Source organism: Niveispirillum sp. FG148, assembly GCF_057809655.1.
The window spans coordinates 57672-115342 of the sequence record NZ_JBMDKJ010000009.1; the positions used below are offsets into that span (position 1 = coordinate 57672).

At 65.7% G+C, this 57671-nt stretch carries 48 protein-coding genes (2 of these 48 cut by a window edge); 19 read left to right on the plus strand and 29 right to left on the minus strand.

All coding sequences use genetic code 11. The annotated features are described in order from the left end of the window. Positions 1-262 carry the final stretch of a helix-turn-helix domain-containing protein gene (locus ACODTW_RS12040; RefSeq protein WP_488946256.1) on the plus strand. The gene continues 584 nt to the left of window position 1, outside the view, so the window shows 262 of its 846 coding nt (coding positions 585-846); its start codon lies off the left edge, out of view; its stop codon occupies positions 260-262. 248 nt (positions 263-510) lie between these two features. On the opposite strand, the gene ACODTW_RS12045 is transcribed toward ACODTW_RS12040, so the two are convergent. Beyond that, positions 511-1230, minus strand: a complete 720-nt coding sequence (locus ACODTW_RS12045) for a GntR family transcriptional regulator (protein ID WP_488946257.1) — start codon at positions 1228-1230, stop codon at positions 511-513. Positions 1231-1457: 227 nt separating this feature from the next. Between ACODTW_RS12045 and ACODTW_RS12050 the strand changes: the two genes are divergently transcribed. The 4 genes from ACODTW_RS12050 (at position 1458) to ACODTW_RS12065 (ending at position 7208) form a co-directional block, all read left to right on the plus strand. Continuing rightward, positions 1458-2825 carry an MmgE/PrpD family protein gene (locus tag ACODTW_RS12050; RefSeq protein ID WP_488946258.1) on the plus strand — a complete coding sequence of 456 codons (1368 nt, stop codon included), beginning with the start codon at positions 1458-1460 and terminating at the stop codon, positions 2823-2825. Next, entirely contained in the window at positions 2822-4192 is a 1371-nt protein-coding gene (locus ACODTW_RS12055) for an MmgE/PrpD family protein (RefSeq protein ID WP_488946259.1), read from the plus strand. Before ACODTW_RS12050 ends, ACODTW_RS12055 begins: the two co-directional genes overlap by 4 nt. A gap of 19 nt (positions 4193-4211) precedes the next feature. Beyond that, positions 4212-5618 (plus strand): phenylacetate--CoA ligase family protein, encoded by a 1407-nt coding sequence (locus tag ACODTW_RS12060; RefSeq protein WP_488946260.1) that lies wholly within the window; start codon positions 4212-4214, stop codon positions 5616-5618. 285 nt (positions 5619-5903) lie between these two features. Further along, positions 5904-7208 (plus strand): amidase, encoded by a 1305-nt coding sequence (locus ACODTW_RS12065; RefSeq protein ID WP_488946261.1) that lies wholly within the window; start codon positions 5904-5906, stop codon positions 7206-7208. 8 nt (positions 7209-7216) lie between these two features. Here the strand turns inward: ACODTW_RS12065 and ACODTW_RS12070 are convergent, their stop codons facing one another. From ACODTW_RS12070 to ACODTW_RS12110, 9 genes are all read right to left on the minus strand, one after another. Further along, positions 7217-9232: a methyl-accepting chemotaxis protein gene (locus tag ACODTW_RS12070; RefSeq protein ID WP_488946262.1), complete on the minus strand. Its 2016-nt coding sequence runs from the start codon at positions 9230-9232 to the stop codon at positions 7217-7219. Positions 9233-9444: 212 nt separating this feature from the next. Further along, positions 9445-10557: a CaiB/BaiF CoA transferase family protein gene (locus ACODTW_RS12075; protein WP_488946263.1), complete on the minus strand. Its 1113-nt coding sequence runs from the start codon at positions 10555-10557 to the stop codon at positions 9445-9447. Continuing rightward, positions 10554-11684 (minus strand): CaiB/BaiF CoA transferase family protein, encoded by a 1131-nt coding sequence (locus ACODTW_RS12080; protein WP_488946264.1) that lies wholly within the window; start codon positions 11682-11684, stop codon positions 10554-10556. Before ACODTW_RS12080 ends, ACODTW_RS12075 begins: the two co-directional genes overlap by 4 nt. 169 nt (positions 11685-11853) lie before the next feature. After that, positions 11854-13050, minus strand: coding sequence for an acyl-CoA dehydrogenase family protein (locus ACODTW_RS12085; protein ID WP_488946265.1), 1197 nt, complete (start codon positions 13048-13050; stop codon positions 11854-11856). Between the two features lie 21 nt (positions 13051-13071). Further along, entirely contained in the window at positions 13072-13593 is a 522-nt protein-coding gene (locus tag ACODTW_RS12090) for a MaoC family dehydratase (RefSeq protein ID WP_488946266.1), read from the minus strand. 17 nt (positions 13594-13610) lie between these two features. After that, positions 13611-14426, minus strand: a complete 816-nt coding sequence (locus tag ACODTW_RS12095) for an HpcH/HpaI aldolase/citrate lyase family protein (protein WP_488946267.1) — start codon at positions 14424-14426, stop codon at positions 13611-13613. A 265-nt stretch (positions 14427-14691) separates the two neighbouring features. Further along, on the minus strand, positions 14692-15573 hold the full coding sequence (locus ACODTW_RS12100; RefSeq protein WP_488946268.1) for a polysaccharide deacetylase family protein: 882 nt from the start codon (positions 15571-15573) through the stop codon (positions 14692-14694). A 205-nt stretch (positions 15574-15778) separates the two neighbouring features. Beyond that, on the minus strand, positions 15779-16624 hold the full coding sequence (locus ACODTW_RS12105; RefSeq protein WP_488946269.1) for an SDR family NAD(P)-dependent oxidoreductase: 846 nt from the start codon (positions 16622-16624) through the stop codon (positions 15779-15781). A gap of 12 nt (positions 16625-16636) precedes the next feature. Then, positions 16637-16948, minus strand: a complete 312-nt coding sequence (locus ACODTW_RS12110) for a hypothetical protein (RefSeq protein WP_488946270.1) — start codon at positions 16946-16948, stop codon at positions 16637-16639. A 114-nt stretch (positions 16949-17062) separates the two neighbouring features. Between ACODTW_RS12110 and ACODTW_RS12115 the strand changes: the two genes are divergently transcribed. Both ACODTW_RS12115 and ACODTW_RS12120 read left to right on the plus strand, forming a co-directional pair. After that, positions 17063-18085 (plus strand): NADP-dependent oxidoreductase, encoded by a 1023-nt coding sequence (locus ACODTW_RS12115; protein ID WP_488946271.1) that lies wholly within the window; start codon positions 17063-17065, stop codon positions 18083-18085. An 8-nt stretch (positions 18086-18093) separates the two neighbouring features. Continuing rightward, positions 18094-18492, plus strand: coding sequence for a YciI family protein (locus tag ACODTW_RS12120; protein WP_488946272.1), 399 nt, complete (start codon positions 18094-18096; stop codon positions 18490-18492). Between the two features lie 142 nt (positions 18493-18634). Here ACODTW_RS12120 and ACODTW_RS12125 read toward each other — a convergent pair whose 3' ends face one another. The 3 genes from ACODTW_RS12125 to ACODTW_RS12135 all read right to left on the minus strand — a co-directional run bounded on the left by ACODTW_RS12125 (position 18635) and on the right by ACODTW_RS12135 (position 23572). Further along, complete coding sequence (locus ACODTW_RS12125; protein ID WP_488946273.1) at positions 18635-20512, minus strand: hydantoinase B/oxoprolinase family protein; 1878 nt, start codon at positions 20510-20512, stop codon at positions 18635-18637. A gap of 28 nt (positions 20513-20540) precedes the next feature. Beyond that, entirely contained in the window at positions 20541-22598 is a 2058-nt protein-coding gene (locus tag ACODTW_RS12130; protein WP_488946274.1) for a hydantoinase/oxoprolinase family protein, read from the minus strand. A gap of 62 nt (positions 22599-22660) precedes the next feature. Next, positions 22661-23572, minus strand: a complete 912-nt coding sequence (locus tag ACODTW_RS12135; RefSeq protein ID WP_488946275.1) for a hydroxymethylglutaryl-CoA lyase — start codon at positions 23570-23572, stop codon at positions 22661-22663. A gap of 246 nt (positions 23573-23818) precedes the next feature. Here ACODTW_RS12135 and ACODTW_RS12140 point away from each other — a divergent pair, with 246 nt between their 5' ends. Continuing rightward, on the plus strand, positions 23819-25063 hold the full coding sequence (locus ACODTW_RS12140; protein WP_488946276.1) for a CaiB/BaiF CoA transferase family protein: 1245 nt from the start codon (positions 23819-23821) through the stop codon (positions 25061-25063). Position 25064: 1 nt separating this feature from the next. Continuing rightward, positions 25065-25700, plus strand: coding sequence for an isochorismatase family protein (locus tag ACODTW_RS12145; RefSeq protein WP_488946277.1), 636 nt, complete (start codon positions 25065-25067; stop codon positions 25698-25700). A gap of 42 nt (positions 25701-25742) precedes the next feature. On the opposite strand, the gene dmpG is transcribed toward ACODTW_RS12145, so the two are convergent. Both dmpG and ACODTW_RS12155 read right to left on the minus strand, forming a co-directional pair. Next, on the minus strand, positions 25743-26786 hold the full coding sequence (gene dmpG, locus ACODTW_RS12150; protein WP_488946278.1) for a 4-hydroxy-2-oxovalerate aldolase: 1044 nt from the start codon (positions 26784-26786) through the stop codon (positions 25743-25745). Further along, complete coding sequence (locus tag ACODTW_RS12155; RefSeq protein ID WP_488946279.1) at positions 26783-27724, minus strand: acetaldehyde dehydrogenase (acetylating); 942 nt, start codon at positions 27722-27724, stop codon at positions 26783-26785. Before ACODTW_RS12155 ends, dmpG begins: the two co-directional genes overlap by 4 nt. 347 nt (positions 27725-28071) lie before the next feature. On the opposite strand from ACODTW_RS12155, the gene ACODTW_RS12160 reads away from it, so the two are divergent. Beyond that, positions 28072-28833, plus strand: coding sequence for an IclR family transcriptional regulator (locus ACODTW_RS12160; RefSeq protein ID WP_488946280.1), 762 nt, complete (start codon positions 28072-28074; stop codon positions 28831-28833). 24 nt (positions 28834-28857) lie between these two features. Here the strand turns inward: ACODTW_RS12160 and paaZ are convergent, their stop codons facing one another. After that, on the minus strand, positions 28858-30873 hold the full coding sequence (paaZ, locus tag ACODTW_RS12165; protein ID WP_488946281.1) for a phenylacetic acid degradation bifunctional protein PaaZ: 2016 nt from the start codon (positions 30871-30873) through the stop codon (positions 28858-28860). 29 nt (positions 30874-30902) lie between these two features. After that, a complete protein-coding gene (gene paaG / locus ACODTW_RS12170) occupies positions 30903-31691 on the minus strand; it encodes a 2-(1,2-epoxy-1,2-dihydrophenyl)acetyl-CoA isomerase PaaG (protein WP_488946282.1) in 789 nt (262 codons plus the stop codon). A gap of 108 nt (positions 31692-31799) precedes the next feature. Between paaG and ACODTW_RS12175 the strand changes: the two genes are divergently transcribed. From ACODTW_RS12175 to ACODTW_RS12195, 5 genes are all read left to right on the plus strand, one after another. Beyond that, positions 31800-33269 (plus strand): 3-hydroxyacyl-CoA dehydrogenase NAD-binding domain-containing protein, encoded by a 1470-nt coding sequence (locus ACODTW_RS12175; RefSeq protein WP_488946283.1) that lies wholly within the window; start codon positions 31800-31802, stop codon positions 33267-33269. Next, complete coding sequence (gene paaI, locus ACODTW_RS12180; RefSeq protein ID WP_488946284.1) at positions 33269-33694, plus strand: hydroxyphenylacetyl-CoA thioesterase PaaI; 426 nt, start codon at positions 33269-33271, stop codon at positions 33692-33694. Before ACODTW_RS12175 ends, paaI begins: the two co-directional genes overlap by 1 nt. A gap of 2 nt (positions 33695-33696) precedes the next feature. Then, the gene (pcaF, locus tag ACODTW_RS12185; RefSeq protein ID WP_488946285.1) at positions 33697-34899 is read left to right on the plus strand and encodes a 3-oxoadipyl-CoA thiolase; all 1203 of its coding nucleotides are present in this window, start codon (positions 33697-33699) and stop codon (positions 34897-34899) included. Positions 34900-35018: 119 nt separating this feature from the next. Then, positions 35019-35678: a hypothetical protein gene (locus ACODTW_RS12190; protein WP_488946286.1), complete on the plus strand. Its 660-nt coding sequence runs from the start codon at positions 35019-35021 to the stop codon at positions 35676-35678. An 87-nt stretch (positions 35679-35765) separates the two neighbouring features. After that, positions 35766-36488 carry a hypothetical protein gene (locus tag ACODTW_RS12195; RefSeq protein WP_488946287.1) on the plus strand — a complete coding sequence of 241 codons (723 nt, stop codon included), beginning with the start codon at positions 35766-35768 and terminating at the stop codon, positions 36486-36488. A gap of 44 nt (positions 36489-36532) precedes the next feature. Here the strand turns inward: ACODTW_RS12195 and ACODTW_RS12200 are convergent, their stop codons facing one another. Beyond that, positions 36533-37732, minus strand: a complete 1200-nt coding sequence (locus ACODTW_RS12200) for a CaiB/BaiF CoA transferase family protein (protein ID WP_488946288.1) — start codon at positions 37730-37732, stop codon at positions 36533-36535. A 177-nt stretch (positions 37733-37909) separates the two neighbouring features. After that, positions 37910-39097, minus strand: coding sequence for an acyl-CoA dehydrogenase (locus ACODTW_RS12205; protein ID WP_488946289.1), 1188 nt, complete (start codon positions 39095-39097; stop codon positions 37910-37912). 180 nt (positions 39098-39277) lie between these two features. Here ACODTW_RS12205 and ACODTW_RS12210 point away from each other — a divergent pair, with 180 nt between their 5' ends. Further along, entirely contained in the window at positions 39278-40189 is a 912-nt protein-coding gene (locus tag ACODTW_RS12210; protein WP_488946290.1) for a LysR substrate-binding domain-containing protein, read from the plus strand. Here ACODTW_RS12210 and ACODTW_RS12215 read toward each other — a convergent pair. The 10 genes from ACODTW_RS12215 to ACODTW_RS12260 form a co-directional block, all read right to left on the minus strand. Then, the gene (locus ACODTW_RS12215) at positions 40162-40497 is read right to left on the minus strand and encodes a hypothetical protein (RefSeq protein ID WP_488946291.1); all 336 of its coding nucleotides are present in this window, start codon (positions 40495-40497) and stop codon (positions 40162-40164) included. The two genes, ACODTW_RS12210 and ACODTW_RS12215, sit on opposite strands and share 28 nt — an antisense overlap. Further along, positions 40497-40661 (minus strand): hypothetical protein, encoded by a 165-nt coding sequence (locus tag ACODTW_RS12220; RefSeq protein ID WP_488946292.1) that lies wholly within the window; start codon positions 40659-40661, stop codon positions 40497-40499. The genes ACODTW_RS12215 and ACODTW_RS12220 overlap by 1 nt, the downstream gene beginning before the upstream one ends. A gap of 82 nt (positions 40662-40743) precedes the next feature. Then, on the minus strand, positions 40744-41094 hold the full coding sequence (locus tag ACODTW_RS12225; protein ID WP_488946293.1) for a VOC family protein: 351 nt from the start codon (positions 41092-41094) through the stop codon (positions 40744-40746). Positions 41095-41145: 51 nt separating this feature from the next. After that, entirely contained in the window at positions 41146-42210 is a 1065-nt protein-coding gene (locus tag ACODTW_RS12230) for a RepB family plasmid replication initiator protein (protein ID WP_488946294.1), read from the minus strand. A gap of 923 nt (positions 42211-43133) precedes the next feature. Then, positions 43134-44201 carry a hypothetical protein gene (locus tag ACODTW_RS12235; RefSeq protein ID WP_488946295.1) on the minus strand — a complete coding sequence of 356 codons (1068 nt, stop codon included), beginning with the start codon at positions 44199-44201 and terminating at the stop codon, positions 43134-43136. Then, positions 44198-44734: a hypothetical protein gene (locus ACODTW_RS12240; RefSeq protein WP_488946296.1), complete on the minus strand. Its 537-nt coding sequence runs from the start codon at positions 44732-44734 to the stop codon at positions 44198-44200. Before ACODTW_RS12240 ends, ACODTW_RS12235 begins: the two co-directional genes overlap by 4 nt. 200 nt (positions 44735-44934) lie before the next feature. Next, positions 44935-45822 carry a ParB/RepB/Spo0J family partition protein gene (locus ACODTW_RS12245; RefSeq protein ID WP_488946297.1) on the minus strand — a complete coding sequence of 296 codons (888 nt, stop codon included), beginning with the start codon at positions 45820-45822 and terminating at the stop codon, positions 44935-44937. Further along, positions 45812-46765, minus strand: a complete 954-nt coding sequence (locus tag ACODTW_RS12250) for an AAA family ATPase (protein WP_488946298.1) — start codon at positions 46763-46765, stop codon at positions 45812-45814. The genes ACODTW_RS12245 and ACODTW_RS12250 overlap by 11 nt, the downstream gene beginning before the upstream one ends. A gap of 271 nt (positions 46766-47036) precedes the next feature. After that, positions 47037-49016, minus strand: a complete 1980-nt coding sequence (locus ACODTW_RS12255; protein WP_488946299.1) for a glycoside hydrolase family 97 protein — start codon at positions 49014-49016, stop codon at positions 47037-47039. 76 nt (positions 49017-49092) lie between these two features. Next, entirely contained in the window at positions 49093-50724 is a 1632-nt protein-coding gene (locus tag ACODTW_RS12260) for an alpha-L-fucosidase (protein WP_488946300.1), read from the minus strand. Between the two features lie 243 nt (positions 50725-50967). Here ACODTW_RS12260 and ACODTW_RS12265 point away from each other — a divergent pair, with 243 nt between their 5' ends. From ACODTW_RS12265 to ACODTW_RS12275, 3 genes are all read left to right on the plus strand, one after another. Next, complete coding sequence (locus ACODTW_RS12265; RefSeq protein WP_488946301.1) at positions 50968-53547, plus strand: glycoside hydrolase family 3 protein; 2580 nt, start codon at positions 50968-50970, stop codon at positions 53545-53547. 99 nt (positions 53548-53646) lie between these two features. Further along, on the plus strand, positions 53647-56607 hold the full coding sequence (locus ACODTW_RS12270; protein WP_488946302.1) for a TonB-dependent receptor: 2961 nt from the start codon (positions 53647-53649) through the stop codon (positions 56605-56607). Positions 56608-56840: 233 nt separating this feature from the next. Then, a protein-coding gene (locus tag ACODTW_RS12275) for a tryptophan halogenase family protein (protein WP_488946303.1) crosses the window boundary here: on the plus strand, positions 56841-57671 show its 5' portion. The gene runs 681 nt beyond the window's last position; 831 of the gene's 1512 nt are visible here — the first part of the coding sequence; it begins with the start codon at positions 56841-56843; its stop codon lies beyond the right edge, outside the window.

The following is a 57671-nucleotide window of genomic DNA, read 5'->3' on the forward strand; positions in this document are numbered from 1 at the left end:
CCGCCAGTTCCGCGGCGAATCGTCGGCGGCCGTGCCCATCTATAGCGGCACCAACCTGCTGGGCGTTGTCGGCATGCGTTTCATGGACAAGGCCGTGACCGAACAGGTCTTCACCAGCCGCTACCTGCCCGACCTGAAGGCCGCCGCGCGCGAGATCGGCGAGACCTATGCCGACTGGAAGGGCACGGCCGCACCCGAACCGGTGGAGCAGGTGCCCACACGCCGTTGGGACTGGACCCTGGAACGCCGCGTGGAACATTGAGGGGTGGGGGGCTCGCCCTGTCGTTCTCACCGGCAAAAGCACATAGGTGCTAAGTTAGCCCAATGGAATAAGGTGCCTTCCCCGCGAAAGCGGGGATCCAGGGGCCGCGAGAACCACGGCTCAGTGCCCTTGGCCCCTGGATCCCCGCTTTCGCGGGGGAGGCAGGGAGGATGCAATTGACGAACTTAGCCCTTGAGCCTTCACCGGGATGACGAGGGTAAAAGGCAAATCATCACCAGACAGCCCCCCTATTCCCGCTCCCGATTGAAGCTCATCGAATAGACGAAACGGTCGGCGGGGTGGACGGTTTCGCTGGCCAGGAACAGGGTGCCCTGCGCGTCATGATACAGCCGGCGGGTCAGCAAGGCTGCCGCCCCCGCCTCGCTGCCCAGGATGCCGGCCAGATTGGTGTCCAGCACCATGGCGCTGATCTGCTGGTCGATGCGGGTGGCGTGGATGCCGAAACGCCCCTCAATGGCATCGGCGATGGTCGGCTGCGCCTCGATCTCCGCCTGGCTGGGGGCGCAGTCGCGGCGGATAAGCACGCGCGTCAGGCCCACCGTCTTGGCCCCGTTGCCCCGCTGCCCGCGCAGTTCCATCCAGCCGGCCGCGTCCAGCTTCAGCGGCCGGACCATGCCGTCAGCCGGGGCGGGACCATAGGCCATGATGGTCAGCCGGGCGTCGCGGGCATATTGCAGCAGATCCTGAAATCCCCCCAGCGGCTGCACGAACAAGGCCGGCTCGGCCGCGGCCGCCACCACGGTGCCCGCCCGGCGCTTGCGCGTGACCAGGCCGGCCTCCGTCAGCAGGCGCAGCGCGTCGCGCGCCGTGTGGCGGGAAATGTCATGGGTGGCGCACAGGTCCTGCTCCGTCGGCAACAGGTCGCCGACCTTGTAGGTCCCGTTGGTGATGGCCGCGCGCAGCATCTGGGCGATCTGCTGGTAACGCGGCACCGTACCGGTTGCCAATATGATGCTCCCCTGGGGTAATGGAAACCCGGCGCGATCAAGGACATGGGAGCGGTCACCCCGTCAAGTCCGACGGGCGGCCTATCCACCCCTTGGCCGGGGGCAGCGAAAATTTACAGACGGGTGCCGCAAGCGCTTCCCCCGTCGGAAAGGGCGTGATAGAGATATTATGTCCGGACATATTAAGGGCCGCGCCCGCACCGCGATCCAGGGTCGAGAGCATCGTCATGAGCCTTGTCTTGTCATTGGCCGATCACCTGTCCCGCCCCGTCACGGCCCGGCTGCGGCGGCGGGCGGCGCTGCATCTGCTGGATTGGGCGGGCTGCGCTATCATCGGGGCGGCAACGCCCGTGGCAGCGCAACTGGCGGCGGCCCTGCTGGACGGGGCAACAGGCCCCTGCATGGTCATTGGCCATGGCGCCGGTGCACCGGCCGAAGCGGCCGCGCGCTATAACGGCGCGCTCGGCAATATTTTCGAAATGGATGATGTGGACAAGCGCGCCCGCCTGCATCCCGGCCCCGTCATCATCCCGGCCGCCCTGGCGGCAGCCCAGGCCACGGGCGCCGATACGGCCACCCTGCTGGATGGTATCGTGCGTGGGTATGAGGCGATGGTGCGGCTGGGCCGGGCCCTGGGCGATGCGCATTACCGCGTCTGGCACACGACGGCCAGTTGCGGCACGATCGGTGCCGCCGCCGCCGTGGCGTCGGTGCTGGGCCTGGACCGCGACGGGCTGGCCCAATCCATGGCGCTGGCCGCGACGCGCACGGGCGGGCTGTGGGAAACCCGCAACGACCCGCGATCGAACGCCAAACAGGTGCATAATGCCCAGGCGGCGGGCGACGGCTATCTGGCGGCAAAACTGGCCCAGGCCGGTCTGCGCGGTCCCGCCCGCATCCTGGAAGGGGCCGAAGGCCTGTTCGCGGCCACGGCACCAGGCTCCGATCCCACCGCCCTGCTGGCCGGCGTCACGCCCGCCGGCTGGTGCCTGGATGATATCAGCCTGAAGCCCTGGCCCGCCTGCCGCCATGTCCATCCCGTCATCGACGCCTGTCTGGCCCTGCTGGAAAAGCTGGGGCGTGACGGGCTGACCCTGCGGGAGGTGGCGGGCGTGGCCGTGCAGACCTATGGCGATGCCCTGCGCTTCTGTGACCGGCCCGACCCGCAATCGGTGATCGAGGCGAAATTCTCCCTGCAGCACAGCGTGGCCGTCACCCTGCTGGGCGGGCCGCCGCCCCTGTCGGCCTTCGACCCGCCCGCCATCCGGGATGATGCCGCCGCCACCCTGCGGGCAAGGGTGAAGGTCACGGTTGGCGAGCCTTACAACAGCGCCTATCCGAACCATTTCGGGGCGCGGGTGGCGCTGACGCTGGCCGACGGCACGCTGCTGGTCCGCGAACAGCCCGATGCGCTGGGCGATCCGGAGAATCCATTGCCCGATGACCGCACCATCGCCAAGGCCCGCGCATTGATGCTGGCCGGCGGGATGGCGGCGACGGACATGGACACCCTTGTGACGGAATGCCTGGCGCTGGCCGACAATGGGCCGATCCCGCGCCATTGGCCGGTCTTGCCGCTGCGGGGTTTGTCATGAAGGCGTCTGAGAAATTTGCGCGGCACGCGCTGTCCGTTGAATGGGTGACCCTGCCGGAACCGGCACGCGACGCCGTCCGCATCTTCCTGCTGGATACGGCTGGCGTCGGCATCGCCGGGTCCAAGGCGCCGTTCGCGGAGGAAGTGGCGGCATCGGCCCTGGGCTGGGCCGCGACAGGTCCCGCCCCAGTGCTGGGCCGGGCCATCCGCGTATCGGCCCCGCAGGCCGCCTTCATCAACGCCTATCAGTTCCATTGCCAGGAATTTGACTGCGTGCATGAAGGCGCTGTCGTGCATCCGCTGGCCACGGTGCTGTCGGCCCTGATGGCCGATACGGCGCGCCAGAAGGCGCCGGTGACGGGGGCGGAATTCGGGGCATCCATGGCGGCCGGCGTGGATATCGCCGCCACGCTGGGCCTGGCCGTGACCAGCCCGCTGAAATTCTTCCGCCCGGCCACGGCCGGCATCTTCGGCTGCGTCGCCGCCATCGCCCGCCTGCGCCGGCTGGACGTCGCCACAACGGTCAGCGCGTTCGGCCATGCGCTGGCCTTCGCGTCCGGCACCATGCAGGCGCATGTGGAAGGCAAGCCCGGCCTGCCTTTGCAGGTCGCACACGCCGCCCAGGCCAGCCTGATGGCCATCGATCTGGCCATCGCCGGCGTGCCCGGCACCGATGGCAGCGTCGATGGCCCGTTCGGCTATCTGGCCCTGTTCGAAACGGCGACCGATCTGCCGCCGCTGCTGGAACGGCTGGGCCAGGACTGGCGTATCGCGGAGGTCAGCCACAAGCCCTTCCCCACGGGCCGCGCCGCCCATGGCGCCATTGTCGCCACCCAGGCGCTGATGCGCGATCATGGCGTGTCGCCCGCCAATCTGGAAAGCCTGACCTATACCGCCCCGCCGCTGATCCACCGGCTGGTCGGCCGTGCGCTGCCAGCATATCCGGCGGCGATGACGGCCAATTACGCAAGGCTGTGCTTTGCCTGGCTGGGGGCCGTGGTGCTGACGCGCGGTACCGTGGGCCTGGCCGATTTCACGCCTTCGCGCCTGACCGACCCCAGCCTGCATGCGCTGGGATCGAAGATCAGCGTGGTCGTGGATGCCAATCCCGACCCCGCCGCCTTTGTGCCCGCCGTGGCGGAGGCGCGGCTGACCGACGGGCGCCGCGTCTTCGCCCGCATCGACAGCCAGCTGGGCAGCCCGACGACACCGTTGTCGCGCGAACAGCATCTGCGCAAGTTCCGCGCCTGTCTGGATTTCGCCGGCGCCACCGCCCTGGCCGACCCGCTGATCCAGGCCATCGACAATCTTGAGGGACAGGCCGACATGGCCGCACTTCTGCGCCGCGCCAGCGGCCTTCCCGGTTGATATGACAGGAGTTTCACCCATGGACGGGCATCAGACCTATTTCAACGCCGTCGACTGGAACGCGTTGCAGCGCGACCATCCCATCGGTGACGATTTCGTCCGCTTTGCGACACAGACCAGCCGGGACGAACTGACGTCGCATCAGAACCGCCTGTTCATGCGCTGCGTGGCCCGCGCTTGGGCCACGCCCTTCTATCAGCGCCTGTGGGGCAAGGAAGGGATCGAGGTAGGCGACATCCGCTCCATCGAGGATCTGCCCCGCCTGCCGACCTTTGACAAGTCGGACATCATGGCCAGCCTGGAAATCGCACCGCCCTTTGGCGATTTCTCCGGCTTTTCCAGCTATCCCGCCGGGCAGCGCCCGCCCGTCGTCTTCCACACCACCAGCGGCACGACAGGAAAACCCCAGGTCCTGCTGTTCGGCGCCAAGGGGCGCGAGGCGCAGAACCTGCTGCTGGGCCGTCTCTACCGCTTCCAGGGTTTGCGCCCCGACGATGTGGTCCATTCCGTCTATGGCCATGGCATGATCAATGGCGGCCATTATGTGCGCGAAAGCGTGCTGCACTGGACCTCCTCCATCTTCATGTCGGCCGGCACGGGCGTGGAGACGCGGTCGGTGCAGCAGGTGCAGCTGATGAAGGAATTCGGGGCGACGGTGATCGTCGGCTTCTCCGACTACATCAAGAAGCTGGCCGAGGTGGCGCGCGAGAATGGCATCGACCCCGTGCGCGACCTGAATATCCGCATGATCTCCGGCCATCTGGGCAAGGAGGACAAGGCCGGACTGTCCGCGGCCTGGGGCGGGGCGGAATGCTTTGACTGGTACGGCGTGGGCGACACGGGCTGTATCGCCGGCGAAGGGCCGGACCGTGACGGGCTTTATGTCATGGAAGACGCCCAATATCTGGAGGTTTGCGACATCGACACGGGCGCGCCCGTGCCCGACGGTGCGCTTGGCGACATGATCGTCACCTGCATCTACAAGGACGATATCCACCCCATCATCCGCTTCAACACCCATGACGTCACCCAGGTGCGTACCGGCGCGTCCAGCATCGGCGTGCAGTTCAAGCGGATCGAGGGCTTCCTGGGCCGGTCGGACAATATGGTGAAGATCCGCGGCATCAACATCTTCCCGCAGGCCATCGGCCCCATGCTGAACGGCGTGGAGGGTGTGGCCGGCGAATATATCTGCAAGGCCGTGCGCGACGGCGCGGGCCGTGACGAATTCATCGTCGTGGCCGAAACCACGGCCGCCGGCAATGACCGCCAGGGCGTGGCCGAACGCTGCCGCGCCGTGCTGAAGCAGAAGATCGGGATCGAGGTGGGCGTGGAACTGGTCGACCACCGCGCCACCGCCGCCCTGACCCAGATCGACGTGCGCCAGAAGCCCATCCGGTTGATTGATGAGCGGTTCAAGAAGTGAGGGTGGGGGGGGAGGTCCGTCCCCTCTAGCGTCACCCGATGATAAGCACAGGGGCACCCCTTCAACTCTCGCACATTCGTGCCTCCCCCGCGAAAGCGGGGGTCTAGGGGCCACAGGAGCCAGCGCTTCAGTGCCCTTGGCCCCTGGATCCCCGCTTTCGCGGGGAAGGCACCTTATTCCAAGGGGCCAACTTAGCGCCTCTGGGCATAAGCCGGGATGACGGGAGGTTTACCCGATAGGATTGCCCTGAACACCATCGCCCCTCCCCCCAAACCCGAGCCCCCCATGACCCACGCCCCCCTTCCCCCCCGCATCGGCGCATCCGGCCTGGCCCCGCTCTATCGCCGGGCGGTGACCGATCCTGTGGCGGTGACGCGGCATTATCTGGACCGGATCGCCAGCCTGGACGGGCAGATCAGGGCCTATACCCAGGTGCTGGGTGACAGCGCGTGCGTGGCCGCGCAGGCATCGGCCGCGCGCTGGGTGGCGGGGAACCCGCTGTCGGACCTGGATGGGGTGCCCATCGCGGTGAAGGCCAATATCGCAATCCAGGGGGCCTTCTGGCATGCCGGTATCAGCGCCTATCGCGACCGCATCGCCGATCAGGACGCCGACTGCGTGGCACGGCTGCGCGCGGCCGGGGCCATCCTGCTGGGCAGCGTCAATATGCATGAAGGGGCGCTGGGGGCGACGACGGACAATGTCTGGTTCGGCCGCACCCAAAACCCGCTGCGCCCCGGCTTCACGCCCGGCGGGTCCAGCGGCGGATCGGCGGCCTGTGTCGCGGCCGGGCTGGCGGCGGCCGCCCTGGGGTCCGACACGATGGGATCGGTGCGCATCCCCAGCGCCTATTGCGGGCTGGCCGGGTACAAACCCGCCCGCCGCGCCATCCGCATTGATGGCGTCATCCCCCTGTCGACGACGCTGGACCATGTCGGCGTGCATGGCTGGACGGTGGAGGATTGCGCCCTGGTCGCGGCCCATGCCGGCACCGGCTTCGCCCCGCGTCCGGCCCGCCTGTCCGGCCTGCGGCTGGCGGCACCCGACTGGCGGTCGCGGGTGGAGGCGCCCGATTATATCTGGGCCGCCCGCGACAATGCCGCCGCCCGTCTGCTGTCGGCCGGCATGGTGGCCAGCGACGCCGACATGGCCCCTTACCAGCCCGGTCAGGCCCGCCGCCTGGGCCTGCTGGTGTCGGAGGTGGAGGGGATGAACGCCCATGCCGCCCAGCTGGCGCAGGGCGATGACGGCTTCTCCCCGGAATTCCTGTCCCTGCTGCGCTGGGGGGCCAAACAGCCGGCCACCAAGGTTGCCGCCGCGTACCAGGGGCTGGATGAAATCCGGCTGGCGGGGCTGGACTGGCTGTCGCGGGTGGATGCGGTGCTGCTGCCCACGGCCCCGCAGACGGCCTTTGCCTTTGACCAGCCCGTACCCGCCAACCAGGCGGACTTCACGGCCCTGGCCGATTTCATCGGCTGCCCGGCCGTTTCTGTGCCCGCCGGACTGTCGCCGGACGGGCTGCCCTTGTCGGTGCAGGTCATCGGCCGCGATGCGGGCGTGGTCCTGGCCGTGGCGGCGGCGCTGGAATAGCCCGCCGCTCAGAACAGGGCGTGGATTTCCGCGCCCAGATGGCCAAGCTGGGTATCGATCTGTGATGAAGCCTGCTGCATGCGGTCGACGGCGGCGCGTGCGCCGGCCATGTCACCGGCCTCCAGGCATGCCAGGGCCTGCTTGGCCTCCGTATGCACACGCTGGTGGATCGGGTCGACCGCCCCGAAGGATCCGCAGGCCCGGATACCCTCATCGCTGACGGCATGGTACCAGCGGCCGAACCGGCAGCTATGATGGTCGGGCAGCTTGTCAGCCGTCAGGTGGCGGCTGTTCACGCCGCCGACGATGACGACGATATTGTCGACGAATTTCTTGTGGTCGCTGCGCGCCATTTCGACCTGTGGCAGGTCATAGACATCGTGCAGGAACCGGCGGATCTGGGTTTCCAGCTGCTCGCTTTCCTCCCGCACATTGTTGGCTGCGTCGAAGACATTGCGGGCCATGTGGCCGGTATCGGCCGCCGATTTCGCCACGTCGGCAATATTGTCGGCAACAGACCGCGTGCCCATCGATGCCTGTTCGACATTGCGGGCAATTTCGGCCGTGGCCGCCCCCTGCTCTTCCACAGCGGCAGCAATAGTGGTCGACATCTCGTTGATATTGGTGATGGCCCGCGCAATGCCCCCGATTGCGGCGACGGCAGCCTGCGCCTCCGCCTGGATGGAAGCGACCTGGGCGGCGATATCGTCGGTGGCGCGGCCCGTCTGGCCGGCCAGGTTCTTCACCTCGCCTGCCACCACGGCAAAGCCCTTGCCCGCCTCTCCGGCGCGTGCGCTCTCGATCGTGGCGTTCAGGGCCAGCAGGTTGGTCTGACCGGCAATATCGTTGATCAGGTTCACCACCTCCCCGATCTTCTGCGCGGCATCGGCCAGCCCGCCGATCTTGTGCGTGGAATCCTGCGCCTCGCTGGCGGCATCGCGGGTGGCACTGGCCGATTGCTGCACCTGGCGGGAGATTTCCTGGATGGAGGTCATCAGCTCCGTCCCGGCTGCGGCCACCGTCTCCACATTGGCCTGGGTCTCGCTGGTGGCGTGCGACACGGCCTCGCTCTGCCGCTGCGTCTGTTCGGCATTGGCCGACAGGGTATTGGCGGAATGGTGCAGATGCTGCACGACCTGCTTGATGCGGTTCAGCATCTCCGCAATGGCGGAATTGAATTGCCGGGTCGTGTCGTCGATCTGGTGCTGACGCGCGTCGCGCTGGTGGATGTCGTCGCGCTCCCGCTCCTCGCGCAGCTTTGCTTCCCGCAGGGAGGCGCGCCAGCCCGACAGCGCCTGGGCCAGCGTCCCGATCTCGTCCCGGCGATCCACCCCCTCCACCGTGCATTCGGTGTCGCAGGCCGCGAGACGGCGCACCGTCGCCACCTGTGCCGCCAGCGGCACGACGATGGAGCGCGTCACCACGACGGCCAGAACCAGGGTCGCCAGGATCAGAACAATCCCGACGCTGAGACCGACCAGCACCGCCGTCTGCATGTCGGCCACGGCCTGGGCCGCGCGCTTGTTGCTGTTGGCTTCAAAGCCGGCGACGGCCGCCGTCCCGGCCTTGTTCACGCGCACCGCGATCGCCGTCCATTCATCCGTGGCGGCCTTCAGCCCGGCGCCATCCCCGGTCCGGGCGTTGCGAATCCGGTCGATGGCGGGCGCCAACGCCTTCAGCCCCGCCGTCAGCTCGCTCAGCTCCCGCTGCCGGCTTGGGTCCAGGACATTGGGCAGATTGTCATCGATGCGGCGCAGCGCCTCCGCGATCAGCGCATTGTGCCGGTCCAGTGCGCCGGCATCACCGCCGGCCAGATAGTGCCAGACTTCCAGCCGCGCGGCCTGAAACTCCGACACCGCGGTCGACGCGGTCATCAGGTTGTTGTTGGCGCGCAGCGTGCCCTTGATCAGATCCCGCGAAGAGGTGTTGGACAGAAAGGAATAGGTGGTGAGCCCGACAATGGCGACCAGCAGAATCCCAAAGGCCCCCCGTAACCGGGTGGAGATTTTAAAGTTGCCAATCATGTTCACCTGCCTTGTCCATCACTGCGGATCCACTGCCAGCCTTTGGAAGCAGCTATCGATCCGACATATCCAAACATTGGAACAGGGAACGCTGCTTCCTTATCATTGGCCGGACTTCAAAGAGCCGACCAATGCCACGATAGCCAAAGTACAGCGCGTCGTTGGGGAATAATCGCCGATATGGATATGACGTTTCGACGCAAGGCGCCGGCCTACCGCCAGCGTGCCGACTTGTCCCCGAAGGCGGGCAGGTCGAAACAAGGCTGTGCCGGTTCATCGGCAAAGCGGATGGGCACGCCGATATGGCGGTAGCCTTCCGCATCGGTCAGGACCATGCCGCGTTCGGCCACGAACGGGTCGTCGAACGCGTCCTTCAGGCTGCGCACCGGCGCCCAGCAGCAATCGACCCCGCGCAGGAATTCCTGCCAGTCGGACAGGCTGCGCGTGGCGAAGGTCTGCTTGAAGAAGGCGCGCAGGGGTTCCTGGTCCGGTCCCGGTTGCTTCTTGGCAAACGGCAGCAGGTCCGGGCGGCCGAGCGCCGTCAGCAGGTTTTCAGCAAACTTGATCTCCGACCCGCCCAGCACCAGGAAACGGGCATCGGCCGTTTCATAGATGTGGTACATGGCCGACCCGCCGAAGCTGCGCATATCCTTGACCGGCGGATGGCGATCCTCGGCAAAGACCGGGCCGGTGACATTGGGCGTCCAGGCGAGTGCGGCGTCGAACATGGACAGGTCGACATAATCGCCCTTGCCCGTCGTCGCCCGGCGCAGCAGCGCCATCAGCACGCCGGAGAACGCCATCAGGCTGGCGGCCATGTCGGCCACGGGCATGTTGGGGCTGGCCGGCTTGTCATCCGTCAGACCACGGTTGAAATCCACCAGCCCCGCCAGCGCCTGCACCGTCATGTCATGGGCGGGCTTGTGCGCATATTTGCCCGACTGGCCGAAGGCGGAGATGGAGCAATAGACCACACCCGGATTGATGGCGCGGATGGCGTCATAATCCACGCCCAGCCGGGTGACCACGCCGGGGCGGAATGCCTCCACCACCACATCGGCTTCCCGCGCCAGATCCATAAAGATGGCGTGATCGGCCGGGTCCTTCAGGTTCAGCGCCACCGACCGCTTGCCGCGCCCGATATTGCGGAACCAGACGGTGACCCCGTCCGCCGTCTTCTGCCCGATCTCCCGCGTCGGTTCGCCCGTGCCATTGGCAGGTTCGACGATGATGACGTCGGCGCCGTGGTCGGCCATCATCATGGTCATGTGCGGACCCGGCAGGAAGGCCGACAGGTCCAGCACCTTGATGCCGTCCAGCTTCATTGCCCCATCTCCCCCAGCTTGGGCGCGCGGACACCCTTTGGCCGCTCGCCATTGATACGGATGGGCGAGGACAGAAGGCGCAGGCTGCCGTCCGTCGCGTCGGGATGTTCCACCGTCTCCACCATGCCGATCTCCGCCACGAACGGATTGTCCAGCGCCTGATCCAGCGTCGTGATGGGCGCGAACGGCACATGCCCGCCCAGGATTTCCAGCCATTCCGCCGTGGTCTTGGTCGACAGCACATCATCCAGCGTGTCGGACAGCAATTGCCGGTTCACGCGGCGGGCGGGGATATCCTTGAATTCCGGGCGGTCCAGCAGGTCGGCACGGCCCGCGCGGCGGCAGAATTCTTCCCAGAATTTGGGCGTCTGGCACATCAGCATGGCCCAGCCGTCTTTCGTTTTGAACGACTGGCTGGGGGCGATGGACGGGTGCGCGCCGCGCGGCAGGCGCGTGATCTGGTCGCCCGCATTCAGATACCAGGTGGCGGGGTAGGACAGCTGATGCAGGGCCGTGTCGAACAGGGCCACATCCACGTCGCAGCCCACGCCCGTCGCCTTGGCGCCCAGGATGGCCGACACGGTGCCCAACGCCATCATGGTGCCGGTCATGAAATCGACCATGGACACGCCCAGCCGCGTCGGCGGGGCATCCGGCTCGCCCGACAGGGCCATGAAGCCGGCCTCTGCCTGCATCAGGTAATCATAGCCGGGCCAGGTTTCCCGGCTGTTGCCACGGCCATAGGCCGACAGGTGCGCACAGACCAGACGCGGGTTGATCGCCTTCACCGCGTCATAGGTCAGGCCTAGCTTCTTGGGCTGGTCGCCGCGCAGATTGTTGATCAGCGCATCGGCGCCCTTCAGCAACTCGTTGAAGGCGGCGCGGCCCTCGGCGGTCTTCAGGTCGATGCTGGCCGACTGTTTGCCCTTGGAAAAGGTCTGGAAGAACTGGCTGTCCTGGTCACCCAGGAAATGCGGCCCCGTGGAGCGGGAGACATCCCCGCCCGTGGCGGCGTTTTCCACCTTGATCACCGTGGCACCCAGATCGGCCAGCAGCATGCTGCCATAGGGCCCGGCGCCATATTGCTCCACCGCGACGACGCGGATGCCGGAAAGGGGACGGGTCATGGACGGGGGTCTCCGTTGGGGCAAACATCAGCAGCAGACACTTTTCCCCGTCATCCCGGCGAAAGCCGGGACCCAGCGTAGAGCGGCGTCTGCCGCGACAAGACTCATGTCGGCGCTGACCGCGCCTCACGCTGGGTCCCGGCTTTCGCCGGGATGACGGGAGGGGGGACTACACCGGATGACGCGCAATCATCTGCTTGGCGATGATGATGCGCTGCATCTCGTTCGTCCCTTCGCCGATGCACATCAGCGGCGCGTCGCGGTACAGGCGCTCGATCGGATATTCCTTGGAATAGCCATAGCCGCCGAAGATGCGCATGGCCTCCAGCGTGACCTCCACGCCCGTTTCGGACGCGAAATATTTGGCCATGCCGGCTTCCATGTCGCAGCGGTCGCCCCGGTCATAGGCGGCGGCCGCGTCCTGGACCAGCAGTTCGGCCGCGCGGACCTTGGTCGCCATCTCGCCCAGCTTCAACTGGATGGCCTGGTGTTCGCCAATGGGCTTGCCGAAGGTGCGGCGGGTCTGGGCATAGGCCACGCTTTCCTTCAAGGCACGCCGCGCGATGCCGACAGCGCGCGAGGCGACATTGATGCGGCCCAGTTCCAGGCCGCCCACGGCCATCAGGAAGCCCTTGCCTTCAACCCCGCCGACCAGGTGCCGCTCGGCATCCAGCTCGTAATCCTCGAAGATCAGCTCGGCGCTGTCGATGCCCTTATAGCCCAGCTTTTCCAGCTTCTTGCCGGTGCGGAAGCCTTCATGCCGCTTGCCCGTATCGGGGTCGACCTTGGGCGCGATCAGCATGGACATGCCCTTGTGACGCGGCTGCGCCTCGGGGTCGGTCTTGACCAGCAGGGCCACGGCCCCGCCCTCAATCCCGTTGGAAATCCAGGTCTTGGTGCCGTTGACGATATAGGTGCCGCGATCGGTGCGGGTGGCGCGGGTGCGGATGGCCTGCAAATCGGTGCCGGCATCGGCCTCCGTCAAGCCCAGACCGCCACGGATTTCACCGGCGCAGAACTTGGGCAGCCAATATTCCTTCTGGGCCTGGGTCCCGAACTTCTCCACCACCGTGGCCATCATGATATGGCTGTTGAAGATGCCGGTCAGCGACATCCAGGTCTCAGAGATCAGGGCGACGATGCGGGTATAGGTGGATGCCGGCAGCCCCAGCCCGCCAAATTCCGGGCTGATGGTAGCGCCGAACAGGCCCAGTTCCTTCATCTGCTCGACCAGCTGGATCGGGTAGATGTCGTCATGTTCCAGCTTTTCCGCCACGGGGCGGACTTCGCGGGCCAGCCAGCGTTCAATGCTGTCCAGAATGGCGGCTTCATCATCGGCGTGGATGCCGGGGTGGGGCGTGCTCATGGTCTCTGGCTCCGGCTGGGATCAGTAATTTTCGACCCGGTCTTCCACGGCATGGCCACGGAAGGGGATCAGCATGTTGCGCTTGAACGAACAGACGGTGACGCCGTTCTGGTTCTTGCCGATGGTGCGGATGGTGACGATGCCCTGGTTGGGGCGCTTCTCCGACACGCGCTTGGCCAGCACTTCGCTTTCGCCATACAGCGTATCGCCATGGAAGACGGGGGCGCTGAACTTCACCTCGTCCATGCCCAGATTGGCGATGGCCTTCTGGGACACGTCGGTGACGCTCATGCCGATCAGCAGCGCCAGCGTATAGGGGCTGACCACCAGGTTCTGCTTGAACTCGGACGCCTTGGCGAATTCCGCATCGAAATGCATCGGATGCGTGTTCAGCGTCAGCAGCGTGAACAGGTGGTTGTCATATTCGGTGACGGTCTTGCCGGGGCGGTGCTCATAGATGTCACCGACATGGAAATCCTCGAAATAGCGGCCGAACGTCTCGCGATAGCGGTTCGGGCCGACTTCCTTCCAGTTCTGCACCATTTTACCTTGTCCCTTCATCAGACCCCGGCGGCGGCCAGCACGCGCCGGGCCGCCCGCACCACGGGCAATTCGATCAGTTTGCCGTCCAGCAGGGCCACCCCGCCGCTGGCGGCTGCGAACGCGTCCACCACGCGGTTTGCGCGGGTAATCTCGGCCGCCGTCGGCGTGTAGACCTCGTTCACCACGGGCACCTGCGACGGGTGGATGCAGGCGCGGCCCGTAAAGCCCAGCGCCTTTGACCGCGCCGTGCTGGCCCGCAAGCCCTCCAGGTCGGCCACATCGATGGACGGCACATCCAGCAGGCCGATCCCGCCTTCGGCCGCCGCCGCGACCAGGGTGGAGCGGGCATAGAGCAGCGGTTCCCAATCCAGCGTGCAGCCCAGTTCCGCCGACAGATCGACGGCCCCGAACAGGATGGCGGAAACGCGCGGTGCCTTGGCGATGGCGGCGGCGTTGCGCAGACCGGCCGCCGTTTCGATCAGCGGCACCAGCCGCAGCGGCCTTTCGCCCACAACCTCATCCACCAGGGCCAGATCGGCCGGGTCCGACAGCTTGGGCAGCATCAGGGTCGTGGGGCCGGCGGCACTGTCCAGCACCGCCAGCAGATCGGCCAGACCCACGGCACTGCGCACCGGATTGATGCGCAGCCACAGGCCGGCGGGCGCCCCCTGTTCGGCAATGAAGGACAGGGCCGCGGCACGGGCCGCCGCCTTGCCCTCGGGCGCCACCGAATCTTCAAGGTCGATACAGGTGATGTCAGCCCCGGCAGCCAGCGCCTTGCCGAACCGGTCGGGCTTGGAACCGGGCACGAACAACAAAGAGCGTTCCGCCATGGCGATCCTCGAAATCTATTTGTCCGGACATATTAGGGGAAAAGAAAGCCCCGTCAAGGGGCGGGGTGGGGAAGCGGTGGATTGTTTTTGGGGGGGAGTGGGGTGGCAGGCTCCTCCCCCGTCATCCCGGCGAAAGCCGGGACCCAGGATCATAGGAATAACCGTCGATGCTGCGTCGATGGAAGCTGCCGATAGGTCGGGCGCTTGGCCCCTGGGTCCCGGCTTCCGCCGGGATGACGGGGGGGAGAAGCGCGGAACGCCCGACTTACGGCGCCGGCACGGCCGCCGCGAAGGCCTTGGCGATGTTGGCGCGGCTGGTGACCCAGACGTCGGGGTGGCGCTTCACATGATCCAGGAAGGCCTGGAAGGCGCCGATGCGGCCGGGACGGCCGATGATGCGCAGATGCAGGCCCAGGCTCATCATCCGCGCCCCTTCCTGCTGCGCCTCCCGATACAGCCAGTCGAAACTGTCGATGGCATATTGGGTCCAGTCGCGCGGGGTCAGCGCCGGGGCCAGCCAGAACTTCATGTCGTTGCTGTCGATGGCATAGGGCATGATGACCATGGGTTTGGTCGTGCCATCTTCCATCTGGACTTGATCCCAGAAGGGGAAATCGTCGGAATAGTCATCCATGTGATAGAAGACGCCCTCTTCCGCCAGCAGGCGGCGGGTGACGTCCGTGTGCAGATAGCGCGACAGCCAGCCGATGGGCCGCGTGCCGGTGGTCGTCTCGATGGACTGCAAGCCATCGCGGATGAACTGCCGCTCCCGGTCTTCCTTCATCCAGAACTGGTGGGTCCAGCGATGGCCGTGGCAGCAGATCTCGTGCCCCTGGGCCACAATCTCGGCCGCCAGATGCGGCGCGCGTTCCAGGGCGACGGCGGCTGCCGTGAAGGTCCCCTCCACCCCATATTCCTTCAGCAGGCGCAGGACGCGCGGGGCGCCGGCCTTGATGCCGTACTGGTAATTGCTTTCATTGCCGTGGATGCGGATGGGCTTGGCCACATGCACCGACAGTTCGTCCAGCGGCTCCGGCCCCTTGTCGCCGTCGCGGATATTATGCTCCGCCCCTTCTTCCACGTTCACAACGATGGACAGGGCCAGCTTCGCGCCATTGGGCCAGGTGAAATCGGCGGGTGCGGACATGGGCGGGAACTCCGGGGGTGGGTGGGGTGAAAGAAGCCATCCTCCCGTCATCCCGGCGCAAGCCGGGACCCAGGGGCCAAACGCCCGACCTTTCAGCAGCTTTGATCGAAGCTGCGTCTTCGGTTGATCCTATGATCCTGGGTCCCGGCTTTCGCCGGGATGACGGGAGAAAAGTGAAATCGACAGCGTCAGGGGAAAGCCCCCCTCAATGCGGCTCCTCGCCGCCCGACACATTCATGCTTTCCGCCGTGATATAGCGGGCATCGTCGGAGCAGAGGAAGGCGACGGCGTTGGCGGTGTCCTCGGGAACGCCGGGGCGGCCCATGGGGATGCGGTTCTTCATCCCTTCCAGATAGGCTTCCAGCGACAGGCCCAGCTTCTGGCTGAAATATTCATTCTGCCAGGCGCCCAGGCCCGTGGTCACATGGTTGGGGCAGACATTGTTGACCGTGATCTGGTGGCGGCCCAGCTCGATGGCCGTGGAGCGCACCAGCCCGACCAGACCATGCTTGGACGAACAATAGCCGGCGGCGAACGGAAAGCCCGACTTGGCGGCCTGGCTGGCGATATTGATGATGCGCCCGCCCTTGGCCGCCGGCACCATCACTTCCGCTGCGGCCTTGATGCCGTTGAAGCAGCCGGTCAGGTTCACGTCGATGACGGCCTGCCATTCGGCCGCTTCCAGTTCCAGCAGCGGCTTCATGATATAGCCGATGCCGGCATTATTGACCCAGATGTCCAGCCCGCCCAGCTTTTCCACGGCAAAGGCGGCCATGGCCCGCATCTGGGCCAGATCGCGCACGTCGCAGGTGAAGGTCTCCACCCGCGCGCCGGTATCGGCGGTGATACTGGCGGCCAGCTGCTGCATCTCCGACAGGCCACCGATCATGCTGTCGGGCGTGGCGGCGTCGGCCGACTTGCCGATATCGGACAGCACGATGGACGCGCCATCGGCCGCCAGCCGGCGGGCAATGGCCTCGCCCAGCCCCTTGGCCCGGCCCGATCCCGTGACGACGGCGACCTTGCCCGCGAAACGCTTGCCTTCAGCCATGGCGACGCCCCCTCAGCCCAGCTTTTCGGTCAGGATGAAGGTGACATCGGCGATGGACTGGAAATGGGCGGCGATCTTGCCCATCGTCTCCGTCGCGATATCCTTTCCGAACTGGTCCATGTCGGCCACGTCCACGATCTCGATATACTGGTACGGCGGGGCGGCATCGCTGCCCAGCAGGCCGGCGGAGCGGAAGACGGTGAATTCCTGGATGGAAGCCAGACCATTGACCGTGGGAAGATCGACGGTGCGCGCCCATTCCTCATAGGCGGCGCGATCGACGCCGGGCTTCAGGTTGAACAGGGCGATGATGCGCGTGGACATGCCGGGATTCCTCCGCCAGACGATGGAAATGGGAATAGCGCTTGCCTGGAATGAATGGTATATCATTATACCAATTGCAAGCCTGTTGTCGCGCACAAACAAAGGACCTTTTCCATGAATCAGCGCATCGTGCTGGCCCGTCCGGTCGGCCTTGTCCCCGTGTTGGAGGATTTCCGCCTGGAAGAGGCGCCGATGCCCGTTCCGGGACCGGGACAGGTGCTGGTGCGTGTCGATCATGTCTCGCTCGACCCCTATATCGCCAGCGCCCTGCGCGGCCGCCACCTGTCGGGCGGCGTCTCGCTGGACGCCGTGGTGCCGGGCGAGGCGGTGGCCACCATCATTGAAAGCCAGCACCCGGATTACGCCGTGGGCGACCGGGTGACCTGCCGCGCCGGCTGGCAGAAATTCGCCGTGCTGGACGTGCCGCCGGCCGGTGTGCCGCAGGGTCCGCTGTCCACCGCCGCGCAGAAGATCAGCCTGCTGGACGGCGTGCCGGCCACGGCGCTGCTGGGCGTGCTGGGCATGCCGGGCCTGACGGCCTGGGCCGGCACGGTGCGCGTGCTGAAGCCCATTCCCGGCGACACGTTCGTGGTGTCGGCCGCCACGGGCCCCGTCGGCGCCACGGCCGGGCAGCTGGCCAAGCGCATGGGTGCGCGCGTCGTGGGCATCGCCGGCGGGCCGCAGAAATGCGCCTATGCCAAGGACGTGCTGGGCTTTGACGATTGCATCGACCATCGCGACCCGGACTGGGTCGCCGCCCTGGGCAAGGCCTGCCCCGATGGCATCGACTGCTATTATGACGGCGTCGGCGGCCGCATCCTGGAAGGTGTCCTGCCGCAGCTGGCGCTGAATGCCCGCGTCGTGCTGGTGGGCGTGATGGAACAGTACAAGGCCGCCACCCCCCTGCCCGGCCCCAACCTGGTGCCGCTGATCAAGTTCCGCGCCACCATGGAAGGGCTGGTGGTCTATGATTACTGGAATGAGCTGGCCGGCTTCCGCAAGCGCGTGGCCCCGCTGGTGCGCGATGGCAAGGTGGTGGTGCGCGAAGAACATATTGCCGGCCTGGAAGGCGCGCCGGCCGCGCTGGTCCGCCTGATGGATGGCGGCAATTTCGGCAAGATGGTCCTGGATCTGTGAGGCCCAAGATGAACGATCTGCCTACCCATCCCCCCCAGGTCCCCCGCATCGACAGCCCGACCTTCCTGGTTCTGGCCTATGACATTGACGATGCGGCCAAGGCGCTGGCCTTGCGTGACGAGTTCATGCAGGGCCACCTGTCCCATATGGAAGCCAACTGGACCCGCTATATCGTGGCGGGTCCGATGCGCACCGATGACGGCAAGGGCTTTGTCGGTTCCATGTTCATCCTGAAGGCGGCCGACCGCGCCGATGTCGACACGCTGATGAGCGGTGATCCCTATTTCCGCTGCGGTCTTTATGGAAGGGTGGTGGTCACGCCGTCGGTCGCGGCCATCGGCACCGGCATCGGTGGCCGCATCTGGGCTGGGGCCGACCAGCTGAAGGCCGCGTCCAAGCCGGCCTGACCGCAATCGCACCCATGCTTGTCCACCGACTGAGCTTGCGCAGGCGCCTGATCGTCTGCGCAAGCTCAGGGTGGCAGGTCAGCCGGTATAATACCAGGGCCGGAAAGTGCCGACCACAGGTCGGAACTTTCCGGTATTGGTATCACGCGGCCCGAACACTTTCCTGCTGCGACGGATCAACAGGCGCCGGCAGCCCCGTATCGGCCACGCAGCGTTCGCGCAACTCCTCGATGCTGCCGCCGAAATTGAACAGGCCTGCCTCACCGCGGACCTTGCGCAGGCTGGCGCGCAGGCTGTCGGTGGCAAAGCTGTCCACCGACCCGTCCGCGGCCAGGATGACGCCATAGCGCTTGGCCCCGTCCGCCGTGACCAGCCCGCGCTTCACATCGGCCGCCACCAGGGACGGATCGCGGGCCAGCGGGTCGCCCCAGCCGCCACCGCCCCAGGTGTCGAAGATCAGCAGGTCGCCGGGGCGGACCTGGATATCGTCGATCTTGGCGGCCAGCACCTTTTCCGTCCCGTCGGCGCGGATCAGCACACGGCGCGACCGCCAGCCCGGCTCGCCCCCATTCACCCCCCAGGGATAGGTGAACCAGCGATCGTCATGGATGGCGATGGCGCCCGGTTCCAGGAAGCGATAGGCGATGCGCACGCCATTGCCGCCGCGGTGCAGGCCCGGCCCCCCGCTGTCGGGAATGGTCTCGTACCGCTCAATGCGCAGCGGGAAATAGGCTTCCAGGAACTCGTTGGGCACATTGGTGAAATTGGGCCACAGCGAATGCCCGTCCGGCCCGTCGCCGAAGGGACGGCCCGGAATGCCGCCGAACCCGATCTGGAACAGCTGATAATATTTGCCCGACCCACGATAGCTGCCCGACAGCATCAGATGCGGGGAGGAGGAGAAGCCGGCCGCGTTCAGGAATTCCGGCGTGCGCTGGCCCAGCAAGGCCCCCAGCACGTCGAACACGCGGCCGATGCCATGGGTGCGGCAGGAGAGGGCGGCGGGATATTTCGGCTTCAGCAGCGACCCTTCCGGGATGCGCGTTTCCACCAGATCATAGAAACCGTCATTGAACAGGATCTGCGGGTCGAACACCATGATCATGTAGATGCCGAAGAACATCTTCAGCATGTTTTCATTCAGGTAGAAATTGATGGAGCTTTCCGACTGGGGCGAGGTGCCTTCCCAGTCCAGAATGACCTTCTCCCCCTCCCGCCACATGGTGGCGCGCAGCCTGTAGGGGCCATAGCCGCGACCATCGTCGCAGATATAATCCTCAAAGCTGACCTTGTCCGTGCTGATCGAGGTTTCGATCAGCTTGGCCATGGCGCGTTTGTTCCGCTCCAGCAACTCTCCCGTCGCGGAAACGAACGTCTCGGTCCCGAAACGGCTGCACAGTTCCGTCACGCGGCGGGCGGCGATGCGGCAGGACGCGATGATGGCGTTCAGGTCCGACCGGCACCAGTCCCGTGTGCGGGTATTGTTCAGGACCAGTTCCAGCAGATCCTCGTTCAGCACGCCCTTGCGGTACAGCTTCACGGGCGGGATGCGGATGCCTTCCTGGAAGATGCTGGTGGCGTCGGTGGGCAGGCTGCCCGGCACCTTGCCGCCGACATCGGTCTGATGGCCGAAATGGCAGGTCCAGGCGACCAGCTTGCCATCCTTGAACACGGGCAGGATCACCAGCCAGTCATTCAGATGGCTGATGGCGCCTTCGACCGAATAGGGATCGGACAACCAGATGACGTCCCCTTCCTCGATCGTGCCCTTGTAGTTCTTCAGGAAGCCGCCCAGGAAGGAGCCGAACTGCCCCACCACCATCTTGCCTTCGTTGTTGGCAATCAGGGGGAAGGCGTCGCCCTGTTCGCGGATGCCGGGCGACATGGCCGTGCGAAACAGGGTGGCATCCATTTCCGCCCGCGCATTGCGCAGGGCGTTTTCAATGATGTCCAGCGTAATCGGGTCGATGGCGACCTTCTGGAACGGGGTGGGATTGGTTTCGATGATCGTGGCAACCATGGGTCTGTCCCTCTTTCCAGAAGTGTCGTCAGGCGGTGGCGAGCGGGCGGATCAGGATCAGCCCGTAATCGTCAACCTCCGCCCCATGGTCGGGCAGCAGCACCGTCGTGCTGTCCATTTCGCAGATGATGGCGGGACCTTTGATAAAGTCACCGGCCTTCAGCTTGGCCCGATCGTAAATGACGGCCGGATGTTCGGCCCCATCGGCCCAGATCGCATGGTCGCGGACCTTGGCCGCCGCCGGGTCGCCATCGCCGCGCGGCAGTTTCTCCAGGCGGATGGCGGATGCCTTGCCCAGCGCCGTGGCGCGCACGGTCACCAACTCGCGGTCGCTGTCCAGGCAGAAGGTGAAAAGCCGCTCATGCTCCTTGTCGAAGGACGCGGCCAGCGCTTCCAGCCCGCCCTCGGCGAACCCGTCCAGCGCCACGGGCAGCGACACCTCAAACGCCTGACCGGAATAGCGGACGCCGGCTTCAAAGCTGATTTCCTGATCCGCCTCCGCCACCCCCTCGGCCAGCAGTTCGCGGGCGACGGCGGCGCGCAGGTCGGCCAGCAGGCCGGCGACATCGCCATTGGTCACGTCGGCGAAAATCTTGCCCACGGACTTGGCGCGTTCGGCGCGCAGGCGCGTGGTGGCGTCGCCAAAGGCGCAGAGCACGCCGGGGCTGGGCGGCACGATGACGGGCCAGCTGCCCAAGAGCTTGCCCAGCGCATTGGCATGCAGCGGCCCCGCCCCGCCAAAGGCCACCAGCGCGAAATCACGCGGATCGTACCCTTGCTGGACGGAGATCAGGCGCAGGGCGCCCATCATCGTCTCATTGGCGATGGAATAGATGCCGTTGGCGGCGGCCGCCAGACCGATGCCCAGCGTGTCGGCGATGTTCTGCACGGAAGCCGCCGCGGCCGGCCGGTCCAGGCGCATGGTGCCGCCCAGCAATTCTTCGGGCAGATAGCCCAGCACGACATTGGCGTCGGTGACGGTGGGTTTGTCGCCACCGCGGGAATAGCAGACGGGACCCGGCACGGCACCGGCCGATGCCGGGCCGACGCGCAGCGCCTTGGTCAGATCCGGCACAAAGGTGATGGAGCCGCCGCCGGCCCCCACCGTGCGGATATCCAGCGAGGTGGCGCGCACCTTCAGGTCACCGCATTCGGTTTCCCGCGCCAGACGCGGCTGACCATTTTCAATCAGGGCGACGTCGGTCGAGGTGCCACCGACATCGACGGTCAGCAGATTCTTGAACCCCGACTTGCCGCAAACCCACAGCGCGCCGGCCACACCGCCGGCAGGCCCGCTCATCAACAGGTTGACGGGATGGTCCTGGGCCTTTTCAAAGCTCATCAGACCGGCGTCGGAGCGCAGCAGGTTCATCTGCCCGTTCATGCCGGCCTTGTTCAATTCGGCCTTCAGGTTGCGCACATAGTTGGCGACGCGCGGGCGGACATAGGAATTGGCGACCGTGGTCAGGGCACGTTCATATTCCTGCATCTCCGGCAGCACTTCCGACGACAGCGACACGGGCAGGTCGGGGAAAATCTCCCGCGCGATCTCGCCGGCCCGCACCTCATGCGCGTCATTGCGGTAGGCATTGATGAAGGCGATGGTCAGGGCCTCGATCCCCTCCCCCTTCAGCTTTTCCAGGGAGGCTCGCAGCGCGTTTTCATCCAGGGGCCGGACGACAGACCCGTCGGCGCCGATGCGTTCCGGCACCTCCACCGTGCATTCCAGGGGTGCCGTCAGCGGCGGCTTGTTCCAGACGATCCAGCCGGCCAGACCGCCCGGCACGAAGCTGCGCGCGATGTGCAGCACCTGCCGGTAGCCATCCGTCGTCACCAGCCCCACCCGCGCGCCTGTGCTGGTCAGCACGGTGTTGGTGGCGACCGTGGTGCCATGCATGAAAAGCTGCACATCCTTCGGGTCGATGCCCGCCTTGGCGCAGATTTTCAGGGTGCCGGTGACGACGGCGACGGAAGGGTCGTGCGGGGTGGACGGCACCTTGTCGCGAAAGGTTTCACCCGTCTCATCCTCGATCAGCAGCAGGTCCGTGAAGGTCCCGCCTACGTCCACGCCAAGCCTGTAGGCCATTCTAAAACTCCTGTTCCCGAATGTTCTTTTGCTTTTTCACGCGGCGTGGATTTTTCCCGCCGCTATTCCTTTTTCACGGCCGGCGGGAAGATGCCGGCGCGGCCCAGCATGGCCGGATTGGTGCGGCCGATGATCCCTTCCAGCCATCTGGCGGCATCGATGGCGGCGGCCAGGTCGATGCCCGTGTCGATCTTCATGCGGTTCAGCATATAGACCAGATCTTCGGTGGGGATATTGCCCGTGGCGGCCGGCGCGAAGGGACAGCCGCCAATGCCGCCCAGCGAACTGTCCAGCACGCCCACCCCCACCGACACGGCGGCATAGGCATTGGCGATGCCGGTATTGCGGGTATTGTGGAAATGCGCGCGCAGGCGGATGCCGGGCAGGGCCTCGGCCACGGCGCGGAACCGTTCCACCACATCGGCCGGGCTGGCCACGCCGATCGTGTCGGCCAGGGCGATTTCATCCACGCCATGCTCCGCCGCGCGCTGCGCCACCTCTACCACGCGGGCCACCGGCACTTCGCCTTCAAACGGGCAACCGAAGGAGGCGCCTATGGTGATGCTGGTCGGGATTTTCGCGGCCTTGGCGGCGGCTGCCACTTCGGCCCAGCCCCCCAGCGTTTCCAGCGTGGGCGCGCCATTATTGCGCCGGGAAAAAGTGTCGGACGCGACCAGGACGTAATTGACCTCCGACGCACCGGCTGCCAGCGCCCGGTCGAAACCCCGCCCGTTCAGGGCCAGGCCGATATAGGAGACACCGTTATCCCTGGGCAGGGCCGCCAGAACGGCTTCGGCATCGGCCATCTGTGGCACGCGCTTGGGGTTGACGAAGCTGGTCACCTCAATCCGCTTGGCGCCGGCCGCGATGGCGCGGTTGATCAGTTCCACCTTCTGATCGGTGGTCACGGGCGTGGCTTCATTCTGCAAGCCGTCGCGGGGGCTGACCTCGACGATCTGGACCTGGGAAAGCATCGGCTCTCTATCCTTGTTCCGGCGCGCAGGCAGCACCCGCCACTCCGGTCGCCGCCATCCGTAAATGTATACAACCATGCCAGAAGCAGACCTGACAAGAGGCTTTGAATTGCCAGAACGGCGCGCTCCGCCTCTTGCCATCACCCCTTAATATGTGCATGCTTTGGCGGAATTCCAGCCGGATTGCCCAAATCGGCCACCGGCGCGCCATGCGAAACATATGTATACATTGATCGGGAGAAGACGGTGACGGACCAGGGCATCGAAGCCAAGGACGGCGCAGGCACGGTGGCAAAGCGCCAGGGCCCCCTGACGGACCTGCGCGTGATCGAGATGGGCCAGTTGCTGGCCGGCCCTTTCTGCGGTCAGCTGCTGGCCGATTTCGGGGCCGAAGTGATCAAGCTGGAACAGCCCGGCAGCGGCGACCCGATGCGCGAATGGGGCCGGGAAAAGCCGCATGGCAAGTCGCTCTGGTGGCCCGTCGTCGCCCGCAACAAGAAGTCGGTGACCCTCAACCTGCGCGAAAAGGCGGCACAGCAGATCGTGCGCGATCTGGTGGCCCAATCCGACATCCTGATCGAGAATTTCCGCCCCGGCACCATGGAACGCTGGGGCCTGGGCTATGATGTCCTGTCCAAGATCAATCCCAGGCTGGTGATGGTGCGCGTCACGGGCTTCGGACAGACCGGCCCCTATTCATCGCAGGCCGGTTATGGCTCCATCGGGGAAGCCATGGGCGGGCTGCGCTATGTCGTGGGTGACCCGTCCACGGCCCCCTCGCGCATGGGCATTTCCATCGGCGACAGCCTGGCCGCCACCTATGCAGCACTCGGCACGCTGATGGCCATCCATGCGCGGGAACGCACGGGCCGCGGCCAGGTGGTGGACAGCGCCATTTATGAGGCGGTGCTGGCCATGATGGAAAGCCTGGTCAGCGAATATGACCAGACCGGCTATATCCGCGAACGCACGGGCCCCATCCTGCCCAATGTCGCGCCCAGCAATGTCTATCCCACGCGCGACGGGCTGATGCTGCTGATCGCCGCCAACCAGGACACGGTGTTTAAGCGGCTGGCCGACGCCATGGGCCGCCCGGAACTGGCGACCGATCCGCGCTATGCCACCCATTCGGCGCGCGGCGCCGTGCAGCAGGAACTGGACGATCTGATCGCCGACTGGACCCGCACCATCGATGCAGGCCCCCTGTCGGAGCTGCTGGAAAAGTTCGGCGTGCCGGCGGGCCGCATCTATCGCGCACCCGACATGATGGAGGACCCGCATTTCAAGGCGCGGCAGAACATCATCCGTGTGGCGCACCCGGCTTTCGGGCAACTGGCCATGCAGAATGTCGCTCCCCGCCTGTCGGACACGCCGGGCGGCGTGGTTCATCCCGGCCCCGAACTGGGCGAGCATACTTTGGATGTGCTGGGCGGCCTTTTGGGTCTGGACGACGCCCGGCTGAACGAATTGAAAGAAGCCGGGATCATCTGACATGACCATCGATCTGAATGCCGATTATGCGCAAGCCGGGTTCGGCAATCGGCTGGGCTGGGGCAAGCGCCCCGCCCTGCTGATCATCGACTTCGTGAATGCCTATCTGGATAAGTCCTGCCCGCTTTATGCCGGGGTGGAAAAGGCGCTGGAAGGGGCGGTTACCCTGCTGGGGGCCGCGCGCAAGGCCGGCATTCCGGTCTTCCACACCAATGTCGCCTACACGCCGGGCGGCGTGGATGGCGGTGTGTTCTTCCGCAAGGTGAAGGCGCTGTCCTGTTTTGAACGCGGCCTGCATCCGCACTGGGCCGCCTTTGCCGACGGCCTGACCCCGGCCGATGGCGAACCCGTCATCACCAAGCAATATGCCAGCGCCTTTTTCGGCACCTCGCTGGCCTCCACGCTCACCTCCAGCGGCATCGACACGCTGCTGATCTCCGGCCTGTCCACGTCCGGCTGCGTCCGCGCGTCCGCCCTGGATGCCTGTCAGAACGGTTTCGTGCCGCTGGTGGTGCGCGAGGCCGTGGGCGACCGCGACGCCCGCGTGCATGAGAGCAACCTGTTCGACCTGAACGCCAAGTACGCCGATGTCATCGGGTTGGACGAGGCGCTGGCGGAATTGGGCAAGCGTGGATGAGGGGTCGGCTGGGGCGGCATCGGCCGCCCCAGCCCCCTTCCCTCACGCCGCCTTGCCCTGGCCCTGTTTCAGCAGGTCCAGCGCCACGTCGACGATCATGTCTTCCTGTCCGCCCACCATCTTGCGGCGGCCCAGTTCGACCAGGATGGCGCGGGTGTCGATGCCATATTCGGCCGACGCCTTTTCCGCATGGCGCAGGAAGCTGGAATAGACCCCGGCATAACCCAGCGCCAAGGTCTCCCGGTCCACGCGGACCGGACGGTCCTGCAGCGGCCGCACCAGATCCTCGGCCGCGTCCATCAGGGCGTTCACATCGCAGCCATGGCTCCAGCCCTTGCGGTCGGCCGCGGCGATGAACACTTCCAGGGGGGCATTGCCGGCCCCCGCCCCCATGCCGGTCAGGCTGGCATCAATGCGCACGGCCCCTTCCTGGGCCGCGACCAGGGAATTGGCCACGCCCAGCGACAAATTATGGTGGGCATGGATGCCGCGCTGCGTTTCCGGCTTCAGCACCTTGTCATAGGCGCGCAGACGGTCGCGCACCCCATCCATGTCCAGCGCCCCGCCGCTGTCGGTGACATAGACGCACTGCGCGCCATAGCTTTCCATCAGCCGGGCCTGACCCGCCAGCCGGTCGGGCTCGATCATGTGGCTCATCATCAGGAAGCCGGCCACATCCATGCCCAGGTCGCGGGCGATGCCGATATGCTGTTTGGAAACGTCGGCTTCCGTGCAATGCGTGGCCACGCGCACCGAGCGCACGCCCAGATCATAGGCGCGGCGCAGTTCATCCGCCGTGCCCACGCCCGGCAGGATCAGGGTAGTCAGCACCGACCGGGTCAGCACGGACGCCACCGCCTCCAGCCATTCCCAGTCGGTATGGGCGCCGAAGCCGTAATTGAAGCTGGCGCCGTTCAGCCCGTCGCCATGCGCCACCTCGATCGCGTCCACGCCGGCGCGGTCCAGCGCCTGGGCAATGGCCTTCACATGGTCCAGCCCGTACATGTGGCGGATGGCATGCATGCCATCACGCAGGGTCACGTCCTGGATATAAAGCTTGTCCGTCACGGGATTGAAGCTGGTCATGCCGCCTTCCTCCGTTCGCTGATCTTCAGGGCCAGCATGTCGCCCGTGGCCTTGGCTGCCGCCGTCATGATGTCCAGATTGCCGGAATATGTGGCCAGATAGTCGCCGGCCCCCTCCACCTCCAGGAAGATGGAGGTCTTGATGCCCGTGAATTCGCCCTGGCCGGGGATCTTCAGGCGGTTATTGTCGCCATAGCGTTCGAACTGCACCTCCTGCTTCAGGCGGTAGCCCGGCACATAGGCCTGGACCTTTGCCACCATGGCCTTCACGGCGGCGCGGATCGTCTCCTCATCCGCCCCTTCGGACAGGGTGAAGACCGTGTCGCGCATGATCATGGGCGGTTCGGCCGGGTTCAGGATGATGATGGCCTTGCCGCGCGTGGCCCCGCCCACCTTTTCGATGGCATTGGCCGTCGTGCGCGTGAATTCATCGATATTGGCGCGGGTGCCGGGGCCGGCCGATTTGGACGCCACCGAGGCGATGATTTCGGCGTAATGCACCTTGGCGACGCTGGACACGGCCGCGACCATGGGAATGGTCGCCTGCCCGCCGCAGGTCACCATATTGACATTGCCCTCGCCCAGATTGGTCTCCAGGTTGACCGGCGGCACGACAAAGGGGCCGATGGCGGCGGGCGTCAGGTCGATCACCTTCTTGCCATCGGCGCGCAGCGCCGCATCATGCACCCTGTGCGCATAGGCCGAGGTGGCGTCGAAAACGATGTCGATCTCCGGGTACACCGGCAGGGCGCGCAAGCCCTCCAGCCCCTCATGCGTCGTGGTGATGCCGCGGTCGCGCGCCATCGCCAGCCCTTCGGACGCCGCGTCGATGCCGACAACGGCCACCAGTTCCATGTTCCTGGGATATTTGACCATCTTGATCATCAGGTCGGTGCCGATATTACCCGACCCGATGATCGCAGCCTTGATCTTGCCCACGCTGCCCTCCCTTCACATCTCGAATGTCCGGTCGGCGGACGGACGCCGCGACCGACAGGACGGACGATAGGGGCGGTCGCAGGCCGGGGCAAATTTGTGGGGGTCGGTAATTGCCATTGGGTGGGAGTTGGGGGTAGGTTTGGGGGCATGCCATCCCGGCTTCCGCTCTCTCCCGTCATCCCGGCGAAAGCCGGGACCCAGGGGCCAAGCGCCCGACCGATCGTCAGCTTTGATCGACGCAGTGTTGAGGGTTGAGCCTGTGGCCCCTGGGTCCCGGCTTTCGCCGGGATGACGGAAAAAGGGTCATTCAACCGAGGCCAGACAAACGCTAACCAGGGAACCGTCCCATGCCCCCCACCCCCGGCCTTCTGGAAAAGGCGCTGACCCTGCTGCCGCTGGTGGCGCGGGAGAAGGTCTGTTCGCTGGCGGCGGCGGCGGATGAGCTGGGGGTGCCGCTGTCCACGCTGCACCGGCTGGCCCAGGTGCTGGTCGATCAGAATTATCTGATCCGGCTGGGCCGGGGGCGCTACTGCCTGGGCACGGCGCTGCTGCGGCTGACGGCGGACCTGCACATGGAGGATCTGCTGGTCGCCGTGGGGCGGCCCATTGTGACCGATCTGGCACGCCAGGCACGGGCCAGCGTGCATCTGGGCGTCTTTGACGGGGAGATGGTCACATATCTGGTCAAGCAATCTTTCGGGCGGGAGAAGCTGTTCTCCACCGAAGGCATGCAGCTGGAAGCCTATTGTTCGGGCATCGGCAAGGTGCTGCTGGCCCATCTGCCGGATGGCGCGCGCGAACAATATCTGGCGGCCGGCAGCTTCGTGCCGCTGACCCCGCAGACCATCACCGAACCGGCCCTGCTGCGCAGCGAACTGCTGTCCGTGCGTCAGCGCGGCTGGGCCGTGGATGATGAGGAGATCCTGGCCGGCCTGCGCTGTCTGGCCGTGCCCATCCATGACGGCAAGGGCGGGGTCTGTGCCGCCTTGTCCGCCAGCGCGCGGGCGGCGAAGATGACACAAGAACGGCTGGCCGCCCTGCGCCCGCTGATGGAACAGGCGGCAAGGGCGATCAGTACGCAATTGTTTGGCCCCTGCGGGGCGGGATAGCTCCGCTCCCGTGGGGGCTGTTCCTCACATCGCGTTCATGGTCAGCAGGTCGTAATTGGCGACCAGTTCGCCATCCTGGTTGGTGACCGCCACGTTCCAGCGCACCTCGCCCATCTCGGCATTCTTGGCACTCTTTTCCTTGGCGGTCAGCACGGCCTGGATGCTGTCGCCGGGCTTCACGGGCTTGATGAAGCGCAAGGATTCAAGCCCGTAATTGGCCAGCACCGGGCCCGGCGGGGCATCGACGAACAGGCCGGCGGCAAAGGACAGGATCAGATAGCCATGGGCCACGCGCCCGCCGAAAATAGGGCTGGCCTTGGCCGCTTCCTCGTCCATGTGGGCATAGAACGTGTCGCCCGTGAAATGGGCGAAATGTTCGATATCGTCCAGGCTGATGGTGCGCGACGCGGTCTTGATCGAATAGCCGATGGGCAGTTCACCAAAGCGCAGACGGAAGGGATGGCGTTCGCCTTCCTGTCGGCTGGTGCCCGGCAGCCAGGACCCGACCAGGGCGGACAGCATGTCGGGCGAGCCCTGCAGGGCCGTGCGCTGCATGTAGTGCTTCACGCCGCGGATGCCGCCCAGTTCCTCGCCCCCGCCGGCACGGCCGGGACCGCCATGCACCAGACCGGGCAGCGGCGAGCCGTGACCGGTGGACTCCTTGGCGCAGTCGCGGTTCAGGAAATGGATGCGGCCATGGAAGGACCCCACGCCCAGCAACAGTTCCTGCGCCACCGCCGGATCATGGGTGACGATGGACAGGGCGAGCGAACCCTTGCCCCGGTTGGCGATGGCGACGGCATGGGCAATGTCGCGATAGGGCATCAGCGTGGCCACGGGGCCGAACGCCTCCACCTCGTGCAGCAGCTCGGCCGCATCCGGATCGTCGCAGCGCAGCAGCACGGGCGCCAGGAAGGCACCGCGTTCATCGGCGCCGGCAACCGGCCCGGTATCGCCATGGACAATGCGGGCTTCGCGCGACAGCAGCGCCACCTTGTCCCGCACATCGGCCAGCTGTGAGCGGCCGACCAGGGCGCCCATGGTGATGCCCTCTGTTGTGGGATTGCCGACCTTCACCTTGGACAGGGTGGCGATCAGCGCCTCCTGTACCGCATCGATCAGCGCGGCCGGCACCAGGGCGCGGCGGATGGCCGTGCATTTCTGCCCGGCCTTCACCGTCATTTCGCGGGCCACTTCCTTCACGAACAGCGCGAATTCCGGGCTGTCGGGCAAAGCGTCGGGGCCCAGGATGGCGGCGTTCAGGCTGTCACGTTCGGCCACGAAGCGCACGCCTTCGCGCGCAATGACGGGATGGTTCTGCAGCTTGGCCGCCGTTTCGGCCGACCCGGTGAAGGACACGACATCCTGTCCCGTCAGATGATCGAACAGGTCACCCGTGGAGCCCACAATCAGTTGCAGGGCACCGGCCGGCAGCAGCCCCGTTTCGATCATGATGCGGAAGGCGGCTTCGGTGACATAAGCGGTCGCGGTCGCCGGCTTGACGATGGCAGGAACGCCGGCCAGCAACGTCGGCGCCAGCTTTTCCAGCATGCCCCAGACGGGGAAGTTGAAGGCGTTGATATGGACGGCCACACCCTGCAGCGGCGTATAGACATGCTGGCCGATAAAGCTGCCGCGCTTGGACAGCGCCTCGACATCGCCATCGATCAGGATGCGGGCATTGGGCAGTTCCCGCCGGCCCTTGGAGGAATAGGCGTAGAGCGTGCCGGCGCCGCCTTCGATATCGACCCAATTGTCGGTGCGGGTGGCGCCGGTATGGGCGGCCAGGGCGTACAGCTCTTCCTTGCGGGTGCTGATCGCCTCGGCCAGCCCCTTCAGGATGCGGGCGCGCTCATGAAAGGTCAGCGCGCGCAGCGCGGGGCCGCCGACGGTGCGGGCATGGTGCAGCATGGCGGCGAAATCCAGGCCCTGGCTGCTGGTCTGTGCCACGACCGACCCGTCCAGCGCCGACGGGATGGAAACCAGACCGCCATCGGCCTTGTACCAGCGGTCCAGCGCGTAATTGCTCAAATGCGACATGTCTTGATCCTCCCGGAAACTCTTGGCGGTCAGCGCCCCGTGAAATGCGGCGGACGCTTTTCCAGGAAGGCGGCGACACCTTCCCGGTAATCATCGGTGAAACCCAGGGCGCGCTGGCCGTCGCGTTCGGCGTCCAGCTGCTGGTCCAGCGTCTGGGTCCAGCCGGCGCGGATCGCCTGCTTGATGCGGGCCAGCCCCTGTGTCGGGGCCTGGGCCAGCTTGGACGCCAGGGTGGCGACATTGGCGGCCAGATCGGCATCGTCGGCCACGTCCCAGATAAGGCCCCATTCCCTGGCCTGATCGGCCGGCAGCGGCATGCCCGTCAGGGCCAGGCCCAGGGCGCGGGCCTGACCGATATGGCGCGGCAGGGTCCAGGTGCCGCCGCTGTCGGGCAGCAGGCCAATATTGGCGAAGGGCTGGATGAACTTGGCCGAGCGCGCGGCGATGACGATGTCACAGGCCAGCGCGATATTGGCCCCCGCCCCCGCCGCCACGCCATTGACGGCGCAGATGACAGGCATGGGCAGCGCCGTCAGCCGGCGGATCAGCGGGTTGTAACGGTTTTCCAGTGATTCCCCGAGGTCGACGCCCTGTGCCCCCGGCGTCACGGCCCGATCCGACAGGTCCTGTCCGGCGCAGAAGCCGCGCCCGGCGCCCGTCAGCACCAGCACGCGGGCGGCATCGGACCGTTCCACCTGGGCCAGGGCCGCCGCCACCTCCTCATGCATCTGCACCGTGAAGCTGTTCAGCCGGTCGGGACGGTTCAGCGTCAGGCGCGCGACACCGTCTTGAATATCGAACAGGATGGTCTCAAACATGGGCATGCATCCAGCCAGTCCGGCGGGCCGCCCCGCCGCGAATAATTAATAGAATGGCCGGTCGGTCTATTATTGACAAGCCCTAATTCCGCCGCTTACCTATCTGCTATGCGAACCATCCCAGACATAGCGACGCCTGTCGGCGTTGTCGGTGCGGGCGCCATGGGTGCCGGCATCGCAGAGGTTGCGGCGGCTGCCGGCCACCGTGTGGTGCTGCTTGATGTCGGCGCGGACGCGCTGGAAAGGGGACGGGGCATCATCGCCGCGTCGCTGACCGGGCGGGTGAAGCGCGGCACGCTGACGCCGGATGCGGCCGACGCGGTAAAGGCGCGCATCGCGCTGACCACCGATGTCGCCGATCTGGCCCAATGCGCCCTGGTGGTGGAAGCCATCCTGGAACAGACGGCGGCCAAGGCGTCGCTGTTCAAGCGGCTGGAGGCGGTTCTGGCCCCTGACGCGGTGATCGCGTCCAACACCTCGTCCCTGCCCATCTCCGGCCTGGCCACCAGTCTGGACCGACCGGATCGGTTCGTCGGCCTGCATTTCTTCAACCCCGCCCCGGTGATGAAGCTGGTGGAGGTGGTGGCGGGCAGCGCCAGCGATCCGGCCCTGGTCCCGATCCTGACCGACCTGATGCGCCGCTGGGGCAAGGTGCCGGTGGCGGCGGCCGATGTGCCGGGCTTCATCGTCAACCGCGTGGCCCGTCCCTATTACGCGGAAGGCTTCCTGGCCTTTGGCGACGGGTTGCCGGCCGCGGCCATCGATCACGCGCTGAAATCGGCCGGCGGGTTCCGCATGGGGCCGCTGGAACTGGGCGATCTGATCGGGCACGACATCAATTACGCCGTCGCCAGCTCCATCTTCGGCGCCTATGCCGGCCGCACGCGGTTCCGGCCGCAGGCGGCCCAGAAGGCGCTGGTCGATGCGGGCCATCTGGGCCGCAAGACGGGACGCGGGGTCTATGAAGCGGGACAGGTGCCCGCCCCGCCGCTGGAACCGCCCGCCCCGGCCCCCCGCCATCTGCGTTTCGGCTCCGGCCTGACGGACCTGCGCACCCTGGCGGAAGCGGCCGGGCTGGAGGTGGTGACGGATACGGCCCTGCCGCCCGACAGCATGGCGATCGACGGCATCCTGGCCCGGCTGGGCGATGGGCGGTCGGCGAAGGCCGTGGCGGCCGATGATGGCAGCACCCGCATCCTGCTGGACATGGCCCGCGACTTTGCCCGCACCCCCACCCTGGTCGCCGCACTGGCGCCCGATGACGATATCGACGCGCGGGTGGCCTTTGCCGGCTTCGCCCAGGCGCTGGGCAAAGGCGCGCTGATCCTGGCGGACCGGCCGGGCGGGCTGGTGCTGCGCACGTTGGCGCAGCTGGCCAATTGTGCGGCGGATGCCGTGGTTGACCGCGTGGCGGCGGCCGATGGCATTGATGCCGCTCTGGTCCATGGCGCCAACCATCCGCAGGGACCGCTGGCCTGGGCAGCACAGGTGGGACCCGGGCGACTGCGCGCCATCCTGGACAATCTGGCCAGCGAAACGGGCGACGATCTGTACCGCCCCAGCGAAGGACTGAACTGATGAGCCTTGATCACCGCCGCATCGCCGAAACCATGCTGTCGCGCGAAGGGACCGGCCCCGCCTGGGGGATCGAGATCGTGGAGGCCGGCGAAGGCTATTCCAAACTGTCGATGAAGCTGCGGCCCGACATGCTGAACGGCCATGGCATGGCCCATGGCGGCATGATCTTCGCGCTGGCCGACACCGCCTTCGCCTATGCCTGCAACAGCCGCAACCAGGCGTCGGTGGGCGCCCAGGCCTCCATCGCCTATCTGGCGCCGGCCTATGGCGGCGACACGCTGGTGGCGGAAGCCCGCGAGGCTGCCGTGGCCGGGCGCAGCGGCGTCTATACTGTCAGCGTGCGCACCGGCGACGGGCGCGTGGTGGCGGAATTCCAGGGCCTGTCGCGCACCATCGGCGGCGCCGTCATCGAAGGGGAGAATTGAGCATGGCCGACGCCTTCATCTGCGACGGGCTGCGCACGCCCATTGGCCGCTATGCCGGCGTTCTGTCGCCCGTGCGGGCCGATGATCTGGCCGCCATCCCCTTGCGGGCCCTGCTGGACCGCCTGCCCGTGCTGCGCGAGGCCCGGATCGACGACATCATCCTGGGCTGCGCCAACCAGGCCGGCGAGGATAACCGCAATGTCGCCCGCATGGCCGCCCTTCTGTCCGGTCTGGGCGAAGGGGTGCCGGGCACGTCCGTCAACCGGCTGTGCGGATCGGGCCTGGACGCCGTGGGCATGGCCGCCCGCGCCATCAAGGCCGGAGAGGCCGACCTGATCATTGCCGGCGGCGTGGAAAGCATGAGCCGCGCCCCCTTTGTGCAGGGCAAGGCCGACAGCGCCTTTTCGCGCGAAGCGAAGATCTTCGACACGACCATCGGCTGGCGCTTTGTCAACCCGCTGATGCAGAAGCAGTTCGGCGTCGACAGCATGCCGGAGACGGCGGAAAACGTGGCCGATGATTTCGGTATTTCCCGCGCTGATCAGGATGAATTCGCCCTGCGCAGCCAGGAACGCACCGCCATCGCCCAGGCCAATGGCCGTCTGGCAGCCGAAATCACCCCTGTCACCATCCCAGCCCGCAAAGGCGCGCCCACCATTGTCGACAAGGATGAACATCCCCGCGCCACCAGCCTGGAGGCGCTGTCGGCCCTGAAGCCCATCGTGCGGCCGGGCGGCACGGTGACGGCGGGCAATGCGTCGGGCGTCAATGACGGGGCCGCCGCCCTGATCGTGGCGTCGGCCGCCGCCGTCGAACGCTATGGCCTGATCCCGCGCGCCCGCGTCCTGGGCCTGGCCACGGCCGGCGTGCCGCCACGCATCATGGGCATCGGCCCCGCCCCGGCCAGCAAGGCATTGCTGGACCGCCTCGGCCTGTCCATCGGCGATATCGATGTGGTGGAACTGAACGAGGCGTTCGCCGCGCAAGGTCTGGCCGTGCTGCGCCAGCTGGGCCTGCCCGATGATGGGGAGCATGTGAACCCCAATGGCGGCGCCATTGCGCTGGGCCATCCGCTGGGCATGTCCGGCGCCCGGCTGGTCATCACCGCGACGGAGGAACTGCACCGCCGTGGCGCCGCCCGCGCGCTCTGCACCATGTGCATCGGCGTGGGCCAGGGCATCGCCCTGGCGCTGGAACGGGTCTAGCAGGGCCTCCCTGTCGGACGTCAGACAAGCCGCACCCCTTTTCCGGCGCGGTCGCGGAAAATCGCTTTCCTCATTCTGAATATGATCTATAAATAGATCATTATATCAAATGGGGGCGGATGATGGTCGTGACGCTGGTGACCCTGCTGCATCTGCTGGTCTTCGTCTACTGGCTGGGCGGCGATATCGGGTCGTTCTATTCCTCCACCATCCTCACCGATCCCAAACGCACACCGGTACAGCGGGCCATGGCGCTGACCATCCTGAACAATGTCGACATGGCCCCGCGCACCTGCCTGATCCTGGCACTGCCCACGGGTCTGACCCTGGCCTATGTCAAGGACTGGCTGGGCGCCATGCCCGCGGCGGCGGTGGCGGGCATCTGGGCCGTGGCGCTGGTCTGGCTGGGACTGGCCTGGGCCACCCATCTGACCCATGGTGCCAAGCCGGGCGTGAAGACGGCCGACATGGTGGTGCGCAGCGCCGCCATGGTCGGCTGCGCCGGCATGGGGCTGGCCGGACTGCTGGGTCTGATCAGCCTGCCTTTGTTCATCGCGGGCAAGCTGCTGATCCTGGCCGGGGCCATCGGCCTGGGCCTGATCATCCGCGTCGTGCTGAAGCCGCTGTTCGCACCCTATGCCCAGATGATGAAGACAGGCGCCACCCCGCAGACCGATGCCGCCATCGCCGGTGTGCTGGCCCGGTCGCGGGCCGTCGTGGTGACCCTGTGGGGTCTGCTGCTGGGGGCCGCCCTGCTGGGTCTGGCCACCCCCACCTGACCGCCAGCCGGTCACCAGAGCATCGGCGCCCCCCATCCGGGCCGCCTCAGGACCAGAATAAAGACAGGACAGGAAGGAGTTTAACTCATGCTGCATCGCACAATCCGCGGCAAAATCCTCTATACCTCGCGCAAGCCGGAACGGTACGGGCAGGAGCGCGGGCGCGAATATTTCACCATGACGCGCCATACCGACGGCAAGCTGACCATCCGCGCCCAGTGCGAGATCGACGAGCCGAACCCCACGGTGCTGCGCGACGTCATCTATTCGGTGGATGAAAATGACCGCCCCATGGATTGCCTGATCCGGCTGACCGTGGGCGACCGGTTCATGGGGGCGGGCATGTTCCGCTTCACCGCCGACCAGATCGAATGCGAAAGCTATGGTCCTTCCATCGGTCGGCTGTCGCAGACGCTGCCGACGGGCGGCCATTATGACGGGTTCGGCACGCACCCGATCATCGGCGACGCCTATATGAGCCGCTGCATGGATCTGTCGCAGGGTCCGCATCGCCGGGCGCTGCGCGTCTTTCTGCCATCCATGGACCATCGCGGCGCCACCCCGCCGCAGGCCGTCGCCTCGCATATCAATCTCGCCTATGTCGGGGACGAGACGGTGACGGTGCCCGCCGGCACCTTCGAATGCCGCCATTTCCGCTTCACCGATGATGATGGCGGCATGGTCAGCAAGGATGGCGCCCACCCGGCCTATGATCTGTGGGTCACCAAGGACGAGGACAGCCTGTTCGTGCAGGGCGGCGTCGGCGGCTATATGCAGACCTGGTACGAACTGGTCAGCCTGGAACGTTGAGACCGCGCGGGCATGGGGGCGTTTTTGCCCCCATCGCCTGTTCCCTACCCCACCACCCCGCCATCCCGCAGCGCCTGGATACCGGCCGCATCCAGCCCCAACAGGCGGGACAGCACGGCATCGGTATCGGCCCCCAGGTCGGGCGGTGCCTGGCTGTCGACCACGGGCGTGGCACCGAACTTCACCGGGCTGGCCACACCGGGGACCCTATCCGCCGTCGGATGTTGCATGGACAGGGCCATGCCGCGATGGATGACCTGCGGGTCGGCAAAGGCGGCGGACAGGCTGTTCAACGGCCCGGCCGGCACGTCCGCCGCCTCCAGCGCCGCCAGCCAATGGGCAGCGGGCTGCGTGGTCAGCCGATCGGTCAGCAGGCAGGTCAGTTCCACCCGGTTGGCGACACGCGCGCTGTTGGTGGCAAAGCGCGGATCGGTGCCCAGGTCCGGCACGCCCAGCACGGCGCACAGGCGCTGAAACTGCCGGTCATTGCCGACGGCCAGATTGATATGACCGTCCCCCACGGCGAACGTGTCATAGGGCACGATGGACGGGTGTCCATTGCCCAGCCGCCGCGGGTCCCGGCCTGACACCAGCACATTCAGCGCCTGGTTGGCCATGGCCGCCAGCATGCAGTCCAAGAGCGCGATATCGATACGCTGCCCCTGCCCCGTCTTTTCCCGGTGATGCAAGGCGGCCAGGATGGCATTGCCGGCATACAGCCCGGTGATGATGTCGGCGAGCGCCACGCCGGCCTTGGTCGGCCCGCCCTCTGGCTGTCCCGTCACATTCATCAGCCCAGCCATGCCCTGGATCAGGAAATCATAGCCCAGACGCTGCGCATAGGGTCCGTCCTGGCCGAAGCCGGTGATGGAACAATAGATCAGGCGCGGGTTGATGGCGGCCAGGCTGTCATAATCCAAACCATACTTGGCCAGCCCCCCGACCTTGTAATTTTCCACCAGCACATCGGACTGTGCCGCCAGATCGCGGATCAGGGCCTGACCAGCCGGATTGGTGAAATCCACGGCGATGGAGCGCTTGTTGCGGTTGGCCGTCAGGAAATAGGCGGCGGGACCGTCACCGCCGACAAAGGGCGGGCCCCAGCGGCGGGTATCGTCCCCCTCCCCCGGCCGTTCTACCTTGATGATCTCTGCCCCGAAATCCCCCAGCATCTGCGTGGCCCAGGGCCCGGCCAGGATGCGGGACAGGTCAAGGACGCGGATGCCGGAAAGGGGGGCGGGCATGGGGGGCCTTTCGGTGGGGGGGGGGAGATTGAAGCAATCCCTTCCGTCATCCCGGCGAAAGCCGGGACCCAGGGGCCGCAGGATCAACCTACTCCACGAAGCTGCCGATAGGTCGGGCTTGGGCCCCTGGGTCCCGGCTTTCGCCGGGATGACGGGAACGGGCTCACCGACTTAAATTCAAAAAAACGCCTGAATCCCCGTGATGGCCCGGCCCAGGATCAGGGCGTGGACATCGTGGGTGCCTTCATAGGTATTGACGGTTTCCAGGTTCATCAGGTGGCGCATCACGTCGAATTCGCCGGAAATGCCGTTGCCGCCGTGCATGTCGCGGGCCATGCGGGCAATGTCCAGGGCCTTGCCGCAATTGTTCCGCTTCATCAGCGAAATCATCTCCGGCGCCATCTGCCCCGCTTCGAACAGGCGGCCGACGCGAAGCGAGCCCTGCAGGCCCAGGGTGATTTCCGTCTGCATATCGGCCAGCTTCTTCTGGATCAGCTGCGTGGCGGCCAGCGGCCGGCCGAACTGTTTGCGGTCCAGCGTGTAGCTGCGGGCGGCATGGAAGCAGGCCTCCGCCGCCCCCATCGCGCCCCAGGAAATGCCATAGCGTGCCCGGTTCAGGCAGCCGAACGGCCCCTTCAGGCCCGACACGTTGGGCAGCAAGGCCTCTTCCGGCACCACCACCCCATCCATGACGATCTCCCCCGTGATCGAGGCGCGCAGGCTCAGCTTGCCTTCGATCTTGGGGGCCGACAGGCCGGCCATGCCCTTTTCCAGGACGAAGCCACGGATGGCGCCGCCATGGGCGTCCGACTTGGCCCAGACCACAAAGACATCGGCGATGGGGGCGTTGGTGATCCACATCTTCGCCCCGGTCAGGCGATAGCCGTCGGCCACCTTCTCCGCGCGGGTGCGCATGCCGGCCGGGTCAGACCCGGCATCGGGCTCCGTCAGGCCGAAACAGCCGATCCATTCGCCCGACGCCAGCCTGGGCAGGTATTTACGCTTCTGCGCCTCGCTGCCATAGGCCTCGATCGGGTACATGACCAGGGAGGATTGCACGCTCATCATCGAGCGATAACCGCTATCCACCCGCTCCACCTCCCGCGCGACCAGGCCATAGGCGACATAGCCGACGCCGGCCCCGCCATATTCCGGCGCCACCGTCACGCCCAGCAGGCCCATTTCCCCCATCTCCTTGAAGATGGCGGGGTCGGTCTGTTCCTTGGCAAAGGCTTCGCGCACGCGGGGTTGCAGCTTGTCCTGGGCATAGGCCCGCGCGCTGTCGCGGATCAGCCGCTCCTCCTCGCTCAACTGGTCGTTCAACAGAAAGGCGTCATCCCATTGGAAGGCGGCCAGCTCAGCCATGCTCTCTTCTCCCCGTCGCGGGCGCGGTGGTTACCGGGTTCAGGGATACGCCGGGCAGAGACCGGGCGCAAACCATGTTTCCTCACGAACTTGATGAGACTTTGTCATGAACCATGGTGGTTTATGGGGCCGTCGGGCAGGATATCCGCACGAACCCGCATGATCCAAGCCGGAGCCCCCATGTTCGCCCGCCGCCTGATCCCCAGCACAGCCGCCCTGATCGCGTTTGAAGCGGCAGCGCGGCTGGGCTCCTTCACGGCGGCCGCGGCGGAGCTGCACCAGACCCAGGGTGCGGTCAGCCGGCAGGTGGCACAGCTGGAGGCGCAGTTGGGCGTGGCCCTGTTCACAAGGCGGCGGCAACGGATAGCACTGACCCAAGCCGGGCAGTATTTCGCCGATCAGGCGCGCGACGTGCTGGGGCGGCTGGGTCATGCCACGGCCCGCACCATCGCCTTTGCCGGGGCCGGCGGCACGCTGGACTTGGCCATCCTGCCCACCTTCGGGGCGCGCTGGCTGATCCCGCGCCTGGGCGATTTCTTTGCCCGGCACCGCGACGTCACCATCAATTTCTCCACCCGCGTCCACCCGTTCGACCCGCGCACGGAAGGCATCGACGCCGCCATTCTGGCCGCCCCGCCTGTGGCCCCGGGCCTGATCGGGCATCGGTTCATGGGCGAAAGACTGGCCGCTGTGGCCGCCCCCGGCCTGATCCGGGCACAGGGGGTGACACAGCCTGCCGATCTGGCCCGCCTGCCCCTGCTGATGCAGGAGACCCGTCCCGGCAATTGGGACCAGTGGTTTGCCGCGCGCGGCGTGGTCCGCGGGGCCGATCAGCCCGTGCTGGTCTTTGAACAGTTCCTGCTGGTCATCCGCGCCGCCGTCGCCGGCCTGGGCGCCGCCCTGGTGCCCAGTTTCCTGGTGGCGGACGAGTTGGCCGCCGGCGAACTGGCTTCCCTGCCCGGCGGGGAGTTGGAGACCGACGGCGGTTACCATCTGGTCTACCCCGCCGACAGGGAAGCCTATGGTCCGCTGGTGGCGTTCAGGGAATGGCTGCTGGGGATGGCTCAGGACGCCGACGGCACCCGGAAATAGCCCTTGATGTTGCGTTGAAAACGGACGGCAATCTGGACATGGGTCTTGGCCTGAAACCCGCTGCCCGGAAATAGCGGTCCACCTTCGGTAAACAGCCCCCGAACTGTCTCGAAGGGTTCGCTGACATCATCCATGGCCGCGTGAAGGCGTTGGATGACGGCGCAGTCCAGATAACGAAGCAGCAAATCCTCGTCCCTGGAATGGGCAGAGCGATTGGTCGGCAGCGAACCCAGCGTCGGATCAGTATCGTGGGTCGCCTTGAGGGAGGCGTAGGCGACCGTCAACAGTTCCAGGCTTTCCCGCGCCATCAGGCCGACTTGCGCTCCTGGCTATAATTGGGTGAAAGGCTGCCGTTCTTCAGATAGATACCTTCCTTTACCAAGGTTTCGCGCGCAGTCTTGGCCGACTGCGTGGCTTTCTTGGTATAGGCATCCAACAGCGCCTTGATATGGGCCTGTTCCTGGCTGTCCATCGGCGTCTCCCGAAACACTTTCCTGACTGGTATTGAGCGGCCGTTCGGCCATCGCCGTCAACCATCAATATCAGGCGCCCCCTCAATCCGCCGGCGGCTCCCACAATTCAATGGCGTTGCCGTCGGGATCATGGATGCGGGCGAAGCGGCCGGTTTCCGGGGTGTTCCAGGACGGGTCGGTCAGCACCTCAATCCCGGCGGCCTGCAGGGTGGTCAGCAGCGCGTCCAGCCCCTCGACCCGGAAATTGATCATCCATTGCTTGTCGGTGGCGAAATAATCGCTGTCCTGGGGAAAGGGCACGAACACGGTCGGCCCGGCCTGCTGGCGCCACAGGCCGCCGGCATCAATGTCCAGATGTGTCTTGTACCAGGCCGACAGCGCCTGCGGGTCGCGGGCGCGGATGAACAGGCCGCCGATGCCAGTGATTGCCATATCGTCTGTTCCTTCTTCTGTCTGCCCACGCCGGGGCGATCACAATGAAGCCTATGCCTCGACCTTTTCCGCCGCCTTCACGGCCCGCACACGCAGCCGTTCCTCCTCCACAATCACCTCGGCGAGGGCCGGAACCCATTTTTTCAGGTTCTCCTTGGCCGTGGCGGCGGGCGGCAGGGTCATGCCCAGCTGTTCGGCGCGCTTGGCCCATTCCATGCGCTTGGCCACGTCTGCCCCTTCCAGAAAGCGCAGGGCGGCATCGGCCTTGACGGCGAAGGCCCCATCCTCCTTGGCGGCCTTGCGCTCGCCCCGCCGCTGCACCTTGGGCTTGCCGATCTCCTTCACGGCCCGCTCCGCATCCTCGGCATTCTTGCGGTGGATGCGGAAGACGCAGCCGACCACGCGCCCGCCGCCGCGCCCGCCGCCCTGGCGGATCTCGTGCAGGGTGGCGGTGAACTCGCCCAGACGGCCGATCTCCTCCAGCGCGGGGTCCAGCGCGTATTTGCGCAGGTCCTTCCAGTCCTTCAGCTTGTCGACACAGCCCAGGATGGCCCGCAGCTCGTCCACCTTGGTCTGCCAATAGGGTTCGGCCGCGTTGCGGTCGGCATAGCGCTTCAGCACCTCGTACAGGGTCAGCGCATATTTGCTTTCAAACTCATAGATGATGCGCAGCGACAGGTAGGAATAAAGCGCCGGTTCGCGCAGCCGTTCCGACACCCAGGTGTGGAACGTGTAGGTCAGCGTGCCCCCCTCAATCCGGCAGGGGCCCAGCAATTGCGAGCTTTCCCAGCCGGCCGTGCCATCGGAGCGCAGATAGTTGAACTGGCACAGCACCTTCTGCAAGGTCTCGATACTGGCCTTCAGACGGGTATTGTTCACATCCGCCGTGCCGTCGCGCACCTCTGCCGCGAAGCGGCGGATGGAGGCCAGCTCGATCGAATGGCTTTCCACCTTGCCCAGGTTCTCGTAAGCATGGGCCAGCAGATGGTTGAACAGGCGGCGGTCGGCCAGCGTCAGGTCGGCATCGGCCTTGATCTCCACAGCCCCCGTGGCCTTCACGAGCGTGAGGGGGGTCTTGCGGTGGGTCGTGCCCGGGCTGGGTGGTTTCGCTGCCATGGCCGGATTGTAGGTCGGAGGCGGGGGGCCGGCAACTCCGAATTCCCCTCGGGGCATCTGGCAAAACCTCCCGTTCAGGTCTGGCGAAACCTCCAGTTCACCCCTGGCAAAACCTCCGGATGGGGCTGGCGAAACCTCCGGAATGGGGGGTGTAAGGGATTGGAATGATTGGGCGATTCCGCCCCTAGGAATCTTACTAGGAATCAAAGGAACTAAAGGAAAGGCAGGGAGTTCAAGGGATTCGGAGATTTGGCCAGGGACAGCGGATGCGTTTTTTCCAACCGCCGGGCCCATGCATTCGGAGTTTTTGCCAGGAATGGAGGGGTAAAGCAGCCAGGATGCAGCCCGGATCGGCCCGCGACCCCCTGCCCCGATGCCGAATCGGCCCCGTGCCAGCATGCGCCATTCGGAGATTTTGCCAGGGGAATTGTGTCCCTTTATGTCCGGACCTGGGGGGCCGGGTGAAACATCATGCAACATAACGCACCACCCTGTTGCGCCCATTCGGAGTTTTCGCCAGCCCGCCCCGACTCCCAGCATTTCCAAGGCTTTCAAGGCCAACGATTCGGAGTTGGCGCCAGGGGGAGACCAATCCATTCGGAGTTTGGGCCAGGGGGCGGTTCCCTGGCCCCATTCGGAGTTTCAGCCAGGGTGCTTCTATGTCCATAGCAGCGTAGGCAGGACGATTATCTGGTCGAAAGGCGATAACATGGGACAATATCTATTATTGTGGCTATGACTGGGTAATATATCCTACATTTGACATATATTCAGGAGGAACATCTGCGCGCCCCCTTACCACAGGGTCGGGCAGCGTGGGGCAGGGCGGGAGCCGTTGGAATTTGTCCGATCGAGAACGGCTTGCGTCACGGCGGGCCGAGGATGCTTCAATCTGGAGCGGTCAGGATTTTGGGCCGCAATGATCAGGGGGAGCCTGGTTTCTGCGCGGAGTCTGGCAGGGCGGACCGGGCGCGGTTGATGACATTGTCCAGCGTGGAGAAGATGAATTCCACACTGTAGCCGGACAGGAAGGCGAACAGGGCCAGACTGATACCGGCGCTGGTGAATTGTTCGGCACCCGTTTGATAGACCAGCCCCACAGTCACCCCGATCAGGGCGCCCAGATAGCGGCGGAGGCGGAATTTTGCCGCCAGCAGCGTGTTGATGTTCCAACTGTCCAAGCCTGCCAGCAGCCGCCGCAGAATATAAACATTGGCCCCCATCCAACCATAAAGCAGCGGCAGCAGCAGCAGGGAGATGATGTTTGTCAGAATGGTGGATTGATGCCGGACACAGGCCAGCCGATTGGAGAAATGCGACGGGTCGCCTTTATCGACCGTCAACTGGCCGGTTTCGCAAGTTTTCGACTCTGGTAGCATGATCAGGGCCGCCTGGGCCACAGTCGTCTGTGCCGTACGCTTAGCTTGCAGGTCGTTCTTCTGTTCCAGCAACTGCTCCATCAGGCCTGTCTTGTCACTGCCGGTCTCAGCGGCTTCGTTGATCAGCTTTCTGACGGTGGCCAAGCGGTCATCGATTTCTGTCAGGTTTTTCTCCGCCATGGTGATGCGTTCCAGCGAATTGTCCAGCAGCAGGGATACGATCTGCGTGGCCAGCAACATCGCGAAGGAAATGGCGACCCACAGCACGGCCGCGCCGAAAAGGCGGCGAACCGGGTGATCACACCACCATTTGCGCCAGATGGCGGGCCGCCTTTCCGCATCGGCCTGCATCTGGCAGATGTCGGTGACGGTTTCGGGTGTGGCCGGGCTGATCATGTCAGCCAACTGATTATATTGCCGCCAGAGTTCGGCCTCCACCTCCGGCGTACCCTCCCCCACCCTTCGGCAGGCGGCAATGACGCTGTCAATCAGCGCATCATCGATTTTCACGGATGCCCGGCGAACGGCGAATTCCAGCAGCTGCCGTACCTCTCGCTCAAGGGCATGCAGGTCCCGACCCACCGGTGCCGGGGCCGCTGTCGAGTCTGTCATCGTGCCCCCCAGACGAAATTGACCGCGTGCTGGCAACCGGCCGGCCGATCCGCGCCGCATGGATAGGGCTGGTCCCTGAAATCGCCGATCCAGACCCTGTAGGTGCCGCTTTGCCCCAGGTCCCGCCGTGTCCAGGTGCGCCAGTCGAAATAGTTTCGCGACGCTACCTCCAGCCGCAGTTTCTCCAGCACGGGCGGCTGGATACGGCCGGCCTGGATCGATCTGGCCATGGTGATCTGCTGCTCACCCCAGGGGGGCGTCCCCTGCTTCCAGCCATGGACAATATAAAGCGGCCTTCCGGCTGCCAGCGCCTCCAAGGCGGTGCTATCGCCCTGCAGCCGTGTCCAGAGCACGACCGACATGCCCGTCGGCACCTTGTCACAGGGCAGGACGCCTTCCGGCTGGAAATCCTTTACGTCACGCGCACAGACGGCTTCCACCACCTGAAGCTGCTGGGCGTGGCCGGCGGGCGGATACAGGAGAGGCAGGAAGCAGACGAAAAGCACTACCCGCAGAAATAGAAGGCGCAGCATCGCACACCCCACTTGGCAGGTACAAACATGGTTAATGAATAAAATGCGCGATAAATATAGAATCGTCAAACGTTTTCAACTGGAAAACCACATATGACTATCGGTGGGATTGATTCATAAAAAGGGGGAGGCGGATTCACCCTGCCCTCCGCCTTTTCCACCCCTTGCCCACAGCGGCTCTCCGCGGGTCGCCCCCTGCCCTATTCCCCCAGCACCGCATTCAGATGGTCGCGCAGTTCCCGCAGGCGTGCCCGCTGCGGGTCGGACAGGGCGGCGCGGACGGGCGCCACGGGCGGCAGGGTCAGGCTGGCGCGGGTCAGTTGGGCCAGATAGTCGCGGGCGGCCTGGCGGTCAGCCTTGGGGGCTGGCGAAACCTCCGAATGGGATTTGGCGGGCCGGGCGGCGCGCAGCGCCTTCTCGCCCAGCCCCTGCCCTGCCTGTTCCCACAGGCGGCGCTGCACGGCCGGGTCTTCCTCCCGCGCGATCTGCAGCAGGATGGTGCGGGGCAGCACCTCCCCCTTCTTTTCCATGGCCGACAGCAGGTCGGGCGGCAGGGACAGGATGCGCAGGGTTTCATTCACGCGCACGCGGCTGCGGCCCAGCAGTTCGGCCACCTGCCCCTGGCTGTAGGCGTGGGTTTCCATCAGGGCGGCGATGCCCCTCGCCTCCTCCAGCGGGGTCAGGTCGACGCGCTGGATATTCTCGATCAGGGCAATTTCGGCCGGGTCGCCCTCCACCGTCACGGCGCGGATGCGGTCGCGGCCGGCCAGACGGCTGGCGCGCCAGCGGCGTTCGCCGGCCACGATCTCATAGGTCCCCTCCTCCGCCTCGCGCTTGCGCACCAGGATGGGCTGCAGCACGCCGCGCGCGGCGATGCTGGCGGCCAGGGCCTGCAATTCGCCATCGTCGAAATGGCGGCGCGGCTGGTCGGCGCGGGGGTGCAGCCGGTCCAGGTCCACCTCGAACATCTGCCTGAAATCGGCGCTGCGCTGGAAATGCGCGCTGGTTCCCTGGGCGGCCGCGCTGGCGGTGGCGGAGACCTTGACCGTCTGGGTCAGCGGGTTCCGGGGATTGGCCTTAAGCTTCATGGCTGATCTCCTCCGCCAAACGCATGTAACCGACAACGACGGGGCTGTCCTTGGGCAGGGCCCGCACGGCGATGACGCCATTATAGACGGCCTGGTCCATGGCCGTCGTCTTGCGGATGGGCTCGAACACGCGGACGGTGCCGCTATAAGTGGCCAGCAATTGCTGCAGGGTCGCCTGCTGCACCGAGGTATTCGCCTCGAACCGGTTGGGCAGGATGCCCAGCACGTTCAGGTCCGGGTTCTCATAGATGCGGATCTGCTCAATGGTGCGCAGCAAAAGCGGCACGCCCGGCACGTCCAGCGGGGCCGGGACCACGGGGATCAGGATGTCGGTGGCGGCCACCAGGGCATTGCGGGTCAGCACGCCCAGATGCGGCGGCGTGTCGATGATGATCTCGTCATAATCCTGTCTGACGTCAGACAAGGCCCGTGCCAGCCGCTTTTCCGGCCCCGGCTTGGACAGGACCGAGACTTCGAACTCCGCCAGGGAGATATCGCTGGGGGCCACGTCGATGCCGGCCACCGACACGATGATCTCCCGCAGGGTCTTCTTTTCCTCCAGCACCGCGGACAGAACATTGCCCGACGCCATGCAGGCCTCCAGATCCACGCCGGCGGCGAGCGTCACGCTGGCCTGCGGATCGGCATCGACCAGCAGCACGCGCTTGCCCAGGATGGCGAAGGCGTGGGCCAGATTCAGCGCCGTGGAGGATTTGGTCTGGCCGCCCTTCTGGTTGGCGGTGGCGATGATGCGGGCGCGCGTGCGGGTGCCGCGGCGCATGAAACTTTCCACCGGTTCGGGCACCGGCTCCTTGCCATTTTCCCAGCGGCTGACCTTGGCCTTGTCATAGGACCGGCCCAGCTTGTCATTCAGCATGGTCGCGAAACCGTCCTGCGACAGGCCCCGCTTGCGTCGATAGGCCTTCAGCAATTCCCCATCCACGGCTCAGCACTCCCCTGATAGCTCAGGAAGAAGGCGTGCCGCAGGGCAGGGGGCTTGTCAAGGCATGTTGATGGAAAATCGTCAACTTTATTGATTGTCCCCTCAGGCGCCGGGCGGGCGCATCCGCGCCCTTGGCTTACGGCGCATGTGCGCCGGGCTGGCGGTCGCCGACCTGGTTGCTGCTTCGCGGGCGTGGGCTGCGCAAAAAAATCCCCCTGTCTGGCGTCAGACAGGGGGAGGGAGGAGGACCGAGATGATAAGGGAGGCCGGGTTACTTCACCGGCTTCAACCGCACGACGGCCCCGCCCGATCCGGCCAGATCGAGCGACAGGGTGCCGTCCGCTGTCAGGGTGCTGGATTGGCGCGACAGGCTGGTGGGGGTGGGGCCGTCAGCGACGATTTCCGCCTTGTAGCGGCCGGCGGGCAGGGTGAGCGGCAGGGCGATCTTGCGCGCCTGTTCATTATTCAGGACGCCGATGAACCATTCATCGCCCTTGCGCCGGGCCAGCGCGATGTAATCGCCGACCTCGCCCCCCAGGAACCGCACCTCATCCCAACTGCTGGGCACGGCGCGGATGATGTCCAGGCCATCCTGGCCCTGATAGGCGTCGGGATTGTCCGAGACGCAGGCGAACGGGCTGTCATAGACGACATATTGCGCCAGACCATGGGCGCGCGTCGTCTGCACCAGGGGCAGGTGATTGCGCGGCTTGAAATCGGCCGGGCTCACGTTGCGGAAGCCGCCGGGCGTGTAATCCATGGGGCCGGTCAGCAGGCGGGTATAGGCCAGCATGACATTGTGGCTGGCCGTGATGCGCGTGGTCCACTTGTTGTACTCCGCCCCCAGCACGCCTTCCTGCGTCAGGTAATGCGGATAGGTGCGGATCAGGCCCGTGGGGTGATAGGCGCCATGCAGGTCGACCAGCAGATGGTGCTTTGCGGCCGTCGACAGCAGGCGGTGATAGTAATCCACCATCTGCTGATCGTCGCGATCCATGAAGTCGACCTTGATGCCCTTCACGCCCAGGCGGGCGTAATGTTCCATCACCGCGTCCATGCGTTCATCCAGCGACCGCCAGTGCATCCACAGGAACAGGCCGACCTTCTTCTTGGCGCCATAGGCGACCAGCGCCGGCAGGTCGAAGCCAGGGGCCGTGCGCATCAGGTCGGCACCGGGCAGCACGGTGCCGCCGCCGCCGGAATTCAGGTACCAGCCATCATCGACCAGCATATAGGGCAAGCCATTGGTGGCGGCGAAATCGATGAAGGACTTGGTGGTCTCATCATTGGCCTGGACTTTGCCGCTGCCGGGCTTGATCCAGTCGTTCCACCAGTCCCAGGCGGCCTTGCCCGGCTTGATCCAGCTGGTATCCGTGATCGACGTTTCCGGGTTCAGCGCCGTGATCAGATTGCTTTCATTCAGGGCGCCGGGATGGCGGGCCAGCAGGATGACGCGCCAGGGCGACAGGGCGCCGTCGGCCGGGATGGGGCGGCGCACGGCCAGTTTCGGGTCGTCAAGGCGCGGTGACAGCACCACCTGCGCCCCCAGCGTGCCATCATCCTGGCCCGACAGATACAGGCCGGCATAATCGCGCAGATCGGCTTCGGTCAGGGCGAAGGCGGGCCCGTCGGTGCCGGTGCGACAGACCAGCGGCGCCTCATACCGGTTATGGGGGCGCAGGCGGCTGGCCTGCACGGGGTCGAATTCGCCTTCATGGCTGCTGCCATAATGGCCCAGGTTCAGACCCCAGCAGCCGAAATCGCCGGCGAAATTGAAGGATGTCAGCTCCGCCCGCAACAACAGGTCCGGCAGCGCCGGCTGGGCCGGCAGGCGGTAGCGCAGGGCCACGCCATCATCATAGGCGCGGACGATGACATCCAGCTTGCGGCCCTTGCCGCCGTCACGTTCGGTCAGGCTGACGGTGATTTCATTGAAATGGTCGCGCGCTGTCGACACCTTGCCCACGGGCAGGCTGTAATTCTGATCGACGCTACGCCGGCTGTTGCCGGTGATGGCCAGCCCGCCGGACAATTGTCCCGTATCGGCCAGACGCAGGCCCAGGGGGGAGGGGGACAGGATGGCGGTGCCGGCATAATTGACGGCATAGGTCAGGCGGCCCTGGTCATCCTGGTCCAGGGTGACAGCGACATTGCCGGCTGGCGATGACAGGGTCAACGGCTCCGCCGTGGCGGTCAGGGCCGTGGCCGACAAAAGCCCGGACAGGATCAGGGCGGATAGGGGGCGACGCATGGGGTTTCTCTCCTGTTCGCAGGAAGGCGATTATTATAATTTATACGATATAGATGCAAGCGGGGGTCGGACCGGGTCAGACAAGCCCGCGGCCGCGCAGGCGCAGGGCCAGCATGGGCGTGGTGTTGTGCTGTTCGGGCAGGTTGATTTCCACACCCTGCGCGGTTTGCCGGAAGGGCAGGGGGCTGCCGTCGCGGCCCAGCAGGTCCACCCGCTCCACCATGCCATGGCCCTCGCCGGCCAGGGATGTGATGGTCAGGCGGCCGTCCGCCGGCCATTCCATGGCCAGCGCGTAAAGCGCGTCGCCCTTGGCCGTGAAGCGCAGATCGGCAGAGGTGAAGGGGGCGCGCTTGGCCTCGTCCCGGTCCAGCTTGGTCGGGCCTTCGCCATAGCGGCGCCAGGGGCGGGTGTCGAAGATCGCCTCTCCATTCGTGGCGGTCCAGGCGGCCAGCCCGTTCAGGAAACGGATTTCCAGATCGTCCAGGCTGCCATTGCCGCGCAAGGGGATGGAGAGCAGCAGATTGCCATTTTTCGACACGATGTCGGACAGGCTCTGCACCACCTGTTTCAGGGATTTATAGCCGCCATCCTGATAAAGCTGGCGGTTATAATGCCAGTCGCCGATGCAGGTGCAGGTCTGCCAGGGCTCGGGCAGGATATCCTCGACAAAGGTACGCTCGTGATCCTCCACGATGGCGCGGCGCTGCTCCGGCTGGGTCAGGCGCTTGCCATTGACCACCACCTCCAGGGCCCCGCCATGCCAGCGGCGGCTCTGATTGTAGTAATGCGCCGTGATGTCCAGCCCGGCCTGGCCCAGCGGCAGGGCGGTATTGTCGAAATAGACCAGATCGGGGCGGTACTTCTCGATCAGGTCGACGGCGCGCAGATACCAGGATTTGACGAAATCCGGCCGGCCGGGGGGCGGGGTCTCCACCCAGTCGCCCGTAACCCGCTCCTGCCAGTCCTTCATGGCCTTGGCGCTGGTGAAGCCGTCGGCGGCGGGGATGATGCGGCCGGTATAAAGCTCCTGCGGGTCCAGCCCCTGCCAGTATTTGCCGGCCCCGTCGGCGCGTGTCAGGTGATAGGCGTCGTACCGGACCCCGGCCTTGGGCCCTTCGGCATCATAGGAATAGGCGGCCTGATACCAGTGCCAGGCGTGGGAGCCGTGGTTGGAAACGCCGAAGCGCAGGCCGCTGCTGCGCGCCAGCTTCTCCCAGATGCCGACAATATCCTTCTTGGGGCCCAGGCGCGTGGAATTCCAGGGGTGGAAGCGCGAGTCGAAATTGTCGAAATTGTCGTGATGCTGGGCCATGGCCACGAAATAGCGGGCGCCGGCCTTCACATAGCGCGCCATCAGGTCGCGCGGGTCCCATTTTTCCGCTTTCCAGGTGCCGATGACATCGATGAAGCCATGTTCGCTGGGATGGCCATAGGTGGCGATATGGTGGGCATGGGCGGAATCGCCCTGCATATAGATCCGGCGCGCGTACCAGTCGCCGAACTCCGCCGCGCATTGCGGCCCCCAATGCGCCCACAGGCCCAGCTTGGCATTGCGGAACCAGTCCGGGGTGCGGTAACCCGCGGCCAGGCTGTCCCAGCTGGGCTGAAACAAGGCGGTTTCGGCGCTGGCTGAAGGGGCGGCGGACAGTTCCGCTGCCAGTCCTGCTGCGGGCATGCTGCGCAGCAAATCACGTCGCGTCAGGCTCACGGCCCATCTCCTTCCCTGATAACTTGTTGATTCTGCTATTTTTACGGTGCGCGGTGCGCATCATATCCTATTTGTCTGATAAATCATCTATACACCCTTGCGCCCCGCCGTTGGTAGCGGTATCATTGGCCCAACAAGCAAGAATTGCCATGTCGGCCCTGGGCTGCGGGCATTTCGGGGGAGGATGCAGCTGTTCTGGGGTCCGGCGAGCCGGCCGGTGGAGCGCGCTGCCTTGGAAGGCGCATGATGGGAATTCGCAATTCGCTTCTGATGGGCGCTGCCGGCGCCGTGCTGATGTCGGCCCTGGGTCTGGCGTCGCTGGCCGCCGATGCGACCGCTAATGCAATCCCGCCGGGATCGGATGGCAAGACAGGCATCGCGCATCCCGCACGCTGGCCCGCCGCCAAGGGCCAGCGTCTGGCCGACCCGGCCACGGAAGCCCGCGTCACCGCCATCCTGTCGCGTATGAGCCTGGAGGAAAAGGTCGGCCAGATGATCCAGGCCGATCTGCCGTCGATCAAGCCCGACGATCTGCGTCAATATCCGCTGGGCTCTGTTCTGGCCGGTGGCGACAGCGCGCCGTTCAACGCGCCCGACCGCTCGCCCATCGGCCCCTGGGTGGAAACCGCCCGCGCCCTGCGTGCCGTGGCCCTGGAAAAGCGGCCGGGGCATGAACCGATCCCCCTGATCTTCGGGGTCGATGCCGTGCATGGCAATTCCAACATCGTCGGCGCCACCCTGTTTCCGCACAATATCGGTCTGGGCGCCGCCAACGATCCCGACCTGATCCGCCGCATCGGCGCCGCCACGGCCAAGGAAACGGCGGCGGCCGGGGTTGACTGGGCCTTTGCCCCCACGCTGGCCGTGCCGCAGGACGATCGCTGGGGCCGCACATACGAGGGCTATTCGGAAGACCCGACCATTGTCGCCCGCTATGCCAGCGCCATGGTGGAGGGGCTGCAGGGCCGCATCGGCCCCGACAGCACCGTCCAGAAGGGCCATGTGGCGGCGTCGGCCAAGCATTTCCTGGGCGATGGCGGCACCACGGGCGGCATGGACCAGGGCAATACGGAAGTGTCGGAGGATGAGCTGATCGCCATCCACGCCGCCGGATATCCGCCCGCCATCGAGGCCGGGGCCATGACGGTGATGACCAGCTTCTCCTCCTGGAACGGGGTGAAGATGCATGGCAATGGCACGCTGATGAATGGCGTGCTGAAGGATAAATGGGGCTTTGACGGCTTCATCATCAGCGACTGGAACGGCCATGGCCAGGTGCCGGGTTGCAAGGATGACAATTGCCCGGCCTCCATCCTGGCCGGCATCGACATGCTGATGGCCCCTTACGACTGGAAGGCGCTGTTCAAGAATACCGTGGCGCAGGTCAAGGATGGCACCATTCCCATGGCGCGCATCGACGATGCCGTGCGCCGCATCCTGCGCGTGAAGGTCAAGCTGGGCCTGTTCGATCAGGCCCGCCCGTTGGAGGGCCAGGACAGCGCCGTCGGCAATGCCGAACACCGGGCGCTGGCGCGCGAGGCGGCGGCCAAATCGCTGGTGCTGCTGAAGAATCAGGGCAGTGTCCTGCCGCTGAAGGGCAATGCCAAGGTGATGATCGCCGGGTCCGGGGCCGATGATATCGGCCGGCAGTCCGGCGGCTGGTCGCTGTCCTGGCAAGGCACGGGCAACAAGAACAGCGATTTCCCCAACGCCCAGTCGATCTATGCCGGCTTTGCCGAGGCGCTGTCGGCCCAGGGTGGCAAGGCCATCCTGTCGGTGGATGGTGCGGCCAGGGACAAGGTCGATGCGGCGGTGGTCGTGTTCGGGGAAAACCCCTATGCCGAAGGGCAGGGCGATATCCCGACCCTGGAATATCAGCCGGGCGACAAGACCGACCTAGCCCTGCTGAAAAGCCTGAAGGCGCGCGGCATTCCCGTGGTGGCGGTATTCCTGTCGGGCCGGCCGCTGTGGGTGAACCCGGAGATCAATGCGTCCGACGCCTTTGTCGCCGCCTTCCTGCCGGGATCAGAGGGCGGGGGCGTGGCTGATGTTCTGGTTGGTGACAGCGCTGGCAAGCCGCGCCGCGATTTCCAGGGCCGGCTTTCCTTCTCCTGGCCGAAAAATGCTGCGCAATATCGGCTGAACAAGGGACAGTCGGGCTACGACCCGCTGTTTCCGGTCGGATACGGCCTGTCCTATGTTTCTTCCATGGCTGTTGTGACAGCGCTGTCCAGCCCGCTTTCCGAAGAATCCGGGGTTTCTGCGGCCACGGCCAACACTGACACCTATTTCACGCGCGGGCGCACCCCGGCCCCGTGGCGTCTGGCCCTGCGCCAGGGCGCGGCAGAGGTGCCGGTTGGAAACGATGGCAGCACGGTCAAGGCGGGTGAAGCCCTGTCGCTGCGCCCCGTCGATGCCGGCGGATTGCAGGGGGCGGGCCGCGCCCTGACCTGGACCGGCAAGGGGGACGCGGCGCTGGTGGTGACGGGCGGGCCTGTCCTGGATCTGGAACGCCTTTCCATGGGCAGTGCCCTGCTGCTGGACCTGCGGGTCGATGCCATGCCCAAGGGGCCGGTCCGTATTGCCGTCGGCAATGGCGGGGCGCTGGATCTGGCGCCCGTGCTGGCGGCCGGGCCGGTGGGCCAGTGGCGCAGCCTGAAGATCCGGATGACCTGTTTCAAGCAGGCGGGTGCCGACCTGAAGGCGGTCGCGACCCCGGTCAGCCTGTCCACGGCGGCCGAGGCCAGTCTTTCCGTGGCGACGGTCAGGATCGTGTCGGACGTGTCCGACGCCATCTGCCCGGCCGCCCTTCCCAGACCCTGACCCAAGGCGAGACGGCGGGGCCGTTCATAAGAACCGGCCGGGTAACCGGCCAACGGTAAGTGACCCATGAAAACAAACGCAGATGCGGGGGGATTGCAGATGAATAAAGTGAAGGCGACGATGGCCGTCCGGTGGGGTGGCGCTTCCATGCTGGCGCTGGCGGCCTTGCTGCCGGCCACCGCGATGGCCCAGACGGCGGACCAGGGTGGTCAGCTGGAAGAGATCATCGTCACGGGCATCCGCGCCCAGGTGCAGTCGGCCCAGGCGATCAAGCAGAATGCCAACCAGATCGTGGACAGCGTGACGGCCACCGATATCGGCGCCCTGCCGGACCGGTCGGTGACGGAAGTGCTGCAGCGCATCCCCGGCATCACCATCGGCCGCACGGCCGACGGCCGCGATGCCGACCGCATTTCCGTCGAAGGGTCGGGCGTGCAGATCCGCGGCCTGTCCATGGTGCGCGGCGAATTCAACGGCCGCGACAGCTTTGGCGCGCGCAATGGCCGCGCCCTGGGCTTCGAGGACGTGCCGCCCGAACTGATGGCCGGCGTCGATGTCTATAAGAACCCGTCGGCCGACCGCGTGGAAGGCGGCCTGGGCGGGACGGTGAACCTGCGCACGCGCACCCCGTTCGATGCCAAGGGTCGCATCCTGGCCGCGTCGGTTGATTATTCCTATGCCGATCTGCGCAAGGAGGGCAAGCCGTCCTTCTCTGCCCTGTACAGCGACCGCTGGGAACATAACAAGCTGGGCGAATTCGGCGTGCTGTTCGACGTGTCGGACAGCAAGCTGTCTACCCGCGCCGACACTTTCTCTGTCAATCCCTACCGCGAACGGTCGGGCACGCCGGGCGCGTCGAACTACATCGCCGGTGTCGCGTCGGGCAAGACGGTCTATGTGCCCGACGGCTGGGGTTACCGCACCCTGGATTTCGAACGTGAGCGCTTCGGTCTGGCCGGTGTGGTGCAGTGGCGCCCCGACAATCGCTGGGACATCACGCTGCAATATCTGCGCTCCGCGGCCGAGCAGGCGGCGCTGGAACATGTGGTCGGCGTCAATACCGGTTCGGCCAACGGCCCCGCCAAGGGCACGAATTTCGAATATGATGCCAACGGCTATTTCGTGAAGGGCACCATTTCCAACGCGGCCGACGGTACGGGTACGACCCATGACATCGACCTGCTGGATGCCCGCTGGAACCGCCGTTATTCGGTGACGCAGGATGCGTCGCTGAATGTGAAGTTCGCACCGACCGACGCCTGGTCGTTTGAAGGCGACGTGCAATATGTGAAGTCGACCACCAAGTCGATCGACTTCACCATCTTCGACGCGCTGCCGGGCAACAGCGCCCTGCCGGCGGCCACGCTGGACCTGACGGGCGGTCTGCCCAAGATCACGATGAATGTGGCCGACGCCTACCGCACCAATCCGGCAAATTATTACTACAGCGCCGCGATGGACAACCATCAGCGTAACGAGGCGGACCAGTGGGCCGAACGGTTCGACGCCGAATATACCTTCGACGATGACTGGCTGTCGTCCGCCCGGTTCGGCGTGCGCCATAACAAGCGCGAGGCCACGACGCGGGACAGCAACTATAACTGGGGCTGGATCAGCCAGACCTGGACGGGCGAAGGCGTGTCCACCTTGGACAAGTCGACGAAGATTCCCTATGTCAGCTACGGCAGCAACAATTTCATGCGTGGTGCCATCACGCAGCCGGGCGTGTTCCTGGTGCCGGACGGCACGCTGGCCAAGAACTATGTCGACGCGGCCAAGGCCGTGCTGGCGACAGAGAAGGAGCCGAGCTGGGGCGGTGGCTGGCGTCCGTTCAACGGCGATTACGAGGCGCAGACCGGCGGCGGCGGCGGTGTAAACCGTCAATCGGAAGAGACATTTGCCGCCTATGCCATGACCAGCTTCGCCAATAGTGTGAACCTGTTTGGCGAGGCCAAGGATGTCGACGGCAATGTCGGTGTCCGCTATATCCACACCAAGACGCGTGGCACCGGCCTCAGCATTGTGCCGTCCGCCTCCTCTCTGCAGCTGGGGACGGGAACGGCCGCCAACATTTTGGCCTTCTTCAACGGCACCCGGACCGATTTCGAAGGCGGGCGCACCTATGATTACTTCCTGCCCACCTTCAATATGCGCGTGAAGCTGACGGACGAGTTGCAGTGGCGTGTGGCTGCCGGTCGCTCCATCGTCCGTCCTGACTTGCAGCAGCTTTCGCCCACCTTCAATGTCAGCGCCACGGCGGGTCAGCTTGTCGGCGGCGTCTGCCAAACCGGTGGTTCGTCCGGTGGTAACAACAACTGTATCTATCAGTATACGGGCTCTGCCGGTAATCCGGACTTGGCCCCCATCCGGTCGAACCAGTATGACATGTCGCTGGAATGGTACTTCGCCCCGACGGGCAGCATCACCGGCGCAGCCTTCTACAAGGACGTCTATGGCTTCGTGACTACGACGCTCCAGACGGTCGATTTCACCAATAATGGTGTTACCAACAAGATCCTGACTAACCAGCCCTACAATGCTGGCCATGGCACCATCAAGGGCTTTGAAATCGCCTATTCGCAGTTCTACGACTTCCTGCCGGGCCTGCTGTCGGGTCTGGGCTTCCAGGGCAACCTGACCTATATCGACGCCAAGGGTACGCGCAATGCCGCCGTCAACCCCTATGACGCCAACCAGTTGGCCATCGTCAAGGGCAGCACCGACCTGCCGCTGGAAGGCATGTCGAAGTGGTCCTATAACCTGCAGGCCCTTTATTCCTACGATCCGGTGGAATTGCGCCTGGCCTGGAACTGGCGTGACCGCTATCTGCTGACCACGACGGCGGCCAATATCAACATCCCGGCCTGGGCTGATGATTATGGTCAGCTGGATGCGTCCGCCTTCTACACGGTCAACGAGCATCTGAAGGCCGGTGTCGAAGCGGCCAACATTTCCAACTCCCGCACCAAAATCCTGGTCGGGTTCCCCGGCAAGCTGACCATGCATAACTGGGTGGATGCCGATCGCCGCTACACCTTCGTTTTGCGTGCCACCTATTAACCCGGCCTCCTCCCTTATGGCTGGCAACTCCGGGCCGGCGTAAAGCCGGCCCGGGTCCTTTTTTTGGGAGGGCGTATCAGTTTGCGGTACCGTAGGTCGTGGGTGAGGCAAGGCCGAACCCCGACAGGCAACGGCACCGGCAATGTCGGGGTTCGCGGACGCTCACCCGCGACCTACGGCATCAGCAAAAGACACCGCCAAGGTGCGCATCATGTTCAGCGGGAGGAAGGATCATGCAGGGCAAGGCCCATGACATTGTCATTGTCGGCGGCGGGACCGCCGGATGGATGGCGGCTGCACTGCTGGTGACGGCGACCAAGGGTCGGCTGGGCCGGATCACGCTGGTGGAATCGGCGGAGATCGGGACGGTTGGCGTGGGCGAGGCCACCATTCCCCCCATTCAGTTCTTCAACCAGATGCTGGGCATTGACGAGCGTGATTTCGTGGCCCGCACCCAGGGCAGTTTCAAGCTGGGGATTGAGTTCCGCAACTGGACCAAGCTCTCCCACAGCTATATCCACCCGTTCGGCAGCTATGGCGCCAATATCAGCGCCGTGTCCTTCCACCAATATTGGCTGCGCGCCCGGGCCCATGGCGACCCCACGCCCATCGGCGATTACTGCCCGGCCATTGTCGCGGCAGAGGCCGGCCGGTTTGCACCCGAAATTCCGCAAGGGCCCGCGACGGCCCCGCTTCTGTCCTATGCCTATCATTTCGACGCCTCGCTCTACGCCGCATATCTGCGCGAACTGGCGGTGAAGAAGGGCGTGGTGAGGATCGATGGCCGCATCACCGGCGTACGCCAGCGGGCAGAGGATGGCTATGTCACCACCCTGGACCTGGCCGATGGCAGCACGGTGACAGGCGACCTGTTCATCGACTGTTCGGGCTTCCGTTCGCTGCTGCTGGGCCAGACGCTGGGCGTGGGCTTCCGGGACTGGAGCCGCTGGCTGCCGTGCGACCGCGCGCTGGCCGTGCCGTGCGAGGGGACAGAGGCGGTGACGCCCTATACACGGTCCACGGCGCATACGGCCGGCTGGCAATGGCGCATCCCGTTGCAGCAC

Excerpts from the sequence above, each read along its gene's own strand:
- dmpG (WP_488946278.1), bottom strand. The coding sequence starts at position 26,786 with ATGACCAGCTTCAATCCCGTGACGGACAAGCTTTATATCCAGGACGTG.
- paaG (WP_488946282.1), bottom strand. The coding sequence starts at position 31,691 with ATGTTTGAGACCATCCTGTTCGATATTCAAGACGGTGTCGCGCGCCTG.
- ACODTW_RS12125 (WP_488946273.1), bottom strand. The coding sequence starts at position 20,512 with ATGGTTGCCACGATCATCGAAACCAATCCCACCCCGTTCCAGAAGGTC.
- ACODTW_RS12230 (WP_488946294.1), bottom strand. The coding sequence starts at position 42,210 with ATGGCAGCGAAACCACCCAGCCCGGGCACGACCCACCGCAAGACCCCC.
- ACODTW_RS12075 (WP_488946263.1), bottom strand. The coding sequence starts at position 10,557 with ATGAAGCTGGACGGCATCAAGGTGCTGGACCTGTCGGCCTTCCTGCCG.
- paaZ (WP_488946281.1), bottom strand. The coding sequence starts at position 30,873 with ATGTCGCATTTGAGCAATTACGCGCTGGACCGCTGGTACAAGGCCGAT.
- paaI (WP_488946284.1), top strand. The coding sequence starts at position 33,269 with ATGAGCCTTGATCACCGCCGCATCGCCGAAACCATGCTGTCGCGCGAA.
- ACODTW_RS12245 (WP_488946297.1), bottom strand. The coding sequence starts at position 45,822 with ATGAAGCTTAAGGCCAATCCCCGGAACCCGCTGACCCAGACGGTCAAG.
- ACODTW_RS12065 (WP_488946261.1), top strand. The coding sequence starts at position 5,904 with ATGACCCACGCCCCCCTTCCCCCCCGCATCGGCGCATCCGGCCTGGCC.
- pcaF (WP_488946285.1), top strand. The coding sequence starts at position 33,697 with ATGGCCGACGCCTTCATCTGCGACGGGCTGCGCACGCCCATTGGCCGC.
- ACODTW_RS12135 (WP_488946275.1), bottom strand. The coding sequence starts at position 23,572 with ATGCTTTCCCAGGTCCAGATCGTCGAGGTCAGCCCCCGCGACGGCTTG.
- ACODTW_RS12195 (WP_488946287.1), top strand. The coding sequence starts at position 35,766 with ATGCTGCATCGCACAATCCGCGGCAAAATCCTCTATACCTCGCGCAAG.
- ACODTW_RS12215 (WP_488946291.1), bottom strand. The coding sequence starts at position 40,497 with ATGGCGCGGGAAAGCCTGGAACTGTTGACGGTCGCCTACGCCTCCCTC.
- ACODTW_RS12225 (WP_488946293.1), bottom strand. The coding sequence starts at position 41,094 with ATGGCAATCACTGGCATCGGCGGCCTGTTCATCCGCGCCCGCGACCCG.
- ACODTW_RS12220 (WP_488946292.1), bottom strand. The coding sequence starts at position 40,661 with ATGGACAGCCAGGAACAGGCCCATATCAAGGCGCTGTTGGATGCCTAT.
- ACODTW_RS12080 (WP_488946264.1), bottom strand. The coding sequence starts at position 11,684 with ATGACCCGTCCCCTTTCCGGCATCCGCGTCGTCGCGGTGGAGCAATAT.
- ACODTW_RS12210 (WP_488946290.1), top strand. The coding sequence starts at position 39,278 with ATGTTCGCCCGCCGCCTGATCCCCAGCACAGCCGCCCTGATCGCGTTT.
- ACODTW_RS12120 (WP_488946272.1), top strand. The coding sequence starts at position 18,094 with ATGAACGATCTGCCTACCCATCCCCCCCAGGTCCCCCGCATCGACAGC.
- ACODTW_RS12100 (WP_488946268.1), bottom strand. The coding sequence starts at position 15,573 with ATGTCCGCACCCGCCGATTTCACCTGGCCCAATGGCGCGAAGCTGGCC.
- ACODTW_RS12175 (WP_488946283.1), top strand. The coding sequence starts at position 31,800 with ATGCGAACCATCCCAGACATAGCGACGCCTGTCGGCGTTGTCGGTGCG.
- ACODTW_RS12115 (WP_488946271.1), top strand. The coding sequence starts at position 17,063 with ATGAATCAGCGCATCGTGCTGGCCCGTCCGGTCGGCCTTGTCCCCGTG.
- ACODTW_RS12205 (WP_488946289.1), bottom strand. The coding sequence starts at position 39,097 with ATGGCTGAGCTGGCCGCCTTCCAATGGGATGACGCCTTTCTGTTGAAC.
- ACODTW_RS12060 (WP_488946260.1), top strand. The coding sequence starts at position 4,212 with ATGGACGGGCATCAGACCTATTTCAACGCCGTCGACTGGAACGCGTTG.
- ACODTW_RS12110 (WP_488946270.1), bottom strand. The coding sequence starts at position 16,948 with ATGTCCACGCGCATCATCGCCCTGTTCAACCTGAAGCCCGGCGTCGAT.
- ACODTW_RS12200 (WP_488946288.1), bottom strand. The coding sequence starts at position 37,732 with ATGCCCGCCCCCCTTTCCGGCATCCGCGTCCTTGACCTGTCCCGCATC.
- ACODTW_RS12160 (WP_488946280.1), top strand. The coding sequence starts at position 28,072 with ATGCCCCCCACCCCCGGCCTTCTGGAAAAGGCGCTGACCCTGCTGCCG.
- ACODTW_RS12270 (WP_488946302.1), top strand. The coding sequence starts at position 53,647 with ATGAATAAAGTGAAGGCGACGATGGCCGTCCGGTGGGGTGGCGCTTCC.
- ACODTW_RS12095 (WP_488946267.1), bottom strand. The coding sequence starts at position 14,426 with ATGGCGGAACGCTCTTTGTTGTTCGTGCCCGGTTCCAAGCCCGACCGG.
- ACODTW_RS12235 (WP_488946295.1), bottom strand. The coding sequence starts at position 44,201 with ATGACAGACTCGACAGCGGCCCCGGCACCGGTGGGTCGGGACCTGCAT.
- ACODTW_RS12265 (WP_488946301.1), top strand. The coding sequence starts at position 50,968 with ATGATGGGAATTCGCAATTCGCTTCTGATGGGCGCTGCCGGCGCCGTG.
- ACODTW_RS12240 (WP_488946296.1), bottom strand. The coding sequence starts at position 44,734 with ATGCTGCGCCTTCTATTTCTGCGGGTAGTGCTTTTCGTCTGCTTCCTG.
- ACODTW_RS12255 (WP_488946299.1), bottom strand. The coding sequence starts at position 49,016 with ATGCGTCGCCCCCTATCCGCCCTGATCCTGTCCGGGCTTTTGTCGGCC.
- ACODTW_RS12130 (WP_488946274.1), bottom strand. The coding sequence starts at position 22,598 with ATGGCCTACAGGCTTGGCGTGGACGTAGGCGGGACCTTCACGGACCTG.
- ACODTW_RS12055 (WP_488946259.1), top strand. The coding sequence starts at position 2,822 with ATGAAGGCGTCTGAGAAATTTGCGCGGCACGCGCTGTCCGTTGAATGG.
- ACODTW_RS12145 (WP_488946277.1), top strand. The coding sequence starts at position 25,065 with ATGACCATCGATCTGAATGCCGATTATGCGCAAGCCGGGTTCGGCAAT.
- ACODTW_RS12190 (WP_488946286.1), top strand. The coding sequence starts at position 35,019 with ATGATGGTCGTGACGCTGGTGACCCTGCTGCATCTGCTGGTCTTCGTC.
- ACODTW_RS12050 (WP_488946258.1), top strand. The coding sequence starts at position 1,458 with ATGAGCCTTGTCTTGTCATTGGCCGATCACCTGTCCCGCCCCGTCACG.
- ACODTW_RS12090 (WP_488946266.1), bottom strand. The coding sequence starts at position 13,593 with ATGGTGCAGAACTGGAAGGAAGTCGGCCCGAACCGCTATCGCGAGACG.
- ACODTW_RS12070 (WP_488946262.1), bottom strand. The coding sequence starts at position 9,232 with ATGATTGGCAACTTTAAAATCTCCACCCGGTTACGGGGGGCCTTTGGG.
- ACODTW_RS12105 (WP_488946269.1), bottom strand. The coding sequence starts at position 16,624 with ATGGCTGAAGGCAAGCGTTTCGCGGGCAAGGTCGCCGTCGTCACGGGA.
- ACODTW_RS12085 (WP_488946265.1), bottom strand. The coding sequence starts at position 13,050 with ATGAGCACGCCCCACCCCGGCATCCACGCCGATGATGAAGCCGCCATT.